The 49,101-nt window shown below is 56.5% G+C and carries 47 protein-coding genes, 2 tRNA genes and 1 pseudogene (1 of these 50 cut by a window edge); 15 read left to right on the top strand and 35 right to left on the bottom strand.

What is annotated here, in order from left to right; translation table 11 throughout:
- Positions 1–53 precede the first annotated feature (53 nt).
- The 13 genes and pseudogenes from DWV57_RS08565 to DWV57_RS08510 all read right to left on the bottom strand — a co-directional run.
- Positions 54–1,490 (bottom strand): annotated as a pseudogene (locus DWV57_RS08565) (conjugal transfer protein TraE); the annotation flags it as partial.
- A complete protein-coding gene (locus DWV57_RS14520; protein ID WP_165853683.1) occupies positions 1,465–1,827 on the bottom strand; it encodes a PrgI family protein in 363 nt (120 codons plus the stop codon). The pseudogene DWV57_RS08565 and the gene DWV57_RS14520, both read right to left, overlap by 26 nt.
- A 15-nt stretch (positions 1,828–1,842) precedes the next feature.
- Positions 1,843–2,709, bottom strand: coding sequence for a VirB6/TrbL-like conjugal transfer protein, CD1112 family (locus DWV57_RS08560; protein WP_120020536.1), 867 nt, complete (start codon positions 2,707–2,709; stop codon positions 1,843–1,845).
- Between the two features lie 227 nt (positions 2,710–2,936).
- Complete coding sequence (locus tag DWV57_RS08555; protein ID WP_120020535.1) at positions 2,937–3,152, bottom strand: Maff2 family mobile element protein; 216 nt, start codon at positions 3,150–3,152, stop codon at positions 2,937–2,939.
- A gap of 136 nt (positions 3,153–3,288) precedes the next feature.
- Entirely contained in the window at positions 3,289–5,070 is a 1,782-nt protein-coding gene (locus DWV57_RS08550) for a VirD4-like conjugal transfer protein, CD1115 family (RefSeq protein ID WP_120020534.1), read from the bottom strand.
- Positions 5,067–5,525 carry a PcfB family protein gene (locus DWV57_RS08545; RefSeq protein ID WP_120020533.1) on the bottom strand — a complete coding sequence of 153 codons (459 nt, stop codon included), beginning with the start codon at positions 5,523–5,525 and terminating at the stop codon, positions 5,067–5,069. Before DWV57_RS08545 ends, DWV57_RS08550 begins: the two co-directional genes overlap by 4 nt.
- A 30-nt stretch (positions 5,526–5,555) precedes the next feature.
- The gene (locus DWV57_RS08540; protein WP_120020532.1) at positions 5,556–6,176 is read right to left on the bottom strand and encodes a DUF3846 domain-containing protein; all 621 of its coding nucleotides are present in this window, start codon (positions 6,174–6,176) and stop codon (positions 5,556–5,558) included.
- A gap of 8 nt (positions 6,177–6,184) precedes the next feature.
- Complete coding sequence (locus tag DWV57_RS08535) at positions 6,185–6,607, bottom strand: hypothetical protein (RefSeq protein WP_120020531.1); 423 nt, start codon at positions 6,605–6,607, stop codon at positions 6,185–6,187.
- 61 nt (positions 6,608–6,668) lie between these two features.
- A complete protein-coding gene (locus DWV57_RS08530; protein WP_120020530.1) occupies positions 6,669–7,598 on the bottom strand; it encodes a ParB/RepB/Spo0J family partition protein in 930 nt (309 codons plus the stop codon).
- Entirely contained in the window at positions 7,555–8,418 is an 864-nt protein-coding gene (locus tag DWV57_RS08525; protein WP_120020529.1) for a ParA family protein, read from the bottom strand. Before DWV57_RS08525 ends, DWV57_RS08530 begins: the two co-directional genes overlap by 44 nt.
- On the bottom strand, positions 8,387–9,265 hold the full coding sequence (locus tag DWV57_RS08520; RefSeq protein WP_120020528.1) for a DUF6017 domain-containing protein: 879 nt from the start codon (positions 9,263–9,265) through the stop codon (positions 8,387–8,389). The genes DWV57_RS08525 and DWV57_RS08520 overlap by 32 nt, the downstream gene beginning before the upstream one ends.
- Positions 9,266–9,394: 129 nt before the next feature.
- Positions 9,395–9,610, bottom strand: a complete 216-nt coding sequence (locus tag DWV57_RS14515) for a helix-turn-helix domain-containing protein (RefSeq protein WP_165853682.1) — start codon at positions 9,608–9,610, stop codon at positions 9,395–9,397.
- A 631-nt stretch (positions 9,611–10,241) separates the two neighbouring features.
- Positions 10,242–11,087: a MurR/RpiR family transcriptional regulator gene (locus tag DWV57_RS08510; protein ID WP_118529080.1), complete on the bottom strand. Its 846-nt coding sequence runs from the start codon at positions 11,085–11,087 to the stop codon at positions 10,242–10,244.
- Positions 11,088–11,560: 473 nt separating this feature from the next.
- Between DWV57_RS08510 and DWV57_RS08505 the strand changes: the two genes are divergently transcribed.
- The 10 genes from DWV57_RS08505 to DWV57_RS08460 all read left to right on the top strand — a co-directional run bounded on the left by DWV57_RS08505 (position 11,561) and on the right by DWV57_RS08460 (position 20,271).
- Positions 11,561–12,910: an ABC transporter substrate-binding protein gene (locus tag DWV57_RS08505; RefSeq protein ID WP_120020526.1), complete on the top strand. Its 1,350-nt coding sequence runs from the start codon at positions 11,561–11,563 to the stop codon at positions 12,908–12,910.
- Between the two features lie 112 nt (positions 12,911–13,022).
- Entirely contained in the window at positions 13,023–13,946 is a 924-nt protein-coding gene (locus DWV57_RS08500; RefSeq protein WP_207666247.1) for a sugar ABC transporter permease, read from the top strand.
- A gap of 15 nt (positions 13,947–13,961) precedes the next feature.
- The gene (locus DWV57_RS08495; protein WP_005944590.1) at positions 13,962–14,936 is read left to right on the top strand and encodes a carbohydrate ABC transporter permease; all 975 of its coding nucleotides are present in this window, start codon (positions 13,962–13,964) and stop codon (positions 14,934–14,936) included.
- Positions 14,937–15,189: 253 nt separating this feature from the next.
- Positions 15,190–16,119, top strand: a complete 930-nt coding sequence (locus DWV57_RS08490; RefSeq protein WP_120020525.1) for a dihydrodipicolinate synthase family protein — start codon at positions 15,190–15,192, stop codon at positions 16,117–16,119.
- Positions 16,120–16,190: 71 nt separating this feature from the next.
- Positions 16,191–16,640, top strand: a complete 450-nt coding sequence (locus tag DWV57_RS08485) for a YhcH/YjgK/YiaL family protein (protein WP_005944594.1) — start codon at positions 16,191–16,193, stop codon at positions 16,638–16,640.
- 3 nt (positions 16,641–16,643) lie between these two features.
- Positions 16,644–17,348 (top strand): N-acetylmannosamine-6-phosphate 2-epimerase, encoded by a 705-nt coding sequence (locus tag DWV57_RS08480; RefSeq protein ID WP_120020524.1) that lies wholly within the window; start codon positions 16,644–16,646, stop codon positions 17,346–17,348.
- 15 nt (positions 17,349–17,363) lie between these two features.
- Positions 17,364–18,293, top strand: a complete 930-nt coding sequence (locus DWV57_RS08475) for an ROK family protein (RefSeq protein ID WP_120020523.1) — start codon at positions 17,364–17,366, stop codon at positions 18,291–18,293.
- Between the two features lie 6 nt (positions 18,294–18,299).
- The gene (locus DWV57_RS08470) at positions 18,300–18,938 is read left to right on the top strand and encodes a GDSL-type esterase/lipase family protein (RefSeq protein WP_118529068.1); all 639 of its coding nucleotides are present in this window, start codon (positions 18,300–18,302) and stop codon (positions 18,936–18,938) included.
- 246 nt (positions 18,939–19,184) lie between these two features.
- A complete protein-coding gene (locus DWV57_RS08465; RefSeq protein WP_120020522.1) occupies positions 19,185–19,664 on the top strand; it encodes a hypothetical protein in 480 nt (159 codons plus the stop codon).
- Between the two features lie 298 nt (positions 19,665–19,962).
- Positions 19,963–20,271, top strand: a complete 309-nt coding sequence (locus tag DWV57_RS08460) for a DUF6465 family protein (protein WP_005944609.1) — start codon at positions 19,963–19,965, stop codon at positions 20,269–20,271.
- Positions 20,272–20,404: 133 nt separating this feature from the next.
- Here the strand turns inward: DWV57_RS08460 and DWV57_RS08455 are convergent, their stop codons facing one another.
- Positions 20,405–21,061 (bottom strand): metallophosphoesterase family protein, encoded by a 657-nt coding sequence (locus DWV57_RS08455; RefSeq protein ID WP_097776402.1) that lies wholly within the window; start codon positions 21,059–21,061, stop codon positions 20,405–20,407.
- A 37-nt stretch (positions 21,062–21,098) separates the two neighbouring features.
- On the bottom strand, positions 21,099–23,024 hold the full coding sequence (locus DWV57_RS08450) for a BMP family ABC transporter substrate-binding protein (protein ID WP_120020521.1): 1,926 nt from the start codon (positions 23,022–23,024) through the stop codon (positions 21,099–21,101).
- Between the two features lie 172 nt (positions 23,025–23,196).
- Here DWV57_RS08450 and DWV57_RS08445 point away from each other — a divergent pair, with 172 nt between their 5' ends.
- From DWV57_RS08445 to DWV57_RS08430, 4 genes are all read left to right on the top strand, one after another.
- On the top strand, positions 23,197–23,760 hold the full coding sequence (locus tag DWV57_RS08445; protein ID WP_097776400.1) for a DUF1643 domain-containing protein: 564 nt from the start codon (positions 23,197–23,199) through the stop codon (positions 23,758–23,760).
- Positions 23,761–23,791: 31 nt separating this feature from the next.
- Entirely contained in the window at positions 23,792–24,328 is a 537-nt protein-coding gene (locus tag DWV57_RS08440) for a phosphatase PAP2 family protein (RefSeq protein ID WP_118529060.1), read from the top strand.
- A 144-nt stretch (positions 24,329–24,472) separates the two neighbouring features.
- Positions 24,473–24,546, top strand: a tRNA-Arg gene (locus DWV57_RS08435).
- 8 nt (positions 24,547–24,554) lie between these two features.
- Positions 24,555–24,631 (top strand) — tRNA-His (locus tag DWV57_RS08430).
- 342 nt (positions 24,632–24,973) lie between these two features.
- Here the strand turns inward: DWV57_RS08430 and DWV57_RS08425 are convergent.
- The 10 genes from DWV57_RS08425 to DWV57_RS08380 all read right to left on the bottom strand — a co-directional run bounded on the left by DWV57_RS08425 (position 24,974) and on the right by DWV57_RS08380 (position 34,662).
- A complete protein-coding gene (locus DWV57_RS08425; protein WP_120020520.1) occupies positions 24,974–26,338 on the bottom strand; it encodes a cell envelope biogenesis protein TolA in 1,365 nt (454 codons plus the stop codon).
- Positions 26,339–26,352: 14 nt separating this feature from the next.
- A complete protein-coding gene (locus DWV57_RS08420) occupies positions 26,353–26,538 on the bottom strand; it encodes a hypothetical protein (protein ID WP_005944623.1) in 186 nt (61 codons plus the stop codon).
- Complete coding sequence (locus tag DWV57_RS08415) at positions 26,526–28,421, bottom strand: hypothetical protein (protein WP_120020519.1); 1,896 nt, start codon at positions 28,419–28,421, stop codon at positions 26,526–26,528. The genes DWV57_RS08420 and DWV57_RS08415 overlap by 13 nt, the downstream gene beginning before the upstream one ends.
- Before the next feature lie 12 nt (positions 28,422–28,433).
- The gene (locus tag DWV57_RS08410; protein ID WP_120020518.1) at positions 28,434–28,817 is read right to left on the bottom strand and encodes a hypothetical protein; all 384 of its coding nucleotides are present in this window, start codon (positions 28,815–28,817) and stop codon (positions 28,434–28,436) included.
- Between the two features lie 71 nt (positions 28,818–28,888).
- The gene (locus DWV57_RS08405) at positions 28,889–29,104 is read right to left on the bottom strand and encodes a hypothetical protein (RefSeq protein WP_097775085.1); all 216 of its coding nucleotides are present in this window, start codon (positions 29,102–29,104) and stop codon (positions 28,889–28,891) included.
- 13 nt (positions 29,105–29,117) lie between these two features.
- The gene (locus tag DWV57_RS08400; RefSeq protein ID WP_097781533.1) at positions 29,118–30,122 is read right to left on the bottom strand and encodes a N4-gp56 family major capsid protein; all 1,005 of its coding nucleotides are present in this window, start codon (positions 30,120–30,122) and stop codon (positions 29,118–29,120) included.
- A 22-nt stretch (positions 30,123–30,144) separates the two neighbouring features.
- Positions 30,145–31,092, bottom strand: a complete 948-nt coding sequence (locus DWV57_RS08395; RefSeq protein ID WP_120020517.1) for a ribosomal-processing cysteine protease Prp — start codon at positions 31,090–31,092, stop codon at positions 30,145–30,147.
- Positions 31,093–31,108: 16 nt separating this feature from the next.
- Positions 31,109–32,923: a hypothetical protein gene (locus DWV57_RS08390; RefSeq protein WP_120020516.1), complete on the bottom strand. Its 1,815-nt coding sequence runs from the start codon at positions 32,921–32,923 to the stop codon at positions 31,109–31,111.
- Positions 32,924–32,935: 12 nt separating this feature from the next.
- Positions 32,936–34,384 carry a phage terminase large subunit gene (locus DWV57_RS08385; protein WP_120020515.1) on the bottom strand — a complete coding sequence of 483 codons (1,449 nt, stop codon included), beginning with the start codon at positions 34,382–34,384 and terminating at the stop codon, positions 32,936–32,938.
- Positions 34,381–34,662 (bottom strand): chemotaxis protein, encoded by a 282-nt coding sequence (locus tag DWV57_RS08380; protein ID WP_120020514.1) that lies wholly within the window; start codon positions 34,660–34,662, stop codon positions 34,381–34,383. Before DWV57_RS08380 ends, DWV57_RS08385 begins: the two co-directional genes overlap by 4 nt.
- A 381-nt stretch (positions 34,663–35,043) precedes the next feature.
- Between DWV57_RS08380 and DWV57_RS08375 the strand changes: the two genes are divergently transcribed.
- Entirely contained in the window at positions 35,044–36,414 is a 1,371-nt protein-coding gene (locus tag DWV57_RS08375) for an NCS2 family permease (protein WP_120020513.1), read from the top strand.
- Positions 36,415–36,552: 138 nt separating this feature from the next.
- On the opposite strand, the gene DWV57_RS08370 is transcribed toward DWV57_RS08375, so the two are convergent.
- The 10 genes from DWV57_RS08370 to DWV57_RS08325 all read right to left on the bottom strand — a co-directional run.
- Positions 36,553–36,756: a hypothetical protein gene (locus DWV57_RS08370; RefSeq protein ID WP_118529048.1), complete on the bottom strand. Its 204-nt coding sequence runs from the start codon at positions 36,754–36,756 to the stop codon at positions 36,553–36,555.
- Positions 36,757–36,808: 52 nt separating this feature from the next.
- Positions 36,809–37,996: a sodium/glutamate symporter gene (gene gltS, locus DWV57_RS08365; RefSeq protein WP_097775078.1), complete on the bottom strand. Its 1,188-nt coding sequence runs from the start codon at positions 37,994–37,996 to the stop codon at positions 36,809–36,811.
- Positions 37,997–38,010: 14 nt separating this feature from the next.
- A complete protein-coding gene (locus DWV57_RS08360; protein WP_165853681.1) occupies positions 38,011–38,997 on the bottom strand; it encodes a TAXI family TRAP transporter solute-binding subunit in 987 nt (328 codons plus the stop codon).
- Between the two features lie 100 nt (positions 38,998–39,097).
- Entirely contained in the window at positions 39,098–39,418 is a 321-nt protein-coding gene (locus tag DWV57_RS08355) for a hypothetical protein (RefSeq protein ID WP_097775076.1), read from the bottom strand.
- Positions 39,419–39,517: 99 nt separating this feature from the next.
- A complete protein-coding gene (locus DWV57_RS08350) occupies positions 39,518–40,516 on the bottom strand; it encodes a beta-methylgalactoside transporter (protein ID WP_097775075.1) in 999 nt (332 codons plus the stop codon).
- An 18-nt stretch (positions 40,517–40,534) separates the two neighbouring features.
- Positions 40,535–42,076: a sugar ABC transporter ATP-binding protein gene (locus tag DWV57_RS08345; RefSeq protein WP_120020511.1), complete on the bottom strand. Its 1,542-nt coding sequence runs from the start codon at positions 42,074–42,076 to the stop codon at positions 40,535–40,537.
- 163 nt (positions 42,077–42,239) lie between these two features.
- Positions 42,240–43,292, bottom strand: a complete 1,053-nt coding sequence (locus DWV57_RS08340; RefSeq protein ID WP_120020510.1) for a substrate-binding domain-containing protein — start codon at positions 43,290–43,292, stop codon at positions 42,240–42,242.
- A gap of 486 nt (positions 43,293–43,778) precedes the next feature.
- Complete coding sequence (gene mgtE, locus DWV57_RS08335; RefSeq protein WP_120020509.1) at positions 43,779–45,140, bottom strand: magnesium transporter; 1,362 nt, start codon at positions 45,138–45,140, stop codon at positions 43,779–43,781.
- A 378-nt stretch (positions 45,141–45,518) separates the two neighbouring features.
- Complete coding sequence (locus DWV57_RS08330; RefSeq protein ID WP_120020508.1) at positions 45,519–48,269, bottom strand: insulinase family protein; 2,751 nt, start codon at positions 48,267–48,269, stop codon at positions 45,519–45,521.
- 650 nt (positions 48,270–48,919) lie between these two features.
- On the bottom strand, positions 48,920–49,101 hold the final stretch of the coding sequence (locus DWV57_RS08325; RefSeq protein ID WP_120020507.1) for an MFS transporter. 1,075 nt of this gene lie beyond the right edge of the window; 182 of the gene's 1,257 nt are visible here — the last part of the coding sequence; its start codon lies beyond the right edge, outside the window — the gene reads right to left on this strand; it ends in the stop codon at positions 48,920–48,922.

The following is a 49,101-nucleotide window of genomic DNA, read 5'->3' as shown; positions in this document are numbered from 1 at the left end:
ATAGAGTAGCGTTTACACGCAATACATTACGCGACTTCGTGTCGCACCTCGCATTCCGGGTCGCAGATGACGATATCGTCGTCTGTCACGAGAAACGCATTGCAGATCTCGCGCTTTGCGCTGAACGATTTACCGGAGCCGGGGGTGCCGAGGATCAAACCATTGGGATTCTTCAACTTTTTTCTGTCCACCATGATGAGGTTGTTGGACAAGGCGTTCAGGCCGTAGTACAGGCTCTCTTTGCTGCCATCAAAAAGTTCCTGCGTGGTAAAGGGCACAAAGATGGCCGTGCTGCTGGTGGTCAGGCCACGCTGAATCTCGATCTGGCAGTCCGCCAGCGGCAGGCTGCTCATCAGGCCCTGCTCCTGCTGGAAATCAAGGCGGCACAGTTCGCAGTTGTGCTTCTGCGCAATGGAACTGGCCTGAAAAACATTATTTTCCAGTTCTTGCTCGGTTTTGCCGGTGTTCAGGACAAGGAATGTCACCAAAAACATTCGTTCATTCTGCGACTGCAATTCTTTCAGCAGAGCCTTTGCATCACGGCCATAGGTCGCAAGATCGGACGGCAACACGTCCATATCGTACCCGGCGCGCACTGCTTTTTTCTGCTCCTCGATCTTGCTGCGGTCGAGTTCGGTAATCGTGTGCTTGATGGTTTTGATGGCCTTGTTCTGGTCAACCGACTGAATGTGCATGGTGACGATCTGGCTGGAATCCATATCAAGAAAGTCTTTCAGCAGCTGGTCACTCAAATCCGAAGCAGTGATGGACAGGAAGCTGACTGCGCCGAAGATGCCGCCCATCTGAAAGGTACGGCTGTTCTTAAAGGCCAGCGCAGTGGGCGCAATGGCATCCTTTACGGACAGGCCGCTGGGTACAAGGTCTTTCCAGTCAAAGTGAAACTTGCTGGCACCATCCATGTTCAGCATCCCGTGCATCAGCCGCAGACGCTCCGTACCGTCCAGCGGCTTCGCCAAAACGCCGAGCCGATGGAAGTTGTTCATCAAGTCATTCTGGATGTGTTCCAGACGGGGCTTGACCTGCGTCATACTGTCACCCTCGATGCCATAAGTCAGGTACTTCGTTTTGGTCAGGCCGTTGTTGCCTTTGGAAAGCTGCTGCCGCAGCATCTGACTGTACTCAGCTCTGACATCATCAAAGCCGTCCTGCTGATATGGGATGCGGATGGACTTTTCAAAGTCTGCGGAATCGGTGGCAGTGTTTACAAAGGACAGCTCAAAGTGGATGGAGCTATCGAAGAAATTGAGGAAGGAGCACCATTCCTCAAAAATTGCAGTGCGGTCTTCCGGCTGTGCCAACTGATAATTGATATCCTGATACTGGATGGTGCGGGTATAGTAGCCGGGTCGAACACGGCAGGTGCCATCCTCAAACATCCGCTGGAATGGGATGCTTTCCTGCGCCGTGCGGGGTACGTTGGACTTGGGCGGCTTCTTACCGTCCTTATTCTTTTTCAGAAACGGAATCATGGGCTTCATCTCCCTTCATAAGCAGTGCATAGTAGTTGTGTGTCTGATACGGACGTACTTTCGGGCGGATGAACCGTGCCTGAATGTAGTACATCAGGATTTTTTCAGCGGGCTGGCCGTTTTTCTGGTACATAGCCAGAAAGAACATGGGCAGCATGACTGCCATCATACCGAGGGTCGCACCGGTATTGCCTGCGGTATCCCGCAGAACAAAAAACAGCGGCACCCCTACAACTGCCGCTGCACCGAAACAAACAAGCTGCCGTGCGGTCAGATTGAACGCCACTTTGGATTTCACCTTGCTGAAATCGCGCGGAGCAGAAATATAAGCTGCCAAAATTTCACCTCCGAATCAATGGGCACCCAGCAGAGTTTTTGCAACAGAACTGGTCTTGAACAGTGAGAAGCAGAGCAGTACGGTGTATCCCACAATTGACCAGATGGAGCCAATGGCATCACCGGAAATGGCAATGTTTTGGATCAATACGGCATAGATGGCAACACAGATGAGAATCAGGAAGCCCTGAAAGCCCAGCGCAAACAGGGATTTCAGGTAATTCTGTCCGACATGGCTCTGCTCATGGTTGCCCCATGTGGCCATAGGCACTGGGGCCAGACTGACCATCATATAGATCTCAATCATTCTTCCGTACACGATTACAAAAATCACGATGGACAGGATGCGCATGGTAATGCCGATCAGAAAACTTTGCAGGAACAAGCCGAACAGTGGGCCGACATCCATGCTCATCATACTGCTTTCCAGCATCGACAAGCCAATGTCGTTGACCCTCGTATTGCCGCTGATGATGCCGCTGGAATTTGCCACGACCTGCTGGGTTACATCAAATACGGCCATGATGATGTCAAAAGTGTTTGAAATCATCCAGACCGAAATGGCAGTCTTAAAAATCCATTTTAGAATCAATGCTGGTTCAAACTGCGCCATGTTGTTATGCTCTGTAATCATCTGAACCAGTTCGTAACAGGCAATGAAGGTCAGGATGATGCCTGCGATGGGCAGAACCACATTACGGGATAGTGCCTCGATCATGGCAAAAACACGCGGCTCAAAATTGGATGGTTTGGTGCCGACCTGCTGTGCAATGCTGCCTACTTGGGTGTTGACATCATCGAACAGGCCGCTGAGATTGGACATGATGGCTGCTGTCAGCAACGATTTGATCCAATCCGAGATCGCCTTGAGAACTGTTTCCACTCAGAGCCACCACCCATCAGGAAAAATGATTGATCAAATTTTTGAGCAGGTTGAGCAGAAAGATAATGTTCGTCAGAAGCTGCATAAAAGCACCGTCCTTTCAAAATAAAGGTGAGTATTCGGTTTGCAATGCGCTTCCTTATTATAATAAGAAGCCGTTTGCCACGGTGGGGCTGGAAGCTGCTTGCAAGTAATATGTAAGGGCAGCAAATGCCGCCCAAAAAAGATCAGCCGAACAGACCGGACAGCAGGGGTACCAGAGTGATGCCAATCAGGGCCACGCCGCCGCCAGCCATCAGCTGCTTCATGCCCTGACTTTTTGCGGAGGGATTATCGCCGCCGTAGCCTTCCATGAGGTTGACAGTACCCCACACGCCCAGACCGGCACCCAGAGCAACGACCAGAGTCTTCAGAACATCCACTGCACTGTTGAAAAATTCCATAATTGCATCTCCTTTGTTTTGAAAAAGTGACCCTGCACACACCTGAAATCCAGTGATGAACTGCCGCAAACTGCGGCAAGCGCTGATTTGCTGGCGCGCCTTTTGGGCCAGGGTAAAAAATAACCGCTCGTCTTTGTCAGGCGGGCGGGAGTGAATCAACATCCACGAGGACGAACTGGTCATCCGAGTGGATTTTTTCTTTATGGCTCAGATATTTTTCAATATCCAGAGCGTTTTTGGGGTTGGCATCCGATGTTAATTTGTAGTTCGGATGCTGGGTCAAATCGTACTTGTCGCTCAAAAATGGGCGGACACCGCGCAGCTGCAGGATGCACTTGCCACCATCCAGAACAGCAAGCTCATCCCGGCTCATCAGCTCGTGGCCGAGTTTCTGGTAGTTGGTGCCATAGCTTGGGCTATTGCCGCGGGTATCGGAATTGTTGTAGCTGTCGATGGTTTCCTTGCCGAGTGCTTCGGCAAGATCTTTAAGGGTAGTAGGCTCGCTGCCACCCAGAAATATCTGGCTGTCCATGTTGCCCACGATGGTATCCGCATTATCCTTGTAGATGGCTTTCAACTGGCTTCTGGTTTGCAGCACAAGGCAGGCCGAAATCTCGCGGCTGCGGATGGTTGCCACTAGTTTTTCCAGCTGCGGAATCTGGCCAATGTTGGCACACTCGTCGATCAGGCAGCGCACATGGACAGGCAGCTTTCCGCCGTACACATCATCTGCCTTGTCACAGAGCAAATTGAAAAGCTGGGAGTAGATCATGCTGATAAGGAAATTGAACGTGCTGTCTGTATCCGACATGATAAGGAATAAGGCTGTTTTTCGGTCGCCCAGCTTATCCAGCTCCAGCTCATCGTACATGGTCGCATCCCGGATCTCTTGAATATCAAAGGGCGAGAGGCGGGCACCGCAGGAAATGAGGATGCTCTTGGCGGTCTTACCTGCGGCTAACTTGTAAAGTTTATACTGGCGCACGGCAAAGGAATTGGGCTTTTTCTTGCCTAAATCCTCAAACAGCAGGTCAACCGGATTTTGATAGGTTTCATCGTCCTCGGATACCTGCATGGTGTTGAGCATTTCCAACAGTGTTGCGAAGTTTTGCTCCTCAACCGGGGCTTCATAGTGGAGATATGCGATAAGCGAAACGAGCAAAAGCCGCTCCGCCTTGTCCCAAAATGGGTCGGCTCCCTGACCCTCACCTTTTGTGTTGGTCATCAGTGCGGTCACGAGTTTCAGAACATCCTTTTCACTGTGGATATACGCCATGGGGTTATAGTGCATCGACTTGGAAAAGTTGATTGTGTTGAAGAATTTTAGCTTGTAGCTGTACTTTAACAGGGCCTTACCACATTCAACGCCGACTGTACCTTTCGGGTCGGTGACCACGAATGATACCGGAAAATCTTTGGAATTGCATTGCAGCAGATTCGGTTTCAGGACGAAGCGCGTTTTACCACTGCCAGAACCGCCGACTACCAAAACATTCTTGTTTCTGGCGTTTTTCGGATCGGATGGACGGTTGGACATCATCAGCCGTTCCGTTTTGGTGAGGATAATGTTATCCTCAAATTTTTCGGCCATAAATGGGGCAATGTCCTTGGCATTTCCCCACCGGGCAGAGCCGTACTCCATGCCGTGACGGTACTTCTTAGCGTTTTTGCCTTTCAGGTACACCGCCAGCCGCATCCCGGCACCGCAGCACAGACCAATGAACAAGTCAAACGGATGCAGGCTGGGCAGCGGATTTGCAAATGCAGCCGGGAGCGTTCCCATCAGCGACACGATTTTGTCGCCCAACTCCTTACCCTCGGCCAGCCGCCATGACTCGCCCAGATTGGTCGCGGCCAGCCCAATCACCAAATAGGGCAGGTACAGAGCCAGCAGCTTGGTAAACTTTTTCTTGTTCATAAGCCACGTTCCTCCTCTTTGTGCCGTACTTTGTCGGGGAGGTTGGCAATGACCTGTGCCAGATCGTGCAGCTTGGTCAGCACAGAGGGACGCTCGGCCTTGTTCAATACTGCTGCCGAATACTCCTTGAACGCAGCGTTCAGAGCGTCTGCATCCTGTGCCTTGAAGAAAATCAGAAACCGAGGTGGTGTGCAGGACAGGTCTTTTTGGATTGCATAGTCGATGTGATACCGTTTGGCATACTTGTCAAAGTCCTTGATGCCGGTTTTCTGAATCTCGACATTGGTTACACCGCGATTCTGCCGCACCAGCCGTTTCATGGACTGCTTGCCCTGCGAAGCGTGCTTATCGTACTGCCGCAGCAGGAACTGCATCCCATGCAGCAGGGTGCGGGCAGATAGCTTTGTGGTCGAGATGGCAAAGTTGACCGTTTTATGCTCGATTTCTTCCTGCATTGTCACCACCTCCTGTGCAACAAGATGATTTTAACGGTCATGCTCTGCGGGGGGCTTGATGTGGGATTTTTCCTCTGCGGGCTGGACAGCTTCATCCGGGGTGGGCAGAATCACGAGATGACTGCCCAGTTTAACGAAGGTTTCAGGCTGGTGGAAGAACTGCTCATACTTCTGCGCCAGTTCTGGAGAGAGCGAGGCAAAATCTTCCTCACCCAGACCGACTACCAGAAAATTTCCTGCGACCACATCATAGGTCTGGCCGTGTTCATCCCGCAGGGCGCGATTCATGGGCAGACCGAGCAGTTTGCCCTCATCGTTGCACACGATGGCCACCGGGTCAGTAAAAGGATAAGTGGCTGTGATCGTGCCGCCGACGGCATCCTGCAAATCCTTCAGGTCGGTGCCGATGCTGATTTTCTGCGGATACGCACCGGGCTGAACCAGAAGAACATCCAGCTTCTCTTTGTTTTCAGAAAGTTCGTGTTCGCCCACGGTTTTGAAGTCAACGTCGATAAAGTCCTTGGAATCGAGGACATAATCATCGTTGTTCCATGATTCCGTGACCATCCGCTCTGCTTCCTCCTGCGAGGCAGCTTCTACGGATACCGTGCGCTGAAGCGTTTCGGTGATCTCCACATCAAATTTTTTCATAGGCTTCCTCACTCCATGCAGATGCAGGGCAACTTCTGATCGTCAGCCATCAGGGTAATGCTGTGACCTGCCAGATACTTCTGGAAGCGGTAGAGTTCATCCATGGACAGCGAAATAATGTCACCGTCCATGTCGATGCGCATCAGGATGACCGGACCGGTCAGATAGTGCTTGCCGCCCAGTTCCAGCACCTGCGCCGGGTTGTAGCAGAGCATCAGGGTGCTGTCAGGGATGTTGACACAGGCATCATCTTCATCGAAACAGGGCAGGATGTCGGGGGCTTCGTCCAGCGTGATAACGGTAAGTTCCATGTTAGGTGCGATGGCGGCGAGATAGATTTCGCCGTTCTTTCGCCCATCCTCCATGATGGTGAGGACGCGCATATCAATGGTGATTTCTTCAGAACGGATGGTACGGGTAGTGTTGTTCATAGGCTTTTCTCCTTTATTTGCAAAAGAAAAAGACCCAATCGGGTCTTTCAGTACGGTATGGTCAGCGTTCGTTCTCACGCTGCTGTTTGCGCTGCCAGCGTTCCAGCAGCATGATGATGGTATCTTCCATCTGCTTTGGCGTGTAGTTACGGGGAAAGTATTTCCGCAAGGTGTCATTTTTGATAATCACCTTATCCAGTTCGTCTTTTTTCGGCTCGCCCATCACAGCAAAGGCAACGTCATACGAGAAATGTCCTTCCTGTGCCAGCTTTTTAAGCCGCTGTGCCTGTGAGAGTGATGGGAAGTTCTGCGTATCGTTCATGGCTTCTAAAAAATCCCGCTGTTGGGCTTCGTCCAGATAGGACAATTCCACAGCGGGATTGAACGAAATTTTCTTTTCATCTACTATGTCAAGTAGTTCCGGGATAAGATTGGTCAGACGGATGAAACGTTGAATCTGATTGCGACTTTCACCAAGTTCTTCGGCCATGATTTGGTCGGAACGTTTTTGTGTCCCAATTTGGGACACATTTTCTTTTGACGGTCTACCGCTAGTTCTTTTCATGGCTTCCAACTTCATCTTGTACGCAAAAGCCCTTTCGCTGGGCAAAATGCTCTCGCGCTGGAGATTGCTGTCCACCATGAGCAGGATGGCGGCATCATCATCCATTTCTCGGACAATGACAGGAAGTGTGTCCAGCCCGGCAAGCTGAGCAGCGTGCTGGCGGCGGTGGCCGGAGATGATTTCATAACCACCCTCTGGTCGGGGCCGGGCAATAAGCGGCGAAAGTACTCCGTACTGTTCAACGCTTTCCACAGTGCGCTGCATGGATTCATCGTCCAGCACCTTAAAAGGATGGTTCTTGAACGGAAACAGTTCTGCAAGGGGAATTTGTTGCACCTGCTCCCACTTTTCCTCCTGCCGGGATTCTTCGGTGGAGAAGATGTCATCTGCTGCTTTCAGTGACACGTTTAAGCTGCTTTTCGGCATCGGCCAGCACCTCCTTCGTCAGAGATTGATAGGCTTCCGCTACTTTACCCTTTGGGTCATAGGTGAAAATGCTTTCGCCGGTCGTGCTGATTTCAGCAGCACGGACAGAGCGTGGAATGGTTGGCTCAAATACCTTGATTTTTCCGCCATAGGCTTGGCGGATCAGATTACTGATTTGCTTGTCGTAAGTGGTGCGGCTGTCTGTCATGGTCAGCAGGATGCCCTCGATTTTTAAGTGAGGGTTTATCTGTCGCCTGACTTTCTGGACGGTCTGGAGCAGTTGCTCCAAACCTTTAACCGGAAGATACTGCGCCTGCACCGGAATCAATGTCGTATCTGCCGCAGCTAAGGCATTGACCGTCAACATACCGAGGGAAGGAGTGCAGTCAATCAGGATATAGTCGTACTCGCGTTTTGCGCTTTCCAGCACCTGCTTCAGCATCTTCTCCCGGTTCATGGTATTGACAAGGGATACTTCCAGACCTGCCAGCTCGATGTTGGCAGGAATCAGATCAACCCCTTCATCATGGTGCAGGACACCTTCACCGGGCAGAATACTCTGGTCGTTCATGGCTTTTGCCATCAGGGTGGAAAGGGTAGTGGGCAGCTCATCGGGCTGCTGCCAACCCATGCTGATGGTCAAGCTGCCCTGCGGGTCAGCATCCACTAGCAGAACTTTTTTGCCCTCGGCAGCAAGGCCGATGCCCAAATTTTCGCAGGTCGTGGTCTTGCCGGTGCCGCCTTTCTGGTTGACAATGGCAATCGTGGTACATTTCTTTGCGATAAAATCACCCCCTTTGGGAACCGTGCGCAAAGTCATGGTTCGTTCGATTTTGATAGGTCAGCTGCATCGTGGTCGGTGCGTTGTACAGAGAAGCGAGCAGATATTGTTTCATGTTTCGGATCGGGCTGCTGTTCTCTGCAAGGCACTTCAACACAAATTGGATGTGGTCGGCGTTCAGCTTCATAAAGCGGCTGCGCACGACTTCGGCGGGCTTATCGTCCCCAGCAATGCGCAGCATCTTGCGATTGGTGGCGCAGGTGTCCACCAGCAAATCTACGATCTGATAGAGGGTGTCCTCATCGTCCGGGCAGAGCCGGAGCAGAGTGTCCACCTCCAAAGACTGTGAAAAATATTCTTCCAGTTGTTCGCGTTTGCTCATCCCATCCTCTTCTTCCGAATAGAAAGGATAAGTTTCACTCTTTTCAGTATTATTTTCATCAGTCTTATTACATCGTGATTTTGCAGGGTCTTGACTTGCGCTTTTGAAGCCTCCAGAATCGTGAAAATCACGATTCTGGAATATTGATTTTGACGATTCTGCCGAAAAGTTTTTCACATACACCAAACTTGGCTTGCCCAAACCTCTGCGTTTTCGTTCAATCAAACCAAATTCTTCAAGTTCCCGCAGCAGCTTGGTCGCTTTGTTGTCTGCGCAACACAACGCCCTCTTGACATCCTCAATCGTGAAGATGATGAACACCAGGCCCTGCTCGTCCAGCCAGCCATTTTTAGCAGACAGGCTCATGCGGTCGAGCAGAATACCGTACAGTGTTTTGGCATCGGTTGACAAGTTCTGGAATCGTGGTTCCTGAAACAGTGCTTTGGGGATGCGGTAGAATGAGAAAAGTTCTCCGGCCTGTCCATAGAAGTAATCAAGGGTCATGCTGATTTTTCAACGGTGTGTCCTTTTTAATGTTCAAAATAAGACCTCCTATCTTTTGGGAGTAAATAAAAACAGCACACTATTTTTGTTGAAAAAGTAGTGTGCTGTGCGGTACAATATTCGATATGATTAGTCATCCAAAAGATAATCGATGAGATATTCTTTAGGAATCATGAAAGATCGGCCAACTTTCAGGCAGCGAATCCTGTGCTGATGCACCCGCCGTATCACGGCAGTCTGGCTTTTGAAGCCTAATAATTTTGTTGCATCCTCCACGGTAAGAACATCGGGATAGTTTGCAAACATTTTCTCGTAAAGTTCTTTTGCTTGAATTTTATTCATCATCCTTGACTTTCCTTTCATTTTGTGCCTAAGCAGAGGGGCGTTTAGCTCTGCATCCCTCCTAAATATCCCTCCAATTTTCTTTTGGACGTTCCAAATTGAAAAACCGGGATAGAGGGAAAAACAATCGAAAAGTCGTAAGTTTGGGCGAAAACATAGCGCAGATGCGCTAAAAAACATTTTTTGCGCCGGGAACTAGATATCGCCAGATATCACTGGATGGCACCAGATGGAAGATGAGTATAAAAACTCAAAATCCCTTGTGCTAATAACACGTGTGGGTTCGACCCCCACCACCGGCATAAAAAGGAAGCCCTCCAGCTTGTCTGGGGGGCTTTCTTTTTATCTGCGGCGTGTGAGCGGGTCGAACAGCACGACCCTGCACAGCAGGGGAGCAATCAGCCCTGCGGGCTGTTGCTCAGTGCGCGGGAGACCCCCACCACCGGCATAAAAGCCCATCAGGCATTCATCCGATGCCGTTAAGTTAAGAGGCTAAAGAAAAATAGACTTCATCAAAAAGATGAGGTCTATTTTTTTTTGAAAAAGATCAGAAACAAATTTTGTGCACCCTTTGCCGGATATGCCAAGGCCCCCACAGAACACGGGATCTGCAGGGGCCTTGCGGGCAATATTTTTACAGCATTTTGACCGCCAGTGCTTCACTGGTGCGATCCTGTGCGGCGTTGGCATTTTCGGGGTCGTCCATGGTGTAGCGCAGCACCAGCACTTCAGCCACATACAGCAGCGCCACCTTGACCGGGATGTTGCCGGAGTCCAGCGGGCTTTCCTGCGCACCACACAGCAGCACGATATCCGCCAGCTTTGCGCCGGGCGAATCCTCATAATGGGTGAGCAGAATGATCTTTGCGCCCGCCGCCTTGGCCGCGCGCAGCGTTTCCAGCATATCGCGGGTAGCGCCGGAATAGGAAACGAACAGCACCACATCCTCCGGGGTCATCAGGCTGGCCGTGATCAGCTGCATATGGCTGTCGCCTGCCGTGCGGAACTTGGTGGAGATGCAGGCAAAGCGGGCGCAGATATCATTTGCAATATACATGCTGCCGCCCTGACCAAGGCAGTACACCTGCCGGGCCTTGTGCATCAGTTCCGAAGCCTTGTCCACCGCCTCCGGCGAAAGACTGTTCTGGGTGCCATTGATAGTAGTCATCAGCAGGGCGCTGGCGTGCTCGCACAAAGCTGCCGTGTCGGCATCCGGCTCCGGCACATGCTGGTTGACCAGTGCACCGGTGGCGTTGGCCTGCGCCAGCGCAATGCGCATTTCATGATAGCCCTCAAACCCCAGCGCCCGGCAGAAGCGGAACACCGTTGCCTCTGCCACACAGCACTCCTTTGCCAGCGAGGAGATGGACAGATACTGTGCCTCTGCCGCGTGCTGCACAAGATAGTCCGCCACGGTGCGGCCCGATTTTGTCAGGTCGCCCTGATGCTGCTGCAGCAGCTCCCAAAAATTCGTTGCCATTTTTCTTTTTCCTCTTTTCCGGCGCAGCAGTCCACCGACCCGGATCAGCTGCCGACCGTTTCATTCACCTTTATAAAAAGTATAAAAGAATCGTCCCCGCTTCGCAAGAGACGCATTGCCCACATTTTGGCCCGCAGTTCTGTGCAGAGCACACAGTTTTGGCGGAAAAGCCGGCCATTCTGTGAAAATATCTTTCAATTTTACATTTTTGTTTAGAAAAACATTTTCACTATCGTTTTGGTGGGTTTGTACCATTTTGTAATAATTTCAGAAGAGTAAAGCAGAATTTTCTTTGCATTTCAACATATATCCCACACTTTTGTGCACAATGCACACTGTCATTCTGAAAATTTATGAAAACCATGAATGGACAAAATGAAAATATTTTTCTATAATGGAGCCATCAAGAGCGGCCGCTGGCACGGCAGGCCGCCAACAACGTGAAGCATCTTGAATGCGAAGGAGAAACTACTATGAAAAACTGCATTTCCCGCCGTTCGTTCCTGAAGGCCGCTGGCATTCTGGGCGCAGCCGGCGCTCTGGCCGCATGCGGCGGCTCTTCTGCAAGCACCAGCACTGCTGCTTCCACCGCAGGTTCTACTGCTGCAAGCGCAGCTGCTTCTTCCACCAGCATCAAGCTGTGGACATACCCCATCGGCGGCTGGGGCAATGACGACACCGTTCAGGGTCTGGTTTCCAGCTTCAACGCAAAGTATCCTGACATCAAGGTCACTGTGGAGTATCTGGACTACACCAACGGCGACGATCAGGTGAACACCGCCATCGAGGGCGGCAGCGCACCCGATCTGATCATGGAAGGTCCCGAGCGTCTGGTTGCAAACTGGGGCGCAAAGGGCGTCATGGCTCCGCTGAACGACCTGTGGACCGACGATGCCAAGAAGGACATTTACGAGTCCGTTGAGTCCGCCTGCAAGGACACTGCCGGCAACTACTACGAGTATCCCCTGTGCATGACCGCACACTGCATGGCCGTGAACATGACCAAGGTCAAGGAAGTGGGCGCTGACCAGTACATTGATACCGACAAGCATACCTGGAGCACCGACGGCTTCCTGAAGACCGTTGATGCCCTGTACAACGGCGGTTACGAGAACGTTGCAGCCATCTACTGCGCAGGTCAGGGCGGTGACCAGGGCACCCGCGCCATCATCAACAACATGTACGGCGGCACCTTTACCGATGCAGCCCACACCAAGTACACTGCCGACTCTGCCGAGAACATCAAGGCGATCCAGACCCTGCACGACACCAAGGGCATCAACTTTGACGCTTCCATCGCAGGCGGCGACGAGATCACCCTGTTCCGCAACGGCACCCTGCAGATGGCATTCTGCTGGAACATTGCACAGCAGGCCAACAGCGACAACAACGCCGCCGGTCTGACCAACGATGGCGACGAGATCTTCCCCATGGCCTTCCCCACCGAAAGCGGCGACCCGAAGCTGTGCGGCGGCATCTGGGGCTTCGGCATCTTTGATAACGGCGACGAGGCCAAGATCGAAGCAGCCAAGACCTTCATCGACTTCATCGCTGCCGACCCCGATCAGGTCAAGGACAGTGTGCTGGCTTCCACCTACTTCCCGGTCCGCACCAGCGTGGGCGATATCTACGCCGACAACGAGATCATGAGCGAGTACAGCAAGTTCATGGCTTATCTGGGCGACTACTACCAGATCACTCCGGGCTGGGCAACCGCACGTACCGAGTGGTGGAACATGCTGCAGCGCGTCGGTTCCGGTGAGGATGTCGAGACTGCCGTCAAGACCTTTGTGGACAACGCAAACGCTGCCGCACAGGCATAAGCCCATCCACTCTGCCGGGGGCAGATAATTATTGACGCTTCGCCCCTTCCTCGAAGATCCCGACGAGGGAGGGGCTTTATTTGTAAAAAAAAAATCATAACCGAAAGGAACGGTGATTCTCTTGGCTGCAAAAACGGCGATCAAAGAGCCTAAGCGCAGCAGTGCGCTGGTACGGCGCGAGACCTTCGCTTCCTATTGCTTCCTGCTGCCCAGCCTGATCTTCTTTCTGGGCTTCGTCATTTACCCCATGGTGCTGTGCGTGGTGACCAGCTTCTTCGATTCCACCATGAACCGTGCCGATATCTTTGTGGGGCTTGCAAACTATAAGGAACTGTTCACAGACCCCATCTTTCTGGGTGCTCTGAAGAACACCTTCATCATCGTGGTGGTGTCCGTGCCCGTGACCTGCGCCTTCTCGCTGTGGGTCTCCTCTGCCATCGTAGACCTGCCCGAGTGGGCTACCAGCCTTTTCCGTTGCGTGTTCTACCTGCCCGTGGTCACCGGCTCTGTGGCTGTTACCGTGGTGTGGAAGTGGATGTACAACAACTACTATGGCATCTTCAACTATCTGGGCAAGACTCTGGGCTTCATTGACAAGAACATCAACTGGCTGGGCGATGAGCGCTTTGCTCTGGGCTGCATCATCCTGATCCTGCTCACCACCTCTGTGGGCCAGCCCATCGTGCTGTACGTTTCCGCTCTGGGCAATGTGGACCAGTCCATCGTGGAAGCCGCAGAAGTGGATGGTGCCACCGATTTCCAGTGTTTCTGGAAGATCAAGTGGCCCGCCATCATGCCCACCACCCTGTACATTCTGGTCATTACCACCATCAACTCCTTCCAGTGCTTTGCGCTGATCCAGCTGCTGACTTCCGGCGGCCCCAACCACAGCACCGATACCATCATGTACTACATCTACTACACCGCCTTCAAGCTGTACCGCTACGGCTACGGCAACGCAATGGGTGTTGTGCTGGCAATCATCATCGCCATTCTGTCGGCTGTCCAGTTCAAGCTGGGCAATCAGGATAATTAAAGGAGGTGCCGGACAATGAGTGCAAATGCCGCTGCAAAAAAGCAAAAACCGTTGAAGCGTCACCCCAGCAAGCTCAAGAGAATGAGCGCCTACATGATCCTGACGCTGATCCTCATCAGCATCGTTGCGGTGCTGTTCGCCTTCCCGCTGTACTGGATCATCACCGGTTCCTTCAAGACCGGTGCCGCCATCAACGCCACCACCCCGGAATGGTGGCCCAGCCAGTGGGTGCTGACAAACTATCAGAAGCTGTTCTCCGGCAAGAGCGCCCCGCTGTGGCAGCTGGCTGTGCCCTTTGGCTCCAAGTTCAGCGCTAACGGCGAGCCCATCTACTTCTCGGTAGGCCCCACCGCTCCCGCTGCCATCCGCTGGATGATCAACACCGTGTTCATGGCCGTCATGTCCATGATCCTCACCTGCATCACCGCCGCCATGGCCGGCTATGCACTGGCAAAAAAGCGCTTTGTAGGCCGCAAGCTGCTGTTCACCCTCATCGTGTGTGCAATGGCTCTGCCCAAGCAGGTCATTCTGATCCCCCTGCTGCGCGAAATGAGCAGCCTGAACCTGTACAACACCATCTGGGCCGTCATCTTCCCCATCGTGGGCTGGCCCTTTGGTGTGTTCCTGATGAAGCAGTTCAGTGAGGGCATCCCCACTGAGATGCTGGAAGCGGCCCGCATCGACGGTGCAAGCGAGGCCAAGACCTTCATCGACATCGTGCTGCCCATGGTCAAGCCGGGCATCGGTGCACTGGCCATCTTTACCTTCATCAACAGCTGGAACGACTACTTCATGCAGTTGATCATGCTGTCCAGCACCAGCAACCTGACCATCTCGCTGGGCATTGCAAAGCTGCAGGCTGAGAACAGCACCGACTTTGGCCTGATCATGGCAGGTGCCGCACTGGCTGCTGTGCCTATCATCATCATCTTCCTCATTTTCCAGAAGTACTTTACCAAGGGCATCGCAATGGGTGCTGTTAAGGGCTAAAATCCCGACCGCCGCCTGCGGGCAAAGACTTCCCCCGGCCGGGGGAAGATGTCGCGCAGCGACAAAAAGGGGCATGCAGGGAGGGATTTTTGGCGCAGCGGTCTGCAAGACGCAAGGCCCGCCCAAGGGCCGAAGCGGATGCAGGGCACCGCAAGAGGGCGCTGATGCCGCTGCCCGGAACAGAAAGCGTACGAGCTTGATGCAAAACCATTTCATCTGTATTTATTACTATTTTTAAAGAAGGGTTTGGAACATGAAAGATATCAAAAAATATCAGGGTGTCATCCCCGCCTTTTACGCCTGCTACGACGCAGAGGGCAACATTTCCACCGAGGGTGTCAAGGCCCTTACCCGCCATCTGATCGCCAAGGGCGTCAAGGGCGTGTATGTAGGCGGTTCCTCCGGCGAGTGCATCTACCAGCACGTGGATGAGCGCAAGGCCGTTCTGGAAGCCGTGATGAGCGAAGCCAAGGGCAAGCTGACCGTCATTGCGCATGTCGGCTGCAACAATACCGCCGACAGCGTGGAGCTGGCCCGCCATGCCGAGAGCGTGGGTGTGGATGCCATTGCATCCATTCCTCCCATCTACTTCCACCTGCCGGAGTACGCCATTGCAAAGTACTGGAACGATATGTCCGCTGCTGCTCCCAACACCGAGTTCGTCATCTACAACATCCCGCAGCTGGCAGGCACCGGCCTGACCATGAGCCTGCTGAAGGAAATGCTCAAGAACCCCAATGTAGTGGCTGTGAAGAACAGCTCCATGCCCACGCAGGACATCCAGATGTTCAAGGATGCCGGCATCGCCGCCCGCGGCGAGGGCAACTTTGTGGTGTTCAACGGCCCCGATGAGCAGTTCGTTTCCGGCCGCGTGATCGGCGCAGACGGCGGCATCGGCGGCACCTACGCTGTTATGCCGGAGCTGTATCTGGCTATGAACGAGCACATCAACAAGGGCGAGATCGAAGCCGCACGCGCCATCCAGTACGAGGCCGACCGCATCATCTACAAGATGTGTGAAGCCCATGGCAACCTGTACGCCGTGCAGAAGGAGATCCTGCGCCGGATGTACGGTCTGGAGCTGGGCGGCGTGCGTGAGCCGATGCCCGGCCTGATCCCGGAAGATGAAGCCATCGTGGCCGAAGCACAGGCCATGATCGAAGCTGCCATCGCAAAACTGTAAAATTGAAGCAGTGCCCCTCTCCGTCTCTTTTCAGAGGGGAGAGCGGGCGCTTGTTTTTGGAGGAACGTTTTATGATCTGTGATACCCTGCAGCACCTGACGCGCTACAAGGGCCTTTGCAAAAATCTCGACACGGCCATTGATTACCTGCTGACCCACGACCCTGCCAGCCTGCCTCTGGGCCGCACCGAGGTGGATGGCGAGGAAGTATTCATCAACACGATGGATGCCACGCTCCATTCGGACGATGGCTACCACCCGGAATATCACAAAAAGTACGCCGACCTGCAGCTCGACATCACCGGCAGCGAGGGCTGGGGCTTTACCACAAATCCCGGCAGGGAGATCGGCGATTTTACCGGCGACTGCGGTTTTCAGGACAGCGCCAGTGTCGTGACCGGCACACTGGGCGAGGGACGCTTTGTGCTGTTCTTCCCTACTGAGCTGCACAAACCCGGCCTTGTACAGCACGGCTGTGTGGGCGTGCGCAAGGCTGTTGTAAAGATTCGGATGGAGGATTGAACGATGGATAAGGAAAAGCTGTTTGCTCAGATCAAGGGTGGTCTGATCGTCTCCTGTCAGGCACTGGAGACAGAGCCCCTGTACACGAAAGAAGGCGGCGTGATGCCGCTGATGGCGAAAGCCGCCGCCATGAGCGGTGCTGTGGGCATCCGTGCCAACACCGTGCGCGACATTACCCAGATCAAGCAGGTGGTGGATCTGCCGGTCATCGGCATCATCAAAAAGGACTACCCCGGCACGCCCATGTACATCACCGTTACCATGAAGGAAGTGGACGAGCTGGTGGAGTGCGGGGTAGACATTCTTGCCGTGCAGGGCACCGGTGCCCTGCGCCCGGACGGCTCCACCTCTGCCCAGTTCATCCGCACCATCAAGGCAAAATATCCCGACCAGCTGGTGATGGCGGACTGCGACAACTTTGAGAACGCCATGGCCTGCGCCGAAGCCGGTGCCGACTTTGTGGGCACCACCATGCGCGGCTACACCCCGGAGACAAAAGGCATTGACGATATCGACTTTGATTTTGTCCATAAGCTGGTCGCAGAGTGCCCGGCAAAGGTCATTGCCGAAGGCCACATCCACTACCCGGAGCAGGCGGTCAAGGCGCTGGAAGCCGGTGCATTCGCACTGGTGGTGGGCGGTGCCATCACCCGCCCGGCAGAGATCACGGCCCGCTTTACCGGTGCCATCAACGCCGCAAAAAAGTAAAATGGAGTGTGCCGGATGAAACAGTATTTTGGCATTGATATCGGCGGCACTGCCGTCAAGCTGGGCATCGTGGACGAGACCGGCAGGGTGCTGCTCAAAGGCGAAGAGAGTGTCAGTTTTGACGGCTACCAGACGCCTGTTCTCACCACCGTGCGCAAGGCCGCAAAGGAGTTTTTGACTACAAATTCCATCCCGGTGGAAAGTCTTGCGGGCATCGGCGTTTCGGCCACCGGTCAGATCGACAGCCGCAAGGGCATCGTGGCCGGTACCTGCGGCAACTTTCCCAATTACATCGGCAGCCCTATCAAGGCTGTGCTGGAAGAGGACTTCGGCCTGCCAGTCACAGTGGCCAACGACGCCAACTGCATGACGCTGGGTGAAGTGTGGGTCGGCGCTGCACAGGGCTATACGGACGTAATCGGTGTGACCCTTGGCACCGGCGTGGGCGGCGGCATCCTGACCGGAGGCCATTTATTAGAGGGTGCACGGGGCCTTGGCGGTGAGCTGGGCCACTACCGCACCCACGCACTGGACGGTGTGGACTGTACCTGCGGCGCAAAGGGCTGCTGGGAACGCTACGCTGCCACCACCGCGCTGGTGCGCGCCGCACAGGAAAAGGACCCCGATTGGAAGGATGGCCGCGCCATCTTTGCCGCAGCCGAAGCAGGCAGCGAGACAGTTCTTGCCCTGCTGGACCACTGGACGGACGAGATCGCACAGGGCCTTGCAGGCATGGTGCACATCTTCAACCCGCAGCTCATTTTGATCGGCGGCGGCGTGAGCGCGCAGCAGAAACTGCTGATCGAACCCATTGCCGCAAAGGTGAAAGCATCGGTCATGCCCGCCTTTGCAGAGGGGCTGGAAGTGCGCGCCGCTCAGCTGCACAACGATGCCGGTATGGTGGGCGCAGTGTACTACTTCCGGCAGACCATGGAAAAGGAGTAATCATATATGAAAACACATATCCTCTGTCTGGGTGATTCCAACACCCACGGCTACTGTGCCGACCCCAACGACTGCGCCGACCATGGCATCCGCTTCAATGAAGAGGAGCGCTGGACCTGCCGCCTGCAGAAGGCGCTGGGCGACGAATACCTTGTGACCGAAGAGGGACTTTCCGGCCGCACCACCGTATTTGTGGACCCCATCCACGAATCTATGGATGCCCTCAGCGTCATCTATGCCCTGCTCAAGAGCCACGAGGTCATCGACCTGCTCATCATCATGCTGGGCACGAACGATGTGAAGGAGCGCTTTGGTGCCAATGCCGCCTGCATTGCTGCAGGCATGGAGCGGCTCATCCTCAAAGCCAAGAGCGTAGACTGCTGGGGCACCAAACAGCCCAACATTCTGGTGGTGGCACCTCCTCCCATCGGTGCAGGCTTCCACGATGCTGTGATGGGCGATGGCTGTGTGGAGAAGTCTGCCGGTGTGGCAGAGCAGTTCCGCATCATCTGCGAACGGCAGAGTGTGCACTTCCTGAACGCAAAGGACTGCGAGTTCAACAAGGTGGATTTCATGCACCTGACCCGCAAGGGCCACGCACAGCTGGCGGAGCTTCTGGCAAAAGAAGTGCCGGGCCTGATCTGAGCACGATTTTAAATGCTCTCCGCTTCGCTCTGAGCATCTTTAGTGGAATTATTATTTTTATTGGGTTCTCAAAAAGCCTGCGGGCTTTTTGAGAACTTTTTTCACGAAATAGGGTCATAACCACAAACGGCATCAAACTCACAAGCAGCCTATATTTTATTTTTAATTTCCGTTTTGTTCATCTTGTAAAACATAGCAGAATCGGCTATACTTTCCGCAGAAAGAACCATTGAAAGGAACTGTGCCATGCCTGAACTTTTAAAAGCGCCTGTCACCCCTGCTCAGCAGGCAAGAGATACCCTTTTGGGTGCCCTTGTGGGCCTTGCAAGGGCCACCACCAGCGAGCCCAAAACGGACGACACCGACGAGGTGCTGAACGCCGGTCTGCGCCTTGCCGCGCAGCCGGATGCACCGGAGGAAAGGCTGCAGCGGATGCTTGCCATCGTCCAGACTGAAAAACACCGCGTTGCCCCGGGCTGCGCCACCTGTGCCATGCCCTGCGGCAACACGAACGATTACGATTTTGTCCGCCTGTGGGCTGCGCCCGAGAGTATCCACACCCTCAAGCTGCAAATGCTTTCCACCGCGTTTGCGCTGGCCCAAAAGCGCCCGCAGGGTCAGGCGCAGGCCGCCGTTTATCAGCTGCTGTTCACCCTTGCCGAGGACTGGGACGAGGAGCTTCTTACCCCTGTTGTGCAACACGCCGAGGAGCTTTGCCGGGAGTAAATCCGGGCCGGAAAGCCGCCGCTTTTACCCGCCGGGTTTGTAGTGGGAGCGTTCCCGGCACAAACCAGAAAGGTCCGCCTTTTTTGCGTGTTTTTGTGGCAGTTCCGTAATACTGCTGCATCAAAATGCATTTCAATGAGTTTCACACCTGATTTCCTGCCTTTTTCCGAAAGTTTTTTGCAAAAAAGACTTTACAAACCCTTTCTAAAAACTTATTATATAAGTAATATATTTCATGGAGCCAATGCTGTGCAGCCCCCTGTGCAGCATCCAAATACGATCAAGGAGGGGTTCATCTATGCCCGAAAAGAAAAAGACCGCAGCGGCTGCTCCTGCTGTGGAAGCTCCTGCCGCTGAGGCCAAGGAGTCTAAGACCCGTAAATCTGCCAAGGCCCCTGCACGCCGCGGCCGTCCTCCGCTTGCACCGGAGCTGTATGTGGAGTTCAGTGGCAAGCAGTATAACGTGACCGATATCATCGACCGTGCCAAGGCCGATTACCGCGCTACCCACAAGGTTGGCGTGCAGTCCTGCAAGGTATACGTCAAGCCCGAGGAAGACGCTGCCTATTACGTGATCAACAAAGTCTCCGGCAAGCTGGAGCTGTAACTTTTCCTGTATTCTTTTCTCCTGCTGCAAAGCACTCCGCACCTGTTTTGCGGCGGGTTGTCCGTTCCCACACAAGGCTCCATTTTAAACCGTAAAAAAAGCTGCCCTGCATCCAAAAATGCAAGGCAGCTTTTCATTTTACATCAAACCATCTTTTCCAGATCGGATGATGCTGGATCACGGGGTCCGGGTCCGGGATCTCGAACACATAGCGCTCGGTAGCGTTGATCACGGTGGTCTTGCCGCGGGTGCACACGCGCGGCAGCTTTGCATCATAGTTCAGGTGCACATGGCCGTGCACGAACCACTGCGGCTCGTATTCATCCATCAGATCATTGAAGCACGCAAAACCCTTGTGAGCATGATCCGTGCTGTCGTTCAGGCCAGCCGCCGGGGAGTGGGTGAGCAGCAGGTCGATGCCGCCCACATGATGGGCCTTGCGCCAGAGTTTGCGCACACGGCGGCGCATTTCCCTTTCCGTATACTGGAAGCTGTCCTCCCGGTTATTGTAGCGGATGCTGCCGCCCAGTCCCATAATGCGCAGGCCCTTCCACACATACACGCTGTCGTCCACACAAATGCATCCGCCAGGTTCATTTTCCCTGTAACTGCCGTCGTGGTTGCCGTGGACATACAAGATGGGCGCAGCCGTAAAGTTCGTAAGATATTCCAGATACTTCTGCGGCAGATCCCCGCAGGAAAGGATCAGGTCGATGCCTTCCAGATGTTCGCGGGTACCGTAGTCCCACAGTGCTTTAGAGGGCACATCCGAAATTGCAAGAATTTTCACATCGGTTTGCTCCGTTCTCTCTCGGCCTGAGGGCCGCTTATTTCACAAACCCTTTCAGGGTATTGAGGCCGTTGATCGCCATCAGCGTATGCGTTTTTACATCCAATTCATCGTAGTGCGGCAGCGCACCTTCCACGCATTCGTCCAGCCAGTCCATCTCCATCAATTCCTTGGGACTGTAGACCACGGCCTCCGGCGAGTGCAGCACATGCCCCTGCGCGTACAGGTCTTCCGGGAAGATGCGCAGGTCGTTCTCGCTCAGCATCTTTTCCATCAGGTCCAGCAGCTGTAAAGTGCCTGCGGGCAGGTCTTTGCTGTAATCGATCTCCTCTGCGCCGCTGCGCATCCCCCACCAGTAATTCACGGCTCTGGCTCCCGCTGCATCGTTGTCCCACGCTCCGTCAAAAATGGAACGGATGATCTCGGTATAAAAGGTATCCCACCGCCACACCGGCAGGCCCAGCGGCTGCAGGGTGCCGTCCGGCTGGCGGCGGCACAGACCGTAGTCCCGGTGGGTGCCTTCCGGCTCGCGGTTATCACGGGCATAGAAGATCTCCACATCCGGCCGGTCAGAGAAATCCAGCGGGTGTGCCGGGTCCGGCAGGCAGGCCCAGCGCAGCACCACCTTTGCGTCCGGGCGCACGGTCTTCAGGCCCTGCGCATAGGCGTTTACTGCCGCCGGGATGCCGTACACCGGGTTTGCCGCCACATAGCCCACGCGGTCGGTCTTGGTCAGTACACCGGCCAGAATGCCCAGCAGATAGGTCACTTCATACGTGCGGGGATAGTAGGTGCGCACCAGCGGGTGCGGTGCGTTGAGCGAGCAGTTCAGGATGCGGGTCTTGGGGTGCTGGGCCGCCACCTTCAGGCAGGCGGTATGCATCCGGGCACTTGAGGTGAACACCACGTCGGCATTGTCGTGAGCCACATCCTCCAGCACCTGCTCCGCGTCCACCTCAGGCTCAATGTTCTCTTTGCGGGTGATGAATACCCGGTCCGGGAACGCCTGCTGCAGCGCTTCGATGCCCTTGTCGTGGGCACGCACCCACGCGCTGCTCTCGGCATTGTGCTCGTGCAGGAACACCACCCGCAGCTCGCTGGGCTTTGTAAAGATGTTCAGCTTTGCCAGCAGCGGTTCGCCGGGGCCCTGCTTCGGCTCCAGCGAAAGGGCCACGGCCTGCGGCTCGGTGAGCACCTTCACCTCATCCCACAGCTTTTCCAGATTCTGCTTCATCTGGCTGGGCGTGCTCTCGCAGGCATCCGCGTAACGGTAGACTGACAGATACACCAGCATGGCATCGCCGGCAGTCAGATTCAGTCCGCCGCCGCCCAGAGCCAGAAACTGCTGGCGGAACATGGTATAGAAGGCGGAAAAGCTCAGCCGGTCATCATCCGTCCAGCTTTCACCGCTGGCCTTGCACACCAGCGTCTGCAATTTTGCGTAACCCCCCAGACGGGAGAAATGCACATCGTTGACCTTGGAGAGCTTGTAAAAATCCAGAAATTCGTAGTAGATACGGTTTTCCAGACTATCGTTCCGTTCCGGGATGAGCCGCGTGACCGTGCCCGCGATCCTGACCGCATCAAAATACTTGAGCACCGATACCCGCTTGTTGCCTTCCTGCACATAGAATTTGTTCAGAAACTCATAGGCGATGATGGGGGTGTGGATTCCTTCTTCCAAATGCGCATCGCAGAGGTTCGACCACTTGGCTGCAAACTCGGTGTCCGGCTCCAGCAGGGGCATAAAGTTCGGTGCAAAGGCGGTGTGACGGCCGCTGGTCTTTGTTCCGACGATGCTTTCCGCCGGGAGCTCCACAAGGCCCAGCGGCTCCTGCGCCACGATGTTCACATTGACCAGAATATCGTCCAGCACTGCAAGATACGGCGACTGGCCGCGCGCCACACAGGCACGGTAAGCGCGCTGACCGCTCTTCAGTGCGTTCTTGTAATCTTCCAGCATAGTTGCTCCTTTTTCTCAGCTGCAATGCGCTGCAGCCAGCTGCCGCAGCGTCCTTCTTTAGTATACCATGAAATTTGATTTTATGGGAGGATTTTCCGCACAAAAGAGTTGATTTATCCTGCAGTTTCAGGTACGATAATAGAAAGCAAACAATGATAGGAGCATTCTTTCCATGCAGACCGAACAGATCCCCGTACTCAAGGCCGACGAATATCCCGGCGGCATCTGGTATTACGAGCCGCATACATATCAGCCTTACCGTTACATACTGGGCCGCATTGGCACCCACCCGCTGGTATGCATTGGCATCAACCCCAGCACCGCCCAGCCCGGTGCGCTGGATCCCACCTTGAAAAGTGTGGAGCGCCTTGCCGCCGCCAACGGCTTTGACAGCTGGATCATGTTCAACGTGTATCCCCAGCGCGCCACCGACCCTAACGATATGGACCGTGTGCCGGACCGCGCCCTGTGCGACGAAAACCTGCGCTGGCTCCGGGCAGTTCTGGCCCAGACCGAACCCACCATGTGGGCAGCGTGGGGCACGCTGATCGAAAAGCGGGACTATCTGCCCGGCCTGATGCGGGAGATGGTGGCCCTGACGCGGGAACGGGAGATCCCGTGGGTCACCTTTGGCCGGCGCAGCAAAAAGGGCCACCCCCACCACCCGCTGTACCTGCGCAAGGATTCCACCCCCGAACCCTTTGATGTGGAAAATTATCTGGACACCTGCTTTTAATTTTTCAGGTGCCCGATGCGGAGGGATCTTTTTGACCTCAGAACATTATCACGCCCTGCACAGCTGGATGGATGCCCACCCCACAGCCAAGCGCTGTGTGGTGGCACTGGATCGCTGGCTGCCGCTCATCCCTTTTGTATGTTATCCGGTGCTGCTCTGCCTGCTGAACGTCCGGCTGTTTCGGCTGCTGGGCAGTCAGCGTCAAGCCGCGCTGGATCTCACCGCCGTCATTGCGCGGACGGTGTTCGTGCCGGGGCTTACCTTCTGGGGCGGCACCATCCTGCGGGACAGGCTGAACCTGCCGCGTCCCTATGAACAGCCCGGCTTTGAACCGCTGCGGCACAAGGAGACTCGGGGACACTCCTTTCCCTCCCGCCACGCACTGAGCGCTTCCGTGCTGGCCATGGTATGGATGTATTTCTACCCGAAGGCGGGCTGGGTGATGGTGGGCATCACGGTGCTCATCTGTGTTGGCCGTGTGCTGACCGGCGTGCACCATATCCGCGATGTCGTGGGCGGAGCCGCGCTTGGCTTTGCTTTGGGCTTTGCGGGCATGTGGCTGCTGTAAAGCAGTGCTTTGCGGGCTTTGAAAAAAGAAAAAAGATTTTTGCATTTTTTGCTTGACAGAATGGGGCCTGTATGGTATTATACTTCTCGCAGCGTGTGCCGACACACAGCTGCCGCCATAATGGAACCCATGGGATTACAACGTGCGCCCGTAGCTCAGGTGGATAGAGCAACTGCCTTCTAAGCAGTGGGCCGGGGGTTCGAGTCCCTTCGGGCGCATCTATGTGGTGCCCATAGCGTAGTCGGTTAACGCGCCAGATTGTGGATCTGGAGACCGTGGGTTCGAGTCCCACTGGGCACCCCACCAAAAAATCCGCTGATGCTTTGCATCGGCGGATTTTTTATTTGGTGGGCGTGCCCAGTGGGGCTCGAACAAGGCGGCTCTGACGCATCAGCGGCAGAGCAACCAACAGCCCAGTGGGCTGTTGGTTAGCCTGCGGGTCCCAATCAGTAGGAATGTCTACCAAGACAAATGCTGTGCTGATGCTTTGCATCGGCGGATTTTTTTATTTGGTGGGGTGCCCAGTGGGACTCGAACAGCACGCCATTATTTTCTGCTAAAAAAGCATGTGCAGAACACCTCTGGCCGGAACGGCTCCTGTGTGCTCTGCACATGCTTTTTATTGTTTGATATCCATCCGCACGGTCAGCGCTTCATCTGCTGCAGGATCTGTGCGATCTCTGCGCTGGAATAGCCATCCTGCCGCAGTGCGGTGCTGATGCTGGTATCGCTCTTGCCCTGGCTGCGCATCAGCATGGCCATGTAGGGCACCGTCACATTCCGGGAGGTGTCACTGCCCAGACGGGTTGCAGTGCCTGTGCTGCGGCTGGCCGTACCGGAGGACGTACTGCCCGTACCAGGGCCGCCAGTCTTACTGCCTGCCGCCGTGCTGCCAGCGCGGCTTGCTTTCTGCGCTGCATTGGACTTTTTCAGGTTCCACTCGCCCAGTGCGATGTTCAGCTTCTGGCTTGTGACATCGTTGTTGAATTTCTGCTGGTTGAGTTTGTCCTGATACTCCCGCTCGCTCGTCTCGTTCTCGTAGCGCTGCTGGTTCAGGCTGTCCTGATACTGACGCTCCTGCAGCTGCTGGTTCCACTGAGTGTCCGCACGGGCTGCCTCGTACTGACGGTTGCCGGAGTAGATGTTATAGCCGGTATTCAGCAGGCCGCTCAGCATGGAGCCAACGCCCGTGGTGCCGCTGAGAACGATCTGCACCGCATCGCCCAGCACACCCAGCACGGTCATCACATTGTTGAACACCTGCTGGCGGCGTGTTGCCTGCTGCTGTTCCTGCGCGGAGTAATAATCGTGCAGGGTTCCCAGCTGGCTCAGATAATCCTGATACTGCCCGTAGTCCTGTGCATAGGCGTTGTTGTATGCTTCGCCCTTCTGCTGCAGCTGGGTGTAGTAGTCCGAGAGCTTGTTGTTGTACTGCTGCTGGGCATCCTGTTCGCTGTTGTTCAGCTGATCCAGCTGGCTCACCAGCTCGTTGCCGCCGCTGGTATACGTATCCAGCGCCAGACTGTACAGCGTGGGGATGGCGCTGCTCAGCGCACCGATCTGCTGCTGATACGCCTGCTGGGCGGCGCTCGTGGCATAGCTGGAGCCATAACCGCCGGTCAGGGCTGCAGCCTGCGCCGCAGCATCTGCGCTGGCGTTGTGGGCGTTCTGCAAATAGTTCTGCTCGTACTGGCGGTAGAGCGGATCCTTGGTGTAGCTGTACTGGAAGCTCTCACGCTGCAGCAGCTGGTTCAAAAGCTGGTCGATCCGCTCCTGATAGCTGCTCTGATAATCGCCCGGGCGGTTTGCCTGCCACTCCTTCAGCGCATCTGCAGCATCCGTCACGGTCTGGCTGGGCTTGTAGCTGGAATTTGCCAGCGCGTTTTCCACCTCCGAGCGGTTTTCCAGTCCTGCCGCCGAATAGCCGCTCTGCACGGCAGGCTGGCCGCTGCCCTCCGTCTGCACCTGCACAGCGGCAAGCGCTTCGTCCTTTTTCTTTCTGTTTGCCATATATGATCCTTTCCTTATAAATTCTGCAGTTTCGTGCGCATCTCGTCGGACATGTTCTCAACGTCCAGATTGCTCAGCACATACTGCAGCTGTTCCTGCATCTGGTACAGGTAGCTGCGCAGGGCACGGGCATCCTCCGGGTCCATGTTCTCGCTGAGCTTGGGCAGGCCGATTTTGTTAATGCCCATCACACTTGCCATTCGTCACACCTCCCTGCAATGCCGCCCTTGGCAGCGGCCATTGTTTTTGCAATGCTGCGCAGGGTGATCTGTCCCCTGCCCTTCAGGCGCAGCCGCAGGGTGCCGTGCCTCCGGGGCACGAACGGCAGATCAAAGCTGCGCCGCTTGTCCTGTGCCGTCAGGCTTGCCACCGTCTCCCATGGGCCGCCGTCATAGCTGGCGGCCACCTCCACCGTACTGCTGCACTCGGCATCCAGCCGCAGCGTCAGTCGGGAAAGATACCGGTCCTCGGCCCCGTCCAGCCCAATGTCACCAGTGGTCAGCTCAAAGTTCAGCTTTTCCTCCACACCGTCGGTGGCCTGCCAGTCCGCTTCGCGGCTGGGATCTGCGGCCCACAGTGCCTGCCCGTCCCACAGATAAAGCTGTCCGCCGGTGCTGGTCATCTCGTAGGAGCACACGTTTTCTTCGCTCCAGAGCGCGCGCTCGGTATCGTACACCAGCAGCCTTGCCGTATTTTCGCCTGCCGCCGTGCGGGCTACATGCAGGTAATAGCGGCCATCCAGCGCACTGCCCACCGCGCTCTGCACATTGGCCAGCCGGCCCGAATCCAACGCGCCGGACACTTTTGTTGGAATGCTGCCGTCCCATGCCATCACACCGTCCGGCGAAAGATAATAGAGCGTCTCGTTCAGCACACACAGGCTGCGCGCCGCGTTTTTGGCAACGCCCCGGCAGCGCAGCGAGGTGAGCTGAAAATCCGAAGGCTTGGAGCCATAGAGCTTGTGCAGTGTGTTCTCCTTAAAGAACAGTGCATAGCCCATGCATGTGGCCGCGCCGGTAAACGCACCATCGCTGCCCACCGTCACTGCGTAGCTGTCTGCCGCAATGCCCCGGTAGGAAAACCAGTTGGTGGGGTCGCCTAAGCGGCAGGCATAGATCACGTTTTCCTTGCTGCTGCAGCCCCATACCCGGTTGTCGCACTCGGTAACGTAGTCCAGATCCGGCACGCGGCGTTCCATCCGCACCGGCGTGCTCACCGCAAAGCTGCGTGTCTCCTTGCCGTCCAAGCTGGTCCACTGGGCGCTCTCGGCGCTCTGCACCAGCGTGCCGTAAACATGATCTCCCTCCGGGCTTACCCGCACGCGCAGCCCGTTTTCCAGCACATCGTAAACCACCAGATCCCCGTCCAGCTTTGTCCACATGCCAGCCTGCTGTGCTGCCGTGCCCTGCACGGTCACGGTGTCCCACTGGGCAAATAGCCTCTGCGCGCCCGCCGCTGTGATGCGGCAGTATTCCAACGGCACTGCCGTCCAGCTGCCGGAGGATGTGCTGTACTCTTCCAGTGTGCTGGTGCTGGCCCATGGGTGCTCCTCGTCCTCCACCTTCAAAAAGAGCTGTCCGTCTGCAGGCTTCTCCGGTTCCTCCTTGCCGTAACCGCTCACCTCGTAGGTCTTGCCCACGGCATCGCAGGGTGCAAACTGCACGCTCTGTCCCTCTGCCTGCCATACAGCTCCCAGTGCCGAAACACTTCCGTCCGCTGTATCAAAGGCTACCTTGTCCGGGAAGATCAGGATTTTTGTACCAATGCCCACCAGTGCCTTTTTGCCGTCGGTCACTGCCTCGGTGCAGGTCACCGGGTTCGCGCCGTCGGCATCCGGCGTGTAGATCAGATCCTTCCCACAGACGGTCAGCAGCCCGTTCAGGTGATACATGCCGTTCAGCCCGGTCAACTCCCTCAGCTTGCGGCGCGGCTTGCGGGTGCTCAGCGCCGGGAAATCCCGGGCAGAAAAATTCACGCCCGCGCTGTACTCTGCTTCCGAGCAGGCATAGGTCTCGTTCAGCCCGCCGAATACCCGCACAAGGCTGCGGCTGTTCTGCAGCTTCGCTCTGTTTGCCAGAACCATGCTCTCACCTCCTTACCAGCGCCACTGGGCACCCGTCAGGGTCGGGTAGCTGCGCCGCAGCCACGCCGCCAGATCTGCCAGCAGGCTGTTGTACTGGGCCTGTTCCCCGGCGTAGCGGTCGGTCTCACCAAGGGCCGCATCGGTCATGGCACACAGATAATGCGGATACAGCGCATCAAAAGGTGCCGGTGCCAGCAGCACATCGTCGTCCTGCAGGCTGTCGTCCCATGCAAGGTCTGCGCCCACATCGTCGTATGCATCTGTGATGCTGTTTTTAAAAAAGCGTTCCCGCAGCATCGCGTCTGCTTCCTTCAGCCACGCCTGCCGGGTGGCCAACGCAATGCGGCTGCCCGGGCGCAGCTCTTCGGCGCGTTCCAGCGCCTGTCCTACGGTCATATGCTCACTCTCCTTTTTATAAAGGCCCGGCCGGACAGACTCCCCAGCCGGGCTTTTTGTCTGTTGCGGGTTTACTGGGCGGCGTTCTCTGCCGCCGCAATGCGGGCGGCGGTCAGCTCATCCTGCATCTGGCTGTGCTCCAGCACCTCGGCCACTTCGGGCGGCACTTCCACCTCCACGCCGCGGCGGATCTTATAGTTCACACCGTTCACGCTGACGAACAGATCGCCCTTGTAGCGGCTGTTATCCTTGAACAGCCGGATGCGCACATTTTTCTTTTCAGCCATGGCTCACGCCTCCTCAGTTTGCGGCAGCGGTAGCAGAATAGCTGGACGCACTTTCAATGCGCACCATGTACTGCTCCACCAAACGCTCTGCCGCACGCATGCCCTTCCAGCCCACGGAAGCGCGCTGGTTCAGCGGGTCGTCGCCGTAGCCCAGCTGCTTGACGATGTGCTCCAGACCGCCGCCTTCCAGCTCGGTCACGCCGTAGGCATGGGCACCCAGCACCAGCGTGCCGAATACAGCCAGACCGTCCGGGCAGGTGGAATCCTTCCAGATCTTGGCCTCGCTGGTCTCGATGAAGCGGATGTTGCCCAGCTTGCCGATCTCGCCGCGGAACATGGTGTCCGGGTCGGCGTACTTGTGCACCTCAATGAACTCCTTGCTGGTCTTCAGGTCGTAGGCAGCGTAGGGGTGGATGATGGCAATGTAGCTGTCGCCGATGGGGTCGGCGTTCATCGCGCCCAGCTGTGCCGCCGCCTGAAAGAACAGCTTCGGGGTCAGGGTGCAGGTCTTGTCCAGTGTCTTGCGGCTGGCAACGGCAGTCTCGGTGCCGTCTGCGGCCAGCTTGGGCGCATAGATCACATTGGTGCCGCCCGCCAGCACATCGCGGGTAATGCTGTCCATGGTGCGGCCTGCCTGACTTGCCAGCACACGGGTGGCCTGCACCACATTGTTGTCAATGGCGGTCATCTGCAGCACGTCGGTCAGCGGAGTCCAGCCGCCGTACTGGTGCAGATCGCTGGTGATAGTGGTCACATTCAGTGCCTGACCGTTCGGGGTCACGCCCTCGGTCAGCGGAGTGGATGCCTTGGGCAGGCTGTCGTACTTGCGGAACTCAATGGTCTTGCCGCCGTTCTGGGGCACAGGGTAGTAGTCCGCAAACTGGTCGTGCACCAGACGCGGCTCTGCCTGATCGATGAGACGCTTCTCGTAGAAGGTCTTCATCTCTTTCGACATGGTAGCGGTGGTGTTCAGGTTTTCCGCAAACAGCTGGATGTTGAAATTCTTGTTCATGCTCATATTCCTTTCTCTTGTAAAATAGTCACAATTCGATCTGTGCTCCGTGGAGCACACGGCGTTCCAGTGCTTCGCGCTGGGCGCGGGTCATGCTGGCTACATCCGGGCGGACGGTAGCCGCGCCGCCGGGCCGGATGCCGTTTTCGGTGGGCCGTGCGGCCCGCTGCTGAATGCGTTCCACCACGCCCTGCTCCACAGCCTGCGCTGCAGTGCGCAGGTTTTCGTCGTAGTGGGCCAGACGGTACGCATCCCGCACCCTCATGCCGGGCAGCTGCATCAGGCGGCGCATCTCCGGGCTGCGCAGCTCGTTCTGCAGATCAAAATCCGGCTGGCTGCGGCGCATGGCCGCTTCCTCTGCCGCCCAGCGGGCGTGCAGGCTGTGCACAGCAGCCTGTGTGCTGCGGGCAAAGCTGGACAGCGGCGGCAGTTCTGAGCGCTGCACAGGCAGTTCCTGCCGGGGCTTTTCCGGCTGCAGCTCTACGGTTTTCTCTGCCGAAGCCTGCGGCGCAGCGGGTACTTTTGCTTCGTCCGGCTTCATGGTGCCGGAGGCCACCGCCTGCCGGGTCTGCGCTTCGCTCAGGGCAGGGGGAGCGGCTTCTCCCTCTGCAAAGAGCTGCAGATCCATCATGCTCTCCTTTCCTCTGCGGCTCACATCTGCAAAGCGGACATTCTCCGGGTAGCGTTCGGCCAGCAGCACAAAGCAGGCTTTGGCCAGCTCAAAGGCACCGCGCACCCATTCTTCGCAGGGCGCATCCACGCTCACTGCCAGACGCGGGCCGTCCGGCTCATCAAAGGCTTCGCTGTGGGCGTTCTCTTCCCCGGCCAGCAGGTACACAAGGCCCTGCATCACGGTGCTGGCTCCTGCACAAACGATGTCCTGCCCGGCAGGCGCATAGCCTGCATGACCGGCAGCTTCCATCCGGCAGCTCAGCCCGGCGGGGGTATCCATCTCGCTGTAACAAACTCTCATCATAAAATTCACCTCCTTTTTAATGGATGTCCATGGCACGTGCAGCGGCGGCCACCGGCAGGGCATTGCCAAGGCCCGCCAGCTTTACCGCCTGCCCGTCCTTCTGCGCAGACGCACCGCCTGCACTGCGGGCCGGTTCGTCAGGCCCGGTGCCCTGCTGGGCGATCACCGCCGCCATCTGTGCCATCTGCTGCTGCATCCTAGCCAGCTGCTGGGCAAGGGTACCGTTCTGCCGCACCCGCTGACGCACCTTCTCAATGCCTTCAAAGTCCATCATTTCCAGTGCCGCAAGGGCGGCATCGGCATTTTCCGGCTTGAAAAAGCCCAGCTGATAGCACTCCTTGGCCGTCTCGTTCTGGGAAAGGCGGCTGAAGGTGCTCTTCTTGGCGGCGCTCACCACGATGTCAAAGATCGGCTCCCGGCTGCCCAGTTCCACGCCGCCCACACTGCCGCCGGGCACCGCCCGCAGCGCCTGCGCCGAGAAGGGCACGAACCGGCTCTCGCCGCTTTCGCCCACGATGCGGAACACCCGCTGCTCGTCGTAGAACTGGCGCATCAGCTCGATGATCAGGTAGCACTGCTTGGCAAAGGCGCGGTAGGCACTCTTGAGCATATCGCGGCTGAGTTTGCTGCCTGCCTCCTGCAAGGCCGCAATGGCGCTGGCAGCGGTCACACCGCCGGCGGTGCCGCCCTGCGTCATGTCCCGGTTGCCGCTGATCTCCTTCAGCTCTTCAATGCGGCTCTGGCGGTAACTCAGGCTGTTGCCCTGCAGGCCCGCCGTCTGCAGCGGACGGAAACTGTCGTCGTTGAGCCGTCCCACCACATGCACGATGTCCCGGCTGAAATCGGCCAGCTCTTCCTCGTTGACCCCTGCCGTGTCGCTGAGCACATACCGCTGCTTTGCACTCAGCAGCACGTTCTCGTCCATGGCATGGTTCATCTTGTCAATGGCCGTCTGGCAGTCCTTCATCACATCGATGTAGCCAAAGCCCGCCGGGCTGTCCTCCTCCACGAACAGCGGGTCAAATACAAAGGGGTACTGCCCGTGGTCGTACAGGCCGCTTTCTGCCAGCGCCGGGTCGTTCTGGCTGGCGTACAGCACCACGCCGTTGCAGAACTTGCAGTAGTGCAGCACCATGCGCCCCGTTTCATCCGGGCGCTTGTAGTACCAGTCCACCACCACGCTCTTGGAGCTGGTGTCCTGCCCTTCATCGTGGATGTACCGGGGCACGTCCAGCACGCTGGCGGTGTGTCCTGCCAGCTGCGGGTACTGCGCGCACAGCCGGGCCGTGTCCTCAAGGCTCAGGCTGAAAAAGTCCGGCGATGCCTGAATATCCGCCACGCCCGGCTCCCAGTAGAGCATCAGCAGGTTCACGCTGCGCACCGCAATGTCGCCAATTCCGCCGCGCATTGCAGGGTCCCAGAAGATACCTGTCACGCCGGTGCCCTGTTTGAGCTTGCGCCACCAGCAGTCGCTGTACACCTGCTCGTAGTCGGCTTGTTCCAGCACCACCGGCAAAACGCTGGAAAGTGCCCGTGCGGTGTCCTCGTCATCTGCCTCTCGGGGCAGCACGTTCGGTTCCGGGTAGTTGTCCATGGCATCGGCGTGCTTGTTGGCAATGCTGTTGAACAGCCACCCGCTGGAAGGCTGGGCCTTGCCGGGCATCATGGGGTTCTGGTAGTTCTTCCAGTGGCCCATGCGGAACCACAGCTCGTTATCCACAATGCGCTTGTCCAGCGCAGCCTTGCCCGCCTTGTACCGCTGCAAGGTCTGCATGGCCTCGGCCACCTGTGCTTCACCCACGGGCAAAGCTTCGTTCTCGTAATCGTCCATTGCGTTTCTCCTTTAAATTCTGTAAAATCTTGCCCGCTTGTGCAGGTTCAGCGGGTCGTCGGGCATGGGCGGCGCAGCACAGCGCACCGGCGGGCTGATAGGGTTCTCCATCAGCACATAGCGGCACTCGTCGTAAATGTGATCCTCCTGCCGGGTGTCGATGTCCTCCACGTTGCTTTCGTCGTACACAAGGTTCGGGATCGTGCGGATAAAGTGCTTGCAGGTATTGAACACCTGAAACATCGGCCTGCCGTCCGCATCAAAATTCAGCCGGTAGTGGAACTGCATCTTGCCCGCAAGCCGGGTGTTGTCGCCGGGGGACCAGCGCAGGAAGTTCGGGCTGCGCTCCATCATAGCGGCAATGCTTTCGCCGCGGCTCTCATCAAAGATGGCCGGATCGGCAATGCCGTGGATCACCCTGCCGCGCAAAAGCGGGTCGTTCTGCTCTGCCTCCCGGATGCGCCGGGCCTGTTCCACCGGGTCGATGCGCAGGCCCTCGTTCGGCCTGCCGGTGCAGCCGTACAGCTCCTTGATGCGGTACAGCCGCCCCTCCTCGTCCGCTGCGTACCACCCCACCGAGAACGGCTTGGAAAAGCCAAAATCGAACCCGCGGTAGAGCTGCCAGTGCTTCGGGATGGTGAACGGTGCGATCACATGGGTCCAGCGCTGGTCTTCGTAGCGGGCCGGGTCGTTGCGCCATTCGGTAAACACCTGCCCGGAAAAGCTGTCCCAGCTGCCGTAGAGCAGCGCCTGCTTTTCTGCTTCCGGCATACTGGCAAGGCTTGCAAGGTAACCGGGGTCGTTTGCCAGCAGGGCGGGGTTATCAAAAATGCTGGAAGGGATGAACACCCGCGCCCGCTGCAGCTTCTGTTCGGTGCCGTCCGGCAGCTTTACCGTGTATTCTTCGGTGATAGGCGTTCCGGGCGGTGCGGGCGTGATGAACCGTGCCTTCACCCACCCGTGTCCGATGCCGCCGGGATTCGTGGTGGCTCGCATGTACACCCGGGTGCCCGGGCCGGTGGGACGGTTGCGGCTCATCATGTAGCTGTACTCTTCCCATTCAAAGTGGGTCAGCTCGTCAAAGCCGATAAAATCGAAGGCCTTGCCCTGATAATTGGTACGGTCCTTGGTGTACTGCATGGAGCCAAAGTAAATTTTTGCCCCGCTGGGGAAGTTCCACACATGGGCCGTGGCGTTGTACTGTGCCTGCGGGAACGCCCTGTGGTAGTACACCTGGCTCTTGTCCACCAGATCGGAAAACTGCGGGTAGGTCTTGCGCAGGATCAGCGCCCGGTAGTGCGGAATGTGCACCTGCCGCAGCGCTTCGATCACCAGCGCGTCGCTCTTGCCGCCGCCTGCTGCACCGCCGTACAGCGCTTCCGGTTCCGGGCGGCTCATAAATTCGGCCTGCCGCGGCTGGGGCCGCCAGACCACCGGCACTCTTGCTTGTACAATGCTCATGGCTCTTCCTCCACCGTCGGCAGCAGCACCACGCCGCACTCCGCTCCTTCTGCCTGTGCTCCCTGATCGTTCAGGGTCTTGGCTACACCGGCCAGATCCTTGAGCACCGCCGTGGCCTCCTTGAGGTCTTTCATGGTGCCTGTTCCCGATGCGCCTTCCTTTTTTGCCGCCTTTTGCCGGGCATTCAGCTCCCGCACCTGCTGTGCCAGCAGGGTGCTCAGGGTGTCCGTGGCTCGGCTCAGGCTGGCCAGCCCTCTGGCCTGTTTTGTCTGCCCCATGATGTTGGGTATCAACTCCTTTCCGCCCTGGTGTGCTGGGCTATGGCAAAAGGATACCACTGGTGCTGCTTTCCCAACAGTGTGCACTTTTACAGGGCCATAGCGTATATTTTAAATTCAAGAATCCGATTCGTATACTTTTGTTCCTTATAATTCATCGCTGTTTCGTATCTTTTCAAAAGCAGTGTTTTTTCTCCATCAAAATTTGTGGCAGACCCGCAGAAAACCTTCAAAGTCATACTCATTTGCGATTTTTGGACAGAAAATGAAAAAAGTATGTTTATTCTGTGGACAAATGCTTTTGTAAAATGTTACAATAGGTTCTGTTCTTTCTCGTCCCACGCACGGGCGGGATGTTTTATCTGAATCAGGAGGTTCCTCATGTTAGAAAACATCTTTCATCTGAAGGAGAACCACACCGATGTCAAGACCGAGATCATGGCAGGTATCACCACCTTCATGACCATGGCTTACATCCTTGCGGTCAATCCCAACATTCTTTCTGCTTCCGGCATGGATTCGGAAGCCGTTCTGATCGCCACCGCGCTGGCATCCTTTGTTGGCACTGCGCTTATGGCTCTGCTTGCCAACTATCCGTTTGCACTGGCACCCGGCATGGGCCTGAACGCCTACTTCTCCTACACGGTCGTTCTCACCATGGGCTACAGCTGGCAGTTGGCCCTGATGGCCGTCTTTGTAGAGGGCATCATCTTCATCGTGCTGTCCCTCACCAATGTCCGTGAGGGCATCTTCAATGCCATCCCCATGACCCTGAAGAGCGCCGTCAGCGTGGGCATCGGCCTGTTCGTTGCTTTCGTTGGCCTGCAGAACGCAAAGCTGATCGTCAACAGCGATTCCACCCTCGTCACCTACCAGCACTTCAAGGGCGAGACCTTCTCCAGCGTGGGCATGGGCGCGATCCTTGCCCTGTTGGGTATCGTGATCACCGCCATCCTGCTGGTAAAGAAGGTCAAGGGCGGCATCCTGTACGGCATTCTTATCACCTGGGTGCTGGGCATCCTCTGCGAGATCGCCGGCATCTATGTTCCCAACCCCGATGCAGGCATGTACTCCGTTATCCCCACCGCTTTTGTCAGCTTCGACTTCTCCGCGCTGGGCAAGACCTTCGGTCAGGTGTTCAAGACCGATTTCTCCGGCGTTGGCATCCTGAACTTCTTCGCCGTCATGTTCTCCTTCCTGTTCGTTGACCTGTTCGATACTCTGGGCACCCTGATCGGTGTTGCCTCCAAGGCCGACATGCTGGACGAGGACGGCAAGCTGCCCCACATCAAGGGCGCACTGATGGCCGACTCCATCGCCACCTGCGCAGGCGCTGTGCTGGGCACTTCCACCACCACCACCTTCGTCGAGAGTGCTTCCGGCGTTACCGAGGGCGGCCGCACCGGTCTGACCGCCATGACCACCGGCATCCTGTTCCTGCTGGCAACCATCTTCAGCCCTCTGTTCCTCACCATCCCGTCCTTTGCAACGGCTCCGGCCCTGATCATCGTGGGCTTCTACATGATGGGTTCCGCCGTCAAGATCGACTTCAATGACCCCAGCGAGGGCATCCCCGCCTTCCTGACCATTCTGGCCATGCCCACCGCTTACAGCATTTCCGAGGGCATCGCCATCGGCGTGATCTCCTGGACTCTGATCAATCTGGTCACCGGCAAGGCCAAGGAAAAGAAGATCAGCCCCCTGATGTATGTGCTGACCGTGCTGTTTATCCTCAAGTACGTGTTCCTCTAAGCCGCTGATCTTACCGCAAGCAAAAAAGCTCCCGTCCTGATGATGGACGGGAGCTTTTCTGCTTCCTGTGATCCGGAACAGCCTGTGCATTCGCTCCGGGCTGTCCGGCGTGGAACTATTCTTTTTTAGCGATCAGGGTTATTTGCGCCGCGGGTGGATATGCACTTCCGGGATAGCCACGTTATCATAGTGGATCGGCTTATCAGCCGCCGGAGTGCCGTCCGCATCCATATGATGTGCCACCTTGCCGGTATGGATCTCCGGCACGGCCACGGTTTCTTCCTCATGGGGATGCTCCCGCTTTTTTCCGAGCCACGTTTTCAGATGGTGATAAAGCGACATTGCACGTCTCCTTTCCCGGTGCGGAAGCCCGCCCGAACTGTAAAGATCAGCTTCAGATAAAATTGATGAACACCGTAATGACCAGACTGTTCAGAAAGTCCGCAAACAGACTGCCCACCAGCGGGATCAGCAGATACGCCTTGACCGAGGGCGAATATTTATCGCAGATGGCCTGCATGTTGGCCATGGCGTTGGGCGTTGCACCCATGCCAAAGCCGCAGGTGCCGGATACGATCACCGCCGCGTCGTAATCGCGGCCCATGATGTTGAACACCACCAGTACCACATACAGGATCATGAACAGGGTCTGCCCGGCCAGCAGCACGATCAGCGGCAGGGCCAGCTCTGCCAGCTGCCACAGCTTCAGGGTGATCATGGCCATGCCCAGGAACAGCGAAAGGCAGATGCCGCCAATGTCATTGATCTCGCCCATATACACGGTGTAGCCGCCGCCATACTCACCCACATTGCGGATGATGGCCGCCGCGATCATGGCACCGATATAAATGGGGAAGGTCATGCCCGTCAGGCTCAGAAGTCTGGACAGCACCGTGCCGATGCCCATGGCGACGATCAGCTGGAAGCTTGCCGCCGGGTACATGGTGGTGTGGCGCTCGTGCTTCATTTCTTCTTCCACCAGTAGGCTGTCATCCTCCGGTACCACCGTGGCCAGCAGGTTGTGCCGCTCAATGAGCATCTTACCGATGGGGCCGCCCATCATGCTGCCCGCGATCAGGCCATAGGTGGCCGCTGCCGTACACAGGGTGGTGGCCCCCTGAATGCCAAAGTCCTCCAGCACCGGGCCAAAGGCACCGGCGGTGCCGTGACCGCCCACCATGGGGATGGAGCCGGTGCAAAGGCCCACCAGCGCATCCACGCCCAGCAGCTTTGCCAGCCCCACGGCTACAAAGTTCTGGCTGACGATCAGCACGATGACTACGCCCAGAAACACGATCATCGCTCTTCCGCCGCTTTTCAGCACCTTGAGGTTTGCCTGGAAGCCCACTGAGGTGAAGAACATCACCATGCAGACTTCCTTTAGAATATCATCAAATGCAAACTCGGCAACGCCGGTCACATAGCACACACAGGTAAAAATGGCGAACAGCACGCCGCCAATGACCGGAGCCGGAATGCAGAAACGTTCCAGCACCTGCACCCTTGCCCGCAAAAATTTGCCCAGCATCAGCACCAGCACAGCAACGGCCAGTGTCTGATACATATCCAATTCGATCTTCATTGCTCTACTTTCCCTCAGTTCCCAGCCACTTCATCGACCGTAATTCCTGCCGCCTTATAGTATGCGGCCGCGCCCGCATGGAACGGGATGCCAACGCCCTCTACTGCGTTTTCCTCCGGGTCCAGCGGGATGCCCAGCTGCTCTTCCAGCCCTTCCCGGCTGGAGAACAGAAGCTGTGTCAGCTGCTGCACCTGCTTTGCAGGCAGCGCGTTGCTGGCCAGCAGAACGGCTTTCACGCCCACCGTCTGCACCTTTTCCGTCTGTCCGGGATAGGTGCCTGCCGGCAGCGTAACGCCGCTGTAGGCGCTGTAAGCGCTCTGCAGGCGCTGTGCTGCCGCACCGTCCACCTTCAGCAGCCGGATGCCGCACTCGCCTGCCAGAGCGGTCAGCACCGGGCTGGGCGCGCCCACCGTCATAAAGATGGCATCCACCCTGCCCGCCTTCAGCTGGGCAGCGGCATCCTCATAGTTCAGGTTTACCATGCTCACCATCTTGTCGTTCAGGCCATAGGCAGATAAGATCTGCCGCGCGTTCTGCTCCGAACCGGATTCCTCCGCGCCAATGCTCACCGTCCTGCCATGCAGGTCCTCAATGGACTGGATGTCGGAATCCGCCCGCACCACCACCTGACAGGTCTCGGTGTACAGCGCCGCCACGGCACCAAAGCCCCGGCTTTCCTCCTCGTCGGCAAAGATGCCGGTCTGGTCATAGGCATCCTGCACAAGGTCTGCCTGTGCAATGGCCAGCTGCAGGTATTCGCCGGCCAGCAGACGCAGGTTCGCTGCGGAACCGGCGGTAGCCTTCAGCTCCACCTGCCCGTTGTCCGTCTCATTTTCCAATGCTGCGAACCGCTCACCGAACTCCCGGTAGATGCCGCCCTCGCCAGCCACACCGAAGCGCAGCCGTTTAACGGTCTCCACCGACGAGCATCCGCTCAGCAGTGCTGCTGCCAGCAAAGCTCCGGCCAGCACCGCCGCGAGCCATTTCTTTTTCAAGATCACCACTCCTCTTCCTGCCGCCGCAGTGCGGCAGAGCTTTTACCCCAAATTATACGCATATTTCGGATGAAATGCAATCACCTTCTGTAGAAAAGGAATGCACTTACCCTCCGAACAGCCCGAAGAAGCTGGTATGGGTCACCCCCAGCACAAGGAACAGTGCGATCAGTGCAAACAGCACTCCGATGATAATATCCATCTGGTGTACTGTCAGCGGAAAATGGTCGTACATCTTTTCTTTCGCGTTCACAAAATTCTTGTCACCGTTGTTGAGCAGGCTCTTTTTGCCTTCCTCAAAGTCTGCCTTCCGGCCTGCCAGCTCCGCCTGTTCCTGCGCCAGCTGTGCTTCCCGGGCCGCAAGGGCAGCTTCCCGGCGGGCAAGTTCAGCCTCGCGCTCTTCGGGTGTCTGTTTTTCCTGTGCCATAACGTACCTCCTGATGGTGTTTTTATTATAATACCACACAAATGCAGATAAAAAAAGCGGGCCGCCTGCCCAAAAGCAGACGACCCACAGAAAAAGCTCTTACTTCTTTGCCAGATACTTGCGGATATCGATGGCCACAGCCACGATGATGACCAGGCCCTGAACGATGTAGGTGTAGGAGGAGTTCACGTTCATGAACTGCAGAGCCACCTTCATCAGCTCAAAAACCAGAACGCCGACCAGAACGCCGGGCACAGTGCCGACGCCGCCGGTGGTGGAAACACCGCCGATGGTGCAGGCTGCGATGGCGTCCAGCTCATAGCCCTGTGCGGTGTTGACGGATGCGCCGCCGGACTTTGCAGCCAGCAGGCAGCCTGCCAGACCGAACATGCAGGAAGCCAGGATGTAGATGCGGATCTTGGTGGCGTTGACGTTGACACCGGCCACCTCAGCAGCAGCTTCGTTGCCGCCGATGGCGTACATGTACTTGCCGTGACGGGTCTTGTTGTACAGGAACCAGAAGCACCCGGCCACGATCAGAGCGATCCAGATCAGCACAGGCACACCGATGATGGTGTTGGAGGCCAGAGAGGTGAAGTTTTTGTTCAAAGAGCCGATGGGGGTACCGCCGGTGTACACCAGGCAGATACCGTAGACCACCTGCTGCATACCCAAGGTAGCAATGAAGGGCTGCACCTTCAGGTAGCTGACCACCAGACCGTTGCACAGACCCACGATGGCGCAGATGGCAATAACCAGAATGAACACCACGGGGGTGGACAGGGTGTGCATGTTGGGGTAGAACTTACCGGATGCGCCCTCGGTCTGCGCAAAAATGCAGGCAAGGCAGGCGGCAAAACCAGCCAGACGACCGGCCGACAGGTCGTTACCGGTGGTGATTAGGCAGCCGGAAATGCCCAGCGCGATGATGTAGCGGATGGACACGTTCTTGAACAGGTTGATCATGTTGGTGCCGGAGAAGAAGTTGGGGTGCATGATGCCAACGATCAGAGTGATGGCCAGCATCATCATAATAATGGCGTTGTTGCTGAGCCACTTGCCCACAGCCTTGCCATTCAATTTTTTGGTAGCTTCCACGATAGACAGCCTCCTTAATTACTGATTTGCCGCAGCTGCGTCAGGTGCGGTCTCGAACTGGGTAGCCAGTGCCATGATGTTTTCCTGCGTAGCGTCCTTACCGTTGATAAAGCCGGTGATACGGCCATCGCACATGACCATGACACGGTTGGACATACCGATGATCTCGCTCATTTCGGAGGAGATCATGATAATGCTCTTGCCCTGCTTGGCCAGATCGGCGATGATGCAGTAAATTTCATACTTTGCACCGACGTCGATGCCGCGGGTAGGCTCGTCCAGAATGAGCACATCGGGGTTGTTGGCAAGCCAGCGGGCGATCAGCACCTTCTGCTGGTTGCCGCCGGAAAGGCTCTTGATCTGGGTCTTGGGGCTGGGTACCTTGATGGCCATCTTTTCCTTGTTGGTAGCCACCAGATCCAGGATCTTTTTGTTGTCCAGCATGATGGGGCCCTTGCGCAGGGCATCCAGTGATGCAATGGAGATGTTATCGGCCACGCTCAGCACACCCATGATGCCGGTGGCACGGCGGTCCTCGGTCAGCAGAGCAACGCTCTTCTGGATGGCATCGCGGGGCTGCTTGATGTTGACCTCTTCGCCCTTGATCCACACCTTACCAGAGGTATGGGCACGCAGGCCGAAGATGCCTTCCATCAGCTCGGTGCGCTGTGCGCCCACCAGACCGGCCACGCCCAGGATCTCGCCTTTTTTGATCTCGAAGCTGCAGTGGCGGAAGGAACGCGGATGGATGGAGGTAAAGTCCTCCACCTTCATCATGACCTCGTCCGAGGGATGGTTCTCCAGCGGGGGATACAGGTTCGACAGCTCACGGCCGACCATCTTTGCAATGATCTCTTCCTTGGTCATGTTGGCAACGTCCCACTTACCGATGTACTGGCCATCGCGCATGATGGTGACTTCATCCGCGATCACCTTGATCTCGTCCATTTTGTGGCTGATATAGACCAGTGCCACGCCCAGAGCCTTCAGCTCGCGCATGATGCGGAACAGAGATTCCACTTCGTTTGCGGTCAGCGAGGAAGTGGGCTCGTCCAGGATCAGCACCTTGCAGTTTGCGGAAACAGCCTTTGCAATTTCCACCATCTGCATCTGTGCGATGCTCAGAGAGCCAAGCTTTGCATGGGGATTGATCTCCAGCTTCAGCTTTTTCAGCAGCTCCTCCGTATCCTTGTACATTTTGGCGTGATCCACCACCGTAACAGGGCCGTACTTTTTGGTGGGGTAGCGGCCCAGCCAGATGTTCTCGGCCACAGTACGTGCCGGGATCGGCTGCAGTTCCTGATGCACCATGGCAATGCCGCGGTTCAGTGCATCCAGAGGGGTGGTGATGGTAACTTTTTCGCCCTCGTATTCAATTTCGCCCTCGTCCATCTTGTAAATGCCAAACATGCATTTCATCAGTGTGGACTTACCGGCGCCGTTTTCACCCATCAGCGCCATGACCTTACCGGGGCGAAGCTCCAACTGGGCGTGATCCAGCGCTTTGACGCCGGGGAAGGTCTTGACCACGCCTTTCATTACCAGACGGTATTCTGACATTCCGTAGAGCCTCCTTGTCGTTTGTTATAAGGCCGCAGAAAAACCTTTTTTCAAAACAAGGCGCGTGCGCGGAGAATATTTCTCGCACGCACGCGCTTTATAGCTTTGTTCAAGCCGTCAAGGTCCACTGCGCACCTTGCATTGTTTCAGGAAAACTTTGGTCTTACTTCACGTACTCGGAAGCGTTGTCCTTGGTCACCTTCACATAGTCGACCCAGTAGTACTGCTCGACCTTGGAGCCTTCAACGTACAGCTTGGTAGCCTCAGCAGCTTTAGTAGCCTGACCCACGTCGTCGTTCAGCACGGTACCGGTCATGTTGCCATCCAGAACGTCCTGAACAGCCTCAGCCAGTGCATCGACACCAACCAGATAGATGTCCTTGCCGACGGTGCGGTTAGCCTGCTGGATGGACTGCAGAGCGCCCAGTGCCATTGCGTCGTTGTTGCAGAAGACAACTTCGATCTTGTCGCCGTACTGAGACAGAGCGTTTGCAACGTCCTGCTGAGCGGTGGTCTGATCCCAGTTGTCCAGGTACTCGTACAGGCACTCAACTTCCTTGCCGGCATCGGTCAGGGCCTTGATGGAGTACTCGGTGCGGTACTGAGCATCGATGTTCTCGGGGTCGCCCTTGCACATAATGTAGGTGATCTTGCCGTCGCCGTTGATATCGCCCTGAGTCTCGGTCTCCAGGATCAGCTCGCCCTGATAAGTACCGGACTGACGTGCGTCAGCACCAACGTAGCAGCACTTGTCTGCGTAAGAATCCAGAACGCTCTTGTCGGGCTCACGGTTGATGAAGACGATAGGAGTCTCAGAGGGCTTGACGGTATCAACGATGGTCTGTGCGGAAGTGGTCTGCACGGGGTTGATGACCAGCACGTCCACGCCCTGCTGCAGGAAGGTGTTGATCTGCTCGGTCTGGGTGTTCTGGTCGTTCTTGCCGTCCATGATGGTGACGGAGTAGCCCATGTCCTTCAGGTACTCTTCCAGATCGGAGCGGTACAGGGTCATGAAGTTATCAGCAAACTGATAGATGCACACGCCGATGTTTGCGGAACCGTTGGTTGCAGCAGCGCTGGAAGCAGCAGCAGAAGATGCAGCAGCAGAAGAAGCAGCAGTAGAGGTGCTGGAAGAGCCGCCGCAGGCGGTCATAGCAGCAGTTGCACCAACAACAGCAGATGCCTTCAGGAAGTCACGACGCGAAATCATTTTCATAATAATGTTCTCCTTCAATTCGTATCTCAGCATTTTCACAGGAGCAATCTTGCATGCACCTGTAATTCCTGTTCGTATTATACCCTTGCAGCACCCCACTGTTCAAGAGAACAAGTTCACAAGATTGAAGGAGTTCTTTTGTGCTATTTCAACAAATGCTTTTTGGGCTCGCCAATTTCTTTTCTCGAAACATCACAATTTTTCATACATTTGCAACCTCCCTACAAAAGCAAAAAAATTATGTCATTTTTCTCTCAAAAAGATTACAAAATGTTGCATCGTCCGGTTTTTGCAGCTTTTTTATTTCTTGTATATCTTGAAAAATATTTTCAGGAATAGTTCATCCCTGTTCTTCCGCATTTTTTCGCTTCATTTCTGAAATTTTCTGAAAATCGCCTGTCATTCCCGGTTCCTGCCGCCTGCCTTTTGCAAAGAAAATGCCCGGAAGCTTTCCTAAGCCTCCGGGCATTCCGATCCGAGTATCTTTTACAGATGCAGCAGCATCTTTGCAATGTTGAAGTAGATCAGCAGCGTGGTGGTATCCACAATGGTGGTGATCAGGGGTGAAGCCATCACGGCCGGATCCACATGCAGCTTTTCTGCCGCCACCGGCAGAATGCCGCCGATGATCTGCGAGAGCAGGATGGTGCAGATCAAAGTCAGGCACACCACCAGCGCCACCGGAGCCGCGATGCGGTCAAACACCAGCAGCTTTACAAAGTTGCATACGGCCAGCGTGCCGCCGCACAGCAAGGCCACGCGGCTCTCGCGCCACAGGATGCGGGGCAGATCGCGGGGCTGGATATCGCCCACCGCCATGCCGCGGATGATGGTGGAGGTGCTCTGGCTGCCCGCGTTGCCGCCTGCGTCGGTCAGCATGGGGATGTATGCAGTCAGCACGGTCACAGCGGCCAGTGCATCCTCGTATCCGCGAATGACCAGACTGGAGAAGGTGGCACTGATCATCAGGAACAGCAGCCACGGCGCACGGCTCTTATACAGATCCCACATGCTCTGCTTGAAGTAGGGCTTGTCGGAGGGGCCGATTGCGTTCATCTTTGCAATATCTTCGCTGGCCTCGTCCTGCAGGATGCTGATAGCATCGTCAATGGTCACGATGCCCACCAGCCGGTTTTCCGCGTCCACCACCGGAATAGCCAGAAAGCCGTATTTCTCGAACAGGTTGGAAACATCCTCCTGATCGGTGGTGGTGCTCACGCTGACCACATTGGAATCCATCAGGTCCTTGATAGGCTCTTCTGTGTTCTTTGCCAGCACCAGCGCCCGCAGGGACACCACGCCGATCAGCCTGCGGCTGTCATCGGTCACATAGCAGTTGTTGATGGTCTCCTTGTCAAAGCCATTCCTGCGGATGGCCTCCATGGCCTGTGCCACGGTCATGTCCGGCCGCAGCTCCATCAGCTCGGTGGTCATCACGCCGCCGGCTGAGTCCTCCGGGTACTTGAGCAGCTCATTGATCATGCGGCGGGTGGCGGGGTCGGCCTGACCCAGAATGCGCTTGACCACGTTGGCAGGCATTTCCTCCACAAGGTCGGTGGCATCGTCCACGAACAGTTCGTCCACCACAGCCTTCAGCTCGGTATCGGTCAGGCCGTCGATCAGCTTCTGCTGGGTCTCAGGGGTCAGTTCGGTGAACACATCTGCGGCCAGATCCTTCGGGCACAGACGGAACAGCACCGGAAGCTTTTCTGCGGGCAGATCCTCAAACACCGCCGCAAGGTCGGGCGCGGGCAGAGTTTCCATCACATCCCGCAGGCTCTGGTATTTCTTGGCATCGTCCAGATTTGCCAGCATGGTCTTGAGGGTATCGATCGAGATTTCAGACATAAAAAAGCTGCCTCCTTTTCAGTGGCAGCTCTCGTTTCTTCTTTTCAGGGAACGCAAACACGCACCGTGTGCATTCACACACAGCAGGGTCTGCGCAAAGCAGAAACGGCGGCTGCCATCATATAAAATAATCGGGGAGAAAGACTGCTGCTACTGCCAGCAGGTTCCATGACAACCACCTCGTTTTCCTGTTGTAAAAAGACGCTTTTTTGCCTTTTCCGCCCATTACTTTACCACTGCTTTTTTGCCGCGTCAACCCTGCTTTTTAAATTTTTCCGTTTCTTTACAAAAAGTAAAAGTGCCAGATGACATTTTTCGTATCATCAGGCACTTTTATCCTGTCAGCGCATGTCCCGGGCGGGATGGAAGGCTCTTTGCTTACAGGGTCTCTACCGTATCAAACAGTTCTTTTGCGGCTTCCACAGCATCCTTGCTGCCAAACACCACCCGCACGCCGTTTGCCATGGCGGCACCCAGCTCTGCGGCCTGCTCCTTCAGCAGTGCGGCATCCACCGCACACAGGGCCTTGCGGTCTGCCGCTATCATTTCATCAGTGATGCCGCAGAAATACCGGCGGTCCGTCTCGCGGGCCTCAGCACGCGGCTTGCGGGGGGTGTCCAGCTTGGCCACAGTACCCACAATAAAATCGTTCAGGTCTTTTTCGGTGTACTCCCGTGCTGCCAGTTTTGCCGGACCTTTTGCAAAGGTGTCGTAGCTTTCCTTTACATGGGGGTCGCGGTAGGTGTACAGGTATTCCACGCCGTCCGAGGAGAGCATTCCGGTGCCGTAAGCGCCGCCCACCTCGCGGATGTTGTGCCACAGGTATTCGTAGCTCATCACGCGGGCCAGCGCCTTGCGGTCGCTGCGGCGCTCCATGGGCCATACCTGTACATCGTAGTTCACACCGCCGTCAATGATAAACGCTTCGTTCACCGGCGGTGTCAGCGGCTCCACATAGGGCTTTGCCGCAGCGCGGCCCTCGGCAGCAAAGCGGCTGTCCGGCAGCAGAGTGCGCAGCTTTGCAAGGGCATCCTCGCTGCCGTACAGGCTGACCGTCAGCTCCGCGTGCTGCAGCACCTCTGTGCGCAGGGCATCCAGCTTTTCGCCCAGTGCTGCCCAATTGCCGCGCTCCTGCACGCCGCACAGGAACTTGTAATAGCTCACACCGCTGCAGCGTTCACTCACCGCACCGTCCACCGTGTAGTGGGCACTGGCGCGGGTGGCTGCGTATACATTGCCCTGCTGGATGAACTGCTGTTCCATGTTCAACTTCTGCTGGCTCAGCACCCGTGCAAAAGCAGCTTCTGCCGCCGGGCCGGTAAGGATGGTATCATACAGCCATTCGCCGCCAAGCTCCACAGCCTTTTCCAGACTGCGTTCCAGCAGGCTCAGACACAGGCTCAGCTTGGCATGGCAGGGTGCACCCTCCTGCCGCCCAGTCCAGATGTCCAGCTGGGTGCGGCTGTCGCCCAGCCATGTGCTGCGCAGAGTGTTCAGTTGCTGAGCGGTGTGTTCGGTGCTGTCCAGCTCGTCCAGCACATCGGTCAGCAGGTCCAGATACGGCATGTCCTCAGGCTTCACATTACCGAGGTCATAGTAGAAGTTCAGGTACAGGCTGCCTGCCGAAGGGTGATGCAGCAGCTGTGCCCCGGCCAGAAGTTCCCGCTCGCCTGGGGCCGTCCTTGCTCCGTCGCCAAGGTCGGCAACGGTCAGCGGGTGCTCCAGCACAAGCTTGCCGTCGGTGCGGATGGGTTCGCCCTCCTCTTTTTTAGGCAGGGTGGGCACCTGCACCACCTGCACCGGAGCCGGTGCAAACAGCTCACGCAGCAGTTCATTGAACCAGCCATCGGCCATCTTTTCCCGCAGGGAAGCAAACAGCCTGTCCGTGTGCAGCAGCAGAGTGGGGTCGCCGGTGTGCAGCCAAGCGGTGGAAGCATTGATGGCATCCAGCACGCCGTCTGGCAGGGTGCCCGGGCGCTCCAGCGATGCAAACTCTGCTGCGTTCAGCGAAGCCAACAGCAGTTCCTGCGGGATGCCCTCGGCCAGAATGCCGTCCACCGCCTTGCGCACAGCGGCAGCAAACTTGCGAGCGCTCTCCTCGGTGGCACCGCGCAGCACCAGTTCCAGCACCGGCTGCAGGGTGCTGTCGTCAAAGCCAATGTCAATATCTGCGCCCAGCTTTTCGGCCAGCAGCGCCGCCTTCAGCGGGGAGTTATTGGTGCCAAGCAGGGCATCCAGCAGGATCTCCACGCCCAGCTGCCGCTCCCGGTCTGCAAAGGCACCGGTGTACCATGCCAGAGCACACTGCACCTCGTCCGGCTCCGGTTTTTCGGTATAGTAGGGCAGTTCCACGCAGGCGCCCGCCTGCTCGTGCTGCACGGTCAGCTGCGGACGGCTGGTGCCCTTGGGCATTTTGGAGAGATAATCCCTGTCCAGCAGTTCCAGCTTTTCAGCCATATCCATTTTGCCATAGAGGGTAATGCAGCAGTTGTCGGCGCTGTAGTGGCGGTGATATACCCGCTTATACTTTTCATAGGTCAGCGCCGGGATGCTGGCCGGGTCGCCGCCGGAAACAAAGCCGTAGGCCGTATCCGGGAACATGGCCCGTTCCAGTGCATTTTCCAACTGAGCATCCGGTGCAGCCAGAGCGCCCTGCATCTCGTTGTACACCACTCCGCTCACGGTGCCGTCGGCACTGCGGTGCCAGCCCTCCTGCTCAAACACGCTCTTGTCCACCATGGCCAGCGGGCAGAACACCGCGTTCAGGTAGACATCCATCAGGTTTTTGAAGTCGGTCTCATTGGGCGTAGCGAACGGGTAGACCGTCTTATCCGGGAAGGTCATCGCATTCAGGAAAGATGCCATGCTGCTTTTGAGCAGCTGCAAGAACGGCGAGGTCACCGGGTATTTTTCGCTGCCTGCCAGCACCGAGTGCTCCAGAATGTGGAACACGCCGGTGTCATCGGACGGGAAGGTGCCAAAGCCGATGCCAAACGCCTTGTTGGTATCCTCATTTTCCACCAGCAGCACCGTGGCACCGCTCACATCGTGGGTAAGCACGGTCAGGGTTCCGTGCTGTTCAGGGCAGTCCTCGGTACGCACGAGGGTATAACCGGGAAATCGTTCCATTTCGTTTTCTCCTTTGTGGTTTTGAAATCGTTTGACACTATTGTATCATTCGCCGCTCAAAAAGACAATTACCGGTTTGTTAATAATAACCAGAAGGGCGATTTTCAACCATTTGCTTCCCGTGCAGAGCGTTTTCGCGTAGATTGAGTTTAATGCCTTTTGTAAAAAGCATTACTGCCAGGTATGTTCTCTTTTGGTTGCAAAAGAGAACCAGAAAGGACGGCGGTGCCCGCAGGGCATGAAAGCCCCAGTGGGGCTTTTAAGCCGCAGACCGGTTTGCGCAGCAAATGCTGTGTGTTCAGCACAGCAAGGTCACAGCGATTTCAACGCGCTGGATCCATGAAAAAGGGGCTACTCGCCCCTTTTAGACCCCAAAGCAGTTAGGCTCCATACAAAAAATCCAAATCGCTGCGCTAAAGGATTTTTTGTGTTCCGCCGATTTCGAGTCGCTTACGCGACGAGCTGTACGGGTAAGTTTGTGCTTTATCTGCTGCGCGGCTGACAGCGGCAATATGCCGTTTGCCATTGCGCCCTTCCCGTGAAAAAGGAAACAAGCCGGCCCCGCAGGGCCGGCTTGTTTGCAAAATTATAAAATAATATTTCCTCTGATATTGCCAAAGCGAAAGCATCGGCAATTTTAAATCGTATTTTTACACCTGTTTTGCGCCCTCAGTCCGGCAGGACACCCGGAACAGCACAAAGCCCACTGCAAACAGCAGCGCCAGCATCCCAATGCCCACATTGGCGCTGCCGGTCAGCTGGCTGCCCACGCTCACGATCATGGTGCCAAGGAAGGACGCGCCCTTGCCGCAGATGTCGAACAGGCCAAAGT

Source organism: Faecalibacterium sp. AF10-46, from assembly GCF_003604105.1.
GTDB lineage: Bacteria > Bacillota > Clostridia > Oscillospirales > Ruminococcaceae > Faecalibacterium > Faecalibacterium taiwanense.
The sequence above is the reverse complement of the archived record's forward strand: the minus strand, read 5'-3'. Positions and strand labels throughout refer to the sequence as shown.

What these genes read in the sequence shown, in the direction of transcription:
- DWV57_RS08555 (WP_120020535.1), bottom strand. Translation starts at nt 3,152, where the DNA reads ATGGAATTTTTCAACAGTGCAGTGGATGTTCTGAAGACTCTGGTCGTT.
- DWV57_RS08550 (WP_120020534.1), bottom strand. Translation starts at nt 5,070, where the DNA reads ATGAACAAGAAAAAGTTTACCAAGCTGCTGGCTCTGTACCTGCCCTAT.
- DWV57_RS08545 (WP_120020533.1), bottom strand. Translation starts at nt 5,525, where the DNA reads ATGCAGGAAGAAATCGAGCATAAAACGGTCAACTTTGCCATCTCGACC.
- DWV57_RS08540 (WP_120020532.1), bottom strand. Translation starts at nt 6,176, where the DNA reads ATGAAAAAATTTGATGTGGAGATCACCGAAACGCTTCAGCGCACGGTA.
- DWV57_RS08535 (WP_120020531.1), bottom strand. Translation starts at nt 6,607, where the DNA reads ATGAACAACACTACCCGTACCATCCGTTCTGAAGAAATCACCATTGAT.
- DWV57_RS08530 (WP_120020530.1), bottom strand. Translation starts at nt 7,598, where the DNA reads ATGCCGAAAAGCAGCTTAAACGTGTCACTGAAAGCAGCAGATGACATC.
- DWV57_RS08525 (WP_120020529.1), bottom strand. Translation starts at nt 8,418, where the DNA reads ATGACTTTGCGCACGGTTCCCAAAGGGGGTGATTTTATCGCAAAGAAA.
- DWV57_RS08520 (WP_120020528.1), bottom strand. Translation starts at nt 9,265, where the DNA reads ATGACCCTTGATTACTTCTATGGACAGGCCGGAGAACTTTTCTCATTC.
- DWV57_RS14515 (WP_165853682.1), bottom strand. Translation starts at nt 9,610, where the DNA reads ATGATGAATAAAATTCAAGCAAAAGAACTTTACGAGAAAATGTTTGCA.
- DWV57_RS08510 (WP_118529080.1), bottom strand. Translation starts at nt 11,087, where the DNA reads ATGGCAACGAATTTTTGGGAGCTGCTGCAGCAGCATCAGGGCGACCTG.
- DWV57_RS08505 (WP_120020526.1), top strand. Translation starts at nt 11,561, where the DNA reads ATGAAAAACTGCATTTCCCGCCGTTCGTTCCTGAAGGCCGCTGGCATT.
- DWV57_RS08495 (WP_005944590.1), top strand. Translation starts at nt 13,962, where the DNA reads ATGAGTGCAAATGCCGCTGCAAAAAAGCAAAAACCGTTGAAGCGTCAC.
- DWV57_RS08490 (WP_120020525.1), top strand. Translation starts at nt 15,190, where the DNA reads ATGAAAGATATCAAAAAATATCAGGGTGTCATCCCCGCCTTTTACGCC.
- DWV57_RS08485 (WP_005944594.1), top strand. Translation starts at nt 16,191, where the DNA reads ATGATCTGTGATACCCTGCAGCACCTGACGCGCTACAAGGGCCTTTGC.
- DWV57_RS08480 (WP_120020524.1), top strand. Translation starts at nt 16,644, where the DNA reads ATGGATAAGGAAAAGCTGTTTGCTCAGATCAAGGGTGGTCTGATCGTC.
- DWV57_RS08475 (WP_120020523.1), top strand. Translation starts at nt 17,364, where the DNA reads ATGAAACAGTATTTTGGCATTGATATCGGCGGCACTGCCGTCAAGCTG.
- DWV57_RS08470 (WP_118529068.1), top strand. Translation starts at nt 18,300, where the DNA reads ATGAAAACACATATCCTCTGTCTGGGTGATTCCAACACCCACGGCTAC.
- DWV57_RS08465 (WP_120020522.1), top strand. Translation starts at nt 19,185, where the DNA reads ATGCCTGAACTTTTAAAAGCGCCTGTCACCCCTGCTCAGCAGGCAAGA.
- DWV57_RS08460 (WP_005944609.1), top strand. Translation starts at nt 19,963, where the DNA reads ATGCCCGAAAAGAAAAAGACCGCAGCGGCTGCTCCTGCTGTGGAAGCT.
- DWV57_RS08450 (WP_120020521.1), bottom strand. Translation starts at nt 23,024, where the DNA reads ATGCTGGAAGATTACAAGAACGCACTGAAGAGCGGTCAGCGCGCTTAC.
- DWV57_RS08445 (WP_097776400.1), top strand. Translation starts at nt 23,197, where the DNA reads ATGCAGACCGAACAGATCCCCGTACTCAAGGCCGACGAATATCCCGGC.
- DWV57_RS08425 (WP_120020520.1), bottom strand. Translation starts at nt 26,338, where the DNA reads ATGGCAAACAGAAAGAAAAAGGACGAAGCGCTTGCCGCTGTGCAGGTG.
- DWV57_RS08420 (WP_005944623.1), bottom strand. Translation starts at nt 26,538, where the DNA reads ATGGCAAGTGTGATGGGCATTAACAAAATCGGCCTGCCCAAGCTCAGC.
- DWV57_RS08415 (WP_120020519.1), bottom strand. Translation starts at nt 28,421, where the DNA reads ATGGTTCTGGCAAACAGAGCGAAGCTGCAGAACAGCCGCAGCCTTGTG.
- DWV57_RS08410 (WP_120020518.1), bottom strand. Translation starts at nt 28,817, where the DNA reads ATGACCGTAGGACAGGCGCTGGAACGCGCCGAAGAGCTGCGCCCGGGC.
- DWV57_RS08405 (WP_097775085.1), bottom strand. Translation starts at nt 29,104, where the DNA reads ATGGCTGAAAAGAAAAATGTGCGCATCCGGCTGTTCAAGGATAACAGC.
- DWV57_RS08400 (WP_097781533.1), bottom strand. Translation starts at nt 30,122, where the DNA reads ATGAGCATGAACAAGAATTTCAACATCCAGCTGTTTGCGGAAAACCTG.
- DWV57_RS08395 (WP_120020517.1), bottom strand. Translation starts at nt 31,092, where the DNA reads ATGATGAGAGTTTGTTACAGCGAGATGGATACCCCCGCCGGGCTGAGC.
- DWV57_RS08390 (WP_120020516.1), bottom strand. Translation starts at nt 32,923, where the DNA reads ATGGACGATTACGAGAACGAAGCTTTGCCCGTGGGTGAAGCACAGGTG.
- DWV57_RS08385 (WP_120020515.1), bottom strand. Translation starts at nt 34,384, where the DNA reads ATGAGCATTGTACAAGCAAGAGTGCCGGTGGTCTGGCGGCCCCAGCCG.
- DWV57_RS08380 (WP_120020514.1), bottom strand. Translation starts at nt 34,662, where the DNA reads ATGGGGCAGACAAAACAGGCCAGAGGGCTGGCCAGCCTGAGCCGAGCC.
- DWV57_RS08375 (WP_120020513.1), top strand. Translation starts at nt 35,044, where the DNA reads ATGTTAGAAAACATCTTTCATCTGAAGGAGAACCACACCGATGTCAAG.
- DWV57_RS08370 (WP_118529048.1), bottom strand. Translation starts at nt 36,756, where the DNA reads ATGTCGCTTTATCACCATCTGAAAACGTGGCTCGGAAAAAAGCGGGAG.
- gltS (WP_097775078.1), bottom strand. Translation starts at nt 37,996, where the DNA reads ATGAAGATCGAATTGGATATGTATCAGACACTGGCCGTTGCTGTGCTG.
- DWV57_RS08355 (WP_097775076.1), bottom strand. Translation starts at nt 39,418, where the DNA reads ATGGCACAGGAAAAACAGACACCCGAAGAGCGCGAGGCTGAACTTGCC.
- DWV57_RS08345 (WP_120020511.1), bottom strand. Translation starts at nt 42,076, where the DNA reads ATGTCAGAATACCGTCTGGTAATGAAAGGCGTGGTCAAGACCTTCCCC.
- DWV57_RS08340 (WP_120020510.1), bottom strand. Translation starts at nt 43,292, where the DNA reads ATGAAAATGATTTCGCGTCGTGACTTCCTGAAGGCATCTGCTGTTGTT.
- mgtE (WP_120020509.1), bottom strand. Translation starts at nt 45,140, where the DNA reads ATGTCTGAAATCTCGATCGATACCCTCAAGACCATGCTGGCAAATCTG.
- DWV57_RS08330 (WP_120020508.1), bottom strand. Translation starts at nt 48,269, where the DNA reads ATGGAACGATTTCCCGGTTATACCCTCGTGCGTACCGAGGACTGCCCT.